38 protein-coding genes and 4 riboswitches are annotated in these 43,038 nt (G+C 68.7%); of the genes, 16 read left to right on the top strand and 22 right to left on the bottom strand.

Annotated elements, in window-relative coordinates; translation table 11 throughout:
• Positions 1 to 149 precede the first annotated feature (149 nt).
• Positions 150 to 3,311 carry a S8 family peptidase gene (locus AC5RVZ_RS31360; RefSeq protein ID WP_494069506.1) on the bottom strand — a complete coding sequence of 1,054 codons (3,162 nt, stop codon included), beginning with the start codon at positions 3,309 to 3,311 and terminating at the stop codon, positions 150 to 152.
• A 320-nt stretch (positions 3,312 to 3,631) separates the two neighbouring features.
• Here AC5RVZ_RS31360 and AC5RVZ_RS31355 point away from each other — a divergent pair, with 320 nt between their 5' ends.
• Positions 3,632 to 4,672, top strand: a complete 1,041-nt coding sequence (locus tag AC5RVZ_RS31355) for a 3-methyladenine DNA glycosylase (RefSeq protein ID WP_494069505.1) — start codon at positions 3,632 to 3,634, stop codon at positions 4,670 to 4,672.
• Between the two features lie 302 nt (positions 4,673 to 4,974).
• Positions 4,975 to 5,322, top strand: coding sequence for a serine protease inhibitor (locus AC5RVZ_RS31350; RefSeq protein WP_494069504.1), 348 nt, complete (start codon positions 4,975 to 4,977; stop codon positions 5,320 to 5,322).
• A 75-nt stretch (positions 5,323 to 5,397) separates the two neighbouring features.
• Here the strand turns inward: AC5RVZ_RS31350 and AC5RVZ_RS31345 are convergent, their stop codons facing one another.
• A complete protein-coding gene (locus AC5RVZ_RS31345) occupies positions 5,398 to 5,568 on the bottom strand; it encodes a hypothetical protein (RefSeq protein ID WP_494069503.1) in 171 nt (56 codons plus the stop codon).
• 223 nt (positions 5,569 to 5,791) lie between these two features.
• Here AC5RVZ_RS31345 and purS point away from each other — a divergent pair, with 223 nt between their 5' ends.
• The 4 genes from purS (at position 5,792) to AC5RVZ_RS31325 (ending at position 9,795) form a co-directional block, all read left to right on the top strand.
• Positions 5,792 to 6,064: a phosphoribosylformylglycinamidine synthase subunit PurS gene (gene purS / locus AC5RVZ_RS31340; protein ID WP_494002056.1), complete on the top strand. Its 273-nt coding sequence runs from the start codon at positions 5,792 to 5,794 to the stop codon at positions 6,062 to 6,064.
• A complete protein-coding gene (gene purQ / locus AC5RVZ_RS31335) occupies positions 6,064 to 6,846 on the top strand; it encodes a phosphoribosylformylglycinamidine synthase subunit PurQ (protein ID WP_494069502.1) in 783 nt (260 codons plus the stop codon). Before purS ends, purQ begins: the two co-directional genes overlap by 1 nt.
• The gene (purL, locus tag AC5RVZ_RS31330) at positions 6,847 to 9,261 is read left to right on the top strand and encodes a phosphoribosylformylglycinamidine synthase subunit PurL (RefSeq protein WP_494069501.1); all 2,415 of its coding nucleotides are present in this window, start codon (positions 6,847 to 6,849) and stop codon (positions 9,259 to 9,261) included.
• A 132-nt stretch (positions 9,262 to 9,393) separates the two neighbouring features.
• The gene (locus AC5RVZ_RS31325; protein WP_494069500.1) at positions 9,394 to 9,795 is read left to right on the top strand and encodes a VOC family protein; all 402 of its coding nucleotides are present in this window, start codon (positions 9,394 to 9,396) and stop codon (positions 9,793 to 9,795) included.
• 71 nt (positions 9,796 to 9,866) lie between these two features.
• On the opposite strand, the gene AC5RVZ_RS31320 is transcribed toward AC5RVZ_RS31325, so the two are convergent.
• The 3 genes from AC5RVZ_RS31320 to uriH are packed head-to-tail and all read right to left on the bottom strand — an operon-like array spanning position 9,867 to position 13,299.
• Positions 9,867 to 10,823 (bottom strand): ribokinase, encoded by a 957-nt coding sequence (locus tag AC5RVZ_RS31320; RefSeq protein ID WP_494069499.1) that lies wholly within the window; start codon positions 10,821 to 10,823, stop codon positions 9,867 to 9,869.
• Positions 10,820 to 12,244, bottom strand: coding sequence for a uridine transporter UriT (gene uriT / locus AC5RVZ_RS31315; RefSeq protein WP_494069498.1), 1,425 nt, complete (start codon positions 12,242 to 12,244; stop codon positions 10,820 to 10,822). The genes AC5RVZ_RS31320 and uriT overlap by 4 nt, the downstream gene beginning before the upstream one ends.
• Entirely contained in the window at positions 12,241 to 13,299 is a 1,059-nt protein-coding gene (uriH, locus tag AC5RVZ_RS31310; protein WP_494069497.1) for a uridine-preferring nucleoside hydrolase UriH, read from the bottom strand. Before uriH ends, uriT begins: the two co-directional genes overlap by 4 nt.
• Before the next feature lie 210 nt (positions 13,300 to 13,509).
• On the opposite strand from uriH, the gene AC5RVZ_RS31305 reads away from it, so the two are divergent.
• Positions 13,510 to 14,502 carry a LacI family DNA-binding transcriptional regulator gene (locus AC5RVZ_RS31305; RefSeq protein WP_494069509.1) on the top strand — a complete coding sequence of 331 codons (993 nt, stop codon included), beginning with the start codon at positions 13,510 to 13,512 and terminating at the stop codon, positions 14,500 to 14,502.
• A gap of 31 nt (positions 14,503 to 14,533) precedes the next feature.
• Here the strand turns inward: AC5RVZ_RS31305 and AC5RVZ_RS31300 are convergent, their stop codons facing one another.
• The 4 genes from AC5RVZ_RS31300 to AC5RVZ_RS31285 all read right to left on the bottom strand — a co-directional run bounded on the left by AC5RVZ_RS31300 (position 14,534) and on the right by AC5RVZ_RS31285 (position 16,852).
• The gene (locus AC5RVZ_RS31300) at positions 14,534 to 15,334 is read right to left on the bottom strand and encodes an SDR family oxidoreductase (protein WP_494069496.1); all 801 of its coding nucleotides are present in this window, start codon (positions 15,332 to 15,334) and stop codon (positions 14,534 to 14,536) included.
• 57 nt (positions 15,335 to 15,391) lie between these two features.
• On the bottom strand, positions 15,392 to 15,712 hold the full coding sequence (locus tag AC5RVZ_RS31295) for a putative quinol monooxygenase (protein WP_494069495.1): 321 nt from the start codon (positions 15,710 to 15,712) through the stop codon (positions 15,392 to 15,394).
• A 195-nt stretch (positions 15,713 to 15,907) separates the two neighbouring features.
• Positions 15,908 to 16,444, bottom strand: a complete 537-nt coding sequence (locus AC5RVZ_RS31290) for a DUF1990 domain-containing protein (protein WP_494069494.1) — start codon at positions 16,442 to 16,444, stop codon at positions 15,908 to 15,910.
• A gap of 3 nt (positions 16,445 to 16,447) precedes the next feature.
• Positions 16,448 to 16,852, bottom strand: a complete 405-nt coding sequence (locus AC5RVZ_RS31285; protein WP_494069493.1) for an MmcQ/YjbR family DNA-binding protein — start codon at positions 16,850 to 16,852, stop codon at positions 16,448 to 16,450.
• A gap of 347 nt (positions 16,853 to 17,199) precedes the next feature.
• Between AC5RVZ_RS31285 and AC5RVZ_RS31280 the strand changes: the two genes are divergently transcribed.
• Complete coding sequence (locus AC5RVZ_RS31280) at positions 17,200 to 18,039, top strand: DUF1206 domain-containing protein (protein WP_494069492.1); 840 nt, start codon at positions 17,200 to 17,202, stop codon at positions 18,037 to 18,039.
• A gap of 28 nt (positions 18,040 to 18,067) precedes the next feature.
• Here the strand turns inward: AC5RVZ_RS31280 and AC5RVZ_RS31275 are convergent, their stop codons facing one another.
• The 9 genes from AC5RVZ_RS31275 to AC5RVZ_RS31235 all read right to left on the bottom strand — a co-directional run bounded on the left by AC5RVZ_RS31275 (position 18,068) and on the right by AC5RVZ_RS31235 (position 29,054).
• Positions 18,068 to 18,988: a MetQ/NlpA family ABC transporter substrate-binding protein gene (locus AC5RVZ_RS31275; protein ID WP_494069491.1), complete on the bottom strand. Its 921-nt coding sequence runs from the start codon at positions 18,986 to 18,988 to the stop codon at positions 18,068 to 18,070.
• A gap of 26 nt (positions 18,989 to 19,014) precedes the next feature.
• Entirely contained in the window at positions 19,015 to 19,707 is a 693-nt protein-coding gene (locus tag AC5RVZ_RS31270) for a methionine ABC transporter permease (RefSeq protein ID WP_494069490.1), read from the bottom strand.
• On the bottom strand, positions 19,704 to 20,762 hold the full coding sequence (locus AC5RVZ_RS31265; RefSeq protein WP_494069489.1) for a methionine ABC transporter ATP-binding protein: 1,059 nt from the start codon (positions 20,760 to 20,762) through the stop codon (positions 19,704 to 19,706). The genes AC5RVZ_RS31270 and AC5RVZ_RS31265 overlap by 4 nt, the downstream gene beginning before the upstream one ends.
• Before the next feature lie 113 nt (positions 20,763 to 20,875).
• A riboswitch (SAM riboswitch) is annotated at positions 20,876 to 20,967 on the bottom strand.
• 78 nt (positions 20,968 to 21,045) lie between these two features.
• Positions 21,046 to 22,458 (bottom strand): LLM class flavin-dependent oxidoreductase, encoded by a 1,413-nt coding sequence (locus AC5RVZ_RS31260; protein ID WP_494069488.1) that lies wholly within the window; start codon positions 22,456 to 22,458, stop codon positions 21,046 to 21,048.
• A gap of 89 nt (positions 22,459 to 22,547) precedes the next feature.
• Positions 22,548 to 22,637, bottom strand: a riboswitch (SAM riboswitch).
• 89 nt (positions 22,638 to 22,726) lie between these two features.
• On the bottom strand, positions 22,727 to 24,187 hold the full coding sequence (locus tag AC5RVZ_RS31255) for an APC family permease (protein ID WP_494069487.1): 1,461 nt from the start codon (positions 24,185 to 24,187) through the stop codon (positions 22,727 to 22,729).
• A 12-nt stretch (positions 24,188 to 24,199) separates the two neighbouring features.
• Positions 24,200 to 25,456, bottom strand: coding sequence for an acyl-CoA dehydrogenase family protein (locus tag AC5RVZ_RS31250; protein ID WP_494069486.1), 1,257 nt, complete (start codon positions 25,454 to 25,456; stop codon positions 24,200 to 24,202).
• Positions 25,457 to 25,685: 229 nt separating this feature from the next.
• Positions 25,686 to 26,924: an acyl-CoA dehydrogenase family protein gene (locus AC5RVZ_RS31245; RefSeq protein ID WP_494069485.1), complete on the bottom strand. Its 1,239-nt coding sequence runs from the start codon at positions 26,922 to 26,924 to the stop codon at positions 25,686 to 25,688.
• Positions 26,925 to 26,998: 74 nt separating this feature from the next.
• A riboswitch (SAM riboswitch) is annotated at positions 26,999 to 27,113 on the bottom strand.
• Positions 27,114 to 27,202: 89 nt separating this feature from the next.
• Positions 27,203 to 27,619: a CoA-binding protein gene (locus AC5RVZ_RS31240; protein WP_494069484.1), complete on the bottom strand. Its 417-nt coding sequence runs from the start codon at positions 27,617 to 27,619 to the stop codon at positions 27,203 to 27,205.
• 112 nt (positions 27,620 to 27,731) lie between these two features.
• Entirely contained in the window at positions 27,732 to 29,054 is a 1,323-nt protein-coding gene (locus AC5RVZ_RS31235) for an alpha/beta hydrolase (RefSeq protein WP_494069483.1), read from the bottom strand.
• Between the two features lie 119 nt (positions 29,055 to 29,173).
• Here AC5RVZ_RS31235 and AC5RVZ_RS31230 point away from each other — a divergent pair, with 119 nt between their 5' ends.
• Complete coding sequence (locus AC5RVZ_RS31230) at positions 29,174 to 29,716, top strand: helix-turn-helix domain-containing protein (RefSeq protein WP_494069482.1); 543 nt, start codon at positions 29,174 to 29,176, stop codon at positions 29,714 to 29,716.
• Positions 29,717 to 29,891: 175 nt separating this feature from the next.
• Here the strand turns inward: AC5RVZ_RS31230 and AC5RVZ_RS31225 are convergent, their stop codons facing one another.
• Positions 29,892 to 30,257 carry a VOC family protein gene (locus tag AC5RVZ_RS31225; protein WP_494069481.1) on the bottom strand — a complete coding sequence of 122 codons (366 nt, stop codon included), beginning with the start codon at positions 30,255 to 30,257 and terminating at the stop codon, positions 29,892 to 29,894.
• 361 nt (positions 30,258 to 30,618) lie between these two features.
• On the opposite strand from AC5RVZ_RS31225, the gene AC5RVZ_RS31220 reads away from it, so the two are divergent.
• From AC5RVZ_RS31220 to acs, 4 genes are all read left to right on the top strand, one after another.
• The gene (locus AC5RVZ_RS31220; protein WP_494069480.1) at positions 30,619 to 31,458 is read left to right on the top strand and encodes an ABC transporter ATP-binding protein; all 840 of its coding nucleotides are present in this window, start codon (positions 30,619 to 30,621) and stop codon (positions 31,456 to 31,458) included.
• Positions 31,459 to 31,565: 107 nt separating this feature from the next.
• Positions 31,566 to 32,609, top strand: coding sequence for an aliphatic sulfonate ABC transporter substrate-binding protein (locus tag AC5RVZ_RS31215; protein WP_494069479.1), 1,044 nt, complete (start codon positions 31,566 to 31,568; stop codon positions 32,607 to 32,609).
• Complete coding sequence (locus AC5RVZ_RS31210; protein ID WP_494069478.1) at positions 32,609 to 33,532, top strand: ABC transporter permease; 924 nt, start codon at positions 32,609 to 32,611, stop codon at positions 33,530 to 33,532. Before AC5RVZ_RS31215 ends, AC5RVZ_RS31210 begins: the two co-directional genes overlap by 1 nt.
• Positions 33,523 to 35,601, top strand: coding sequence for an acetate--CoA ligase (gene acs / locus AC5RVZ_RS31205; RefSeq protein WP_494069477.1), 2,079 nt, complete (start codon positions 33,523 to 33,525; stop codon positions 35,599 to 35,601). Before AC5RVZ_RS31210 ends, acs begins: the two co-directional genes overlap by 10 nt.
• A gap of 158 nt (positions 35,602 to 35,759) precedes the next feature.
• On the opposite strand, the gene AC5RVZ_RS31200 is transcribed toward acs, so the two are convergent.
• Positions 35,760 to 36,587: an endonuclease domain-containing protein gene (locus AC5RVZ_RS31200; protein WP_494069508.1), complete on the bottom strand. Its 828-nt coding sequence runs from the start codon at positions 36,585 to 36,587 to the stop codon at positions 35,760 to 35,762.
• 143 nt (positions 36,588 to 36,730) lie between these two features.
• Positions 36,731 to 37,096, bottom strand: coding sequence for a hypothetical protein (locus AC5RVZ_RS31195; protein WP_494069476.1), 366 nt, complete (start codon positions 37,094 to 37,096; stop codon positions 36,731 to 36,733).
• Positions 37,097 to 37,365: 269 nt separating this feature from the next.
• Between AC5RVZ_RS31195 and AC5RVZ_RS31190 the strand changes: the two genes are divergently transcribed.
• Complete coding sequence (locus AC5RVZ_RS31190; protein ID WP_494069475.1) at positions 37,366 to 38,355, top strand: ArsR/SmtB family transcription factor; 990 nt, start codon at positions 37,366 to 37,368, stop codon at positions 38,353 to 38,355.
• A gap of 238 nt (positions 38,356 to 38,593) precedes the next feature.
• On the opposite strand, the gene malQ is transcribed toward AC5RVZ_RS31190, so the two are convergent.
• Positions 38,594 to 40,711, bottom strand: a complete 2,118-nt coding sequence (gene malQ / locus AC5RVZ_RS31185) for a 4-alpha-glucanotransferase (RefSeq protein WP_494069474.1) — start codon at positions 40,709 to 40,711, stop codon at positions 38,594 to 38,596.
• Positions 40,712 to 40,929: 218 nt separating this feature from the next.
• Positions 40,930 to 41,022, top strand: a riboswitch (SAM riboswitch).
• A 94-nt stretch (positions 41,023 to 41,116) separates the two neighbouring features.
• On the opposite strand from malQ, the gene AC5RVZ_RS31180 reads away from it, so the two are divergent.
• Positions 41,117 to 42,532: an O-acetylhomoserine aminocarboxypropyltransferase/cysteine synthase family protein gene (locus AC5RVZ_RS31180; protein WP_494069473.1), complete on the top strand. Its 1,416-nt coding sequence runs from the start codon at positions 41,117 to 41,119 to the stop codon at positions 42,530 to 42,532.
• Positions 42,529 to 43,026 (top strand): CoA-binding protein, encoded by a 498-nt coding sequence (locus AC5RVZ_RS31175; RefSeq protein WP_494069472.1) that lies wholly within the window; start codon positions 42,529 to 42,531, stop codon positions 43,024 to 43,026. The genes AC5RVZ_RS31180 and AC5RVZ_RS31175 overlap by 4 nt, the downstream gene beginning before the upstream one ends.
• The last annotated feature ends 12 nt before the right edge of the window (positions 43,027 to 43,038 follow it).

Below are 43,038 nucleotides of genomic sequence, written 5' to 3'. Positions count from 1 at the left end.
GGGGGTGGTGGGGCTGGTCGGCGGTGGGGCTCCGGGTCTGCGCGGTGCGGGGGGCGCGGGGGGGCGGCGGGGGGGGGGGGGGGGGTGGCCCCCCCCCCCCCCCCTCCCGCTTGTTCAGGTGTTGTCAGCGGCCAGGACCGCCGACGCCGTTAGCGGCCGGAGCGCTGCCCGGGCTGCGGCGAGGCACTGCCGTCGACTATCACGGCCGCACCTTCAGCTGCCGGCGCCTGCGCCGCGGCACCGTTACCGGAGACGTTTACCGTCACCGCCGTGGCCGCGCCGTCGCCGAACTTGACCAGGCCCACCCAGCTGCCGGCTGCCAGGCCGGACCAGGTGGCGGTTACCGTGCCGGTCTCGCCGTTGGCCAGCTGCAGCGGGTCCGGGCTGACCGCCAGGTTGCCGGCGTCACCGCTCAGCGCCACCGTGTCGATGGTTCCCTTGCTGACCTTGCCGTCCGGGCTGCTGTACAGGTGCGCGATGGCATAGTACGTGCCCGGCGCCGGATTGTTGATGGCCAGGGACTCGCTCGCCGACGCCGTGGCCGCCGAGATCACGGTGCCGGCGGGGGTGTAGACGTACAGATCCCAGTCTGCCCCCGGGTCGGCCGCGGTGATGGAGAACTGCGCCAGTGTGGCACCTGCCGGCACCGCCTGCGGGGCGAATCCGGTGCTGCCGTTGGAACCGATCACGGCGGGCTGGCCGGGGACCTTCTCCACCGCAGTGGCGTTGGCCTTGGCCAGGCCCTCGACCGCGAGGTCGATCGGCGAGTTGGTGCCCGAGGTGACCTCGATCGTGCCGGTGCCGTCGCCGCCGTCGGAAGCGAACGCCACGCTGGCGGGTGCCACCGCGGTGACCGGCCGGACGGCGATGGGCGAGGCGACCGCGTGCTGCCCGCCGGAGCCCTTGGCCTCTTCCGTCCAGACCAGCTCGCCCATGGTGAACTGATCCAGCGGGGCATCCGCGTTTTCGAAGGTGACCTTGAACGAGCGTTCCTGGCCGGCCTTCTTGAAGGTCAGCTTCGAGGGCGAGACCTTCACGTTCACGCCCGGCAGGTCCACGTCCACCGTGTAGGTGCCGGGCTTCAAGGCGGTGAGCGTGCGCTCCACGGTGACCTTGCCGGCCAGCTTCCCGAGGGCGAACGAGGGAACGTTGATGTCCTTGGACTCGACGGTGTCCCGCTTCTTCAGGCCCAGGTCCAGGCCGGTGCCCTGAATGAAGCCGAGCCAGTCGTTGATATCGGCATCGTAGGCCAGGCCGGGATCGCCCATCCGGGCGGTATCCACGTGGCCGGCGCCGGTGGCGAAGCGGTCTTCGTTCACCGAGCCGTCCTCGGTAACCAGGTCGCCGGCGGTGGTCATCATCGCCGACTTCACGGTGGCCGGGGACCACTTGGGGTTCTTGGCCAGCAGCAGCGCGCCGAGGCCTGCCACGTGCGGCGCGGCCATTGAGGTGCCGGACATGAAGCCGCTGGTCTCGCCGCCAACCACCGGGGAAACTCCGGCGAGCACGTTCACACCCGGGGCCGCAACGTCCGGCTTCAGCAGGTTCGAGTCCACCGCCGTGGACGGACCGCGCGAGGAGAACTCGGCGACCTGCGGGACCGGGCTCTGCGGCAGCCCCGTGGTGTCACGGTCGCGCAGCGCCGCGGTCAGCGACGGGTCCGCGGCAACCTTGTCCTTGATGGACGGGTCGTCGATGTGCACGGTGGGGACGGCGTGCAGGTCCAGGTCGAGCGACCCGGGTGCCACGTTGACAAGCACCATGCCGACACCGCTGGCCTGCTCGACGGCCACCGACTTGTCCGCACGGGCGATCACGCCGCGGTCGCAGATGACGATCTTGCCGTCGACCTTGGCCGGATCGAGCTTGCCGGGGTAGCACAACCGTGCCTCGTCCGCGGTGGCGCCGGTGGCCCCCGCCTGCGCGGAAAGGATCAGCGCCGTCTGCGGAACTTCGCGGTTCATGATGGACGTGCCGCGGTACTTGGTGCCGTCCGAAAGTTCCACGGTGCCCTGCAGTTCGTTGGAGAACGTGCTGGCCGCCACCGTGGTTACCCAGGGCGCGCTGTGGTTGACGGTGGCGGGAGCCGGGCCCGAGTTGCCGGCGGAGGCGGAGACGAAGATGCCCACTTCGGCCGCGCTCAGGAACGCCACCGACACCGGGTCCAGCACCGAGTTGTTGTTGCCGGAGATGGAGTAGTTGAGCACGTCGACGCCGTCGAGGATGGCCTGCTCGATCGCGGACACGGAGGCCGAGGTGTAGCAGCCGCCGGTGGCGTCGTCGTTGTCCTCCCAGCAGATCTTGTAGACGGCAACCTTGGCGGCCGGCGCCACGCCGTTGCCGGTGCCGAAGTCGCGGCCGTCAACGGTCTGCGTCACGCCGCTGTTACCGGCGGCCGTGGTGGCGGTGTGGGTGCCGTGGCTGGCGATGTCCAGAGGGGAGATGGACTCCTGCGGGTGCCTGTCTCCCGGCGGCACGTAGGCCAGGAAGTCGTCGGCGTAGTAGCGGGCGCTGAGCACCTTGGAGTTGCATTCGGTGCCGTCGAAGCCGGAGCCTTCCTGGCCCGGCTGGCATTCGCCCAGGAACGTGCTGCCGTCTGCCTTGAGCATGGCGATCTTGCCATCCGGCGTCAGGTACGGTTCGCCGACCTTGGCCTTGCCGGTCAGCGGCTTGACCTCTTCGCCGGCCAGGAAGTTGCTGTCCGGGTAATAGCCGGTGTCGATCACGCCGACCACGGTTCCCTTGCCGGCGTTCTGCTCGCCGCCATACTGTTCGGCCCAGACACCGTTTCCGCCGGGCAGGTCCAGGAAATCGGTGCTGGAGTAGTCCGGGTGGTGCTGCTCGTCCGGAGCTACCGCCGCCACGCCGGGCTTCTTGGCCAGCTCGGCGGCCTGCAGTCCGGTCAGCTCCGCCGCGAAGCCGTTCACGGCCGTCGTGAAGCTCTTCCCGATCTTCACGCCCTGGGAGGCGGCGACGTCGTTCTGCTGCTCCTGCAGGTGGGCCCGGTACTTTTTGGCGTTGGCGCTGTGCCCGTCCAGCTTTTCGCCCGGCGCGGGCTTCGTTGCCGCGATGCCGGACACCCCGCCCTCGTAGGTGGCCAGCGGATCGCCGGAGAGCATCACGATGTAGCGGCCGTCCTCGTAAACGGCCTGCTGGCCATCCGGATTCGAGCTGATGGTGCGGGCAAGGTCGGCGGGTGCGGCCCCCGCCGGGCCGGCGAGCCCGGAGAGGATCAGCGGTATCCCCAGTGCGAGTGCCGCGGCAGAGCGCAATCCCTGCCGGTGCACAAAGCTGCTGCTTTGCTGTGTCATGAGAAGGAAATGCCTTTCATCCGGTGGACCCGACCGCTTTGGTCGGCCCGCAGACGCAGCCGAATGCCTATCCTGCAGGCCGTACGGCCCGCAGGGTATTGGATTTTCCCGGCGTGCGAGGCCGGCCCCATCCCCAACTGTGACAACAGCCACATTGGTGCGTCTGTGGGATCAAAGTACCGCACCCGAAGGTCTGAAAGAACCGTTTCACCCTTCTTGGGTGCGGCATGGCGGAAATTGCCTGCTCGTACTTCCCTGCCGGGGCCGGCGGTGCTATAAGCCGGGTGCCAATCTGCCGCGGCGGCTGGGACAATGGAACCATGGTGCGGCAGGTTCTCCTCGACCGGCTCCGGGTGCTCGAACCGGAGCAGTGGCTGCCGCGCGCCCGGGCCCACGGCGAACGCGCCCGCCGCTTCACCGAGCCCTACCTGCAACGCCGCTCGGCCGGGCTGAAACACCCGGTGGAAGACTTCCTCTTCACCTATTACAGCCTCAAGCCGGGGCAGTTGGCGCGCTGGCATCCCGGCGCGGGCGTGGTGTTGATCGGCGCCGACGCCGGCGAGCGCCGCGGGTGGAAGTTCTATCGGGCGCCGACCCCCGCCGAGTCCCGCACCGCGGGTGTGGAGCACGACGCCGGTGCCGTCACCTTCGACGCCGAAGCCTTCCTTGCGGCGCGGGGAACCGCGGTGGCGTTCTCGCGGGAAATCCTCGCCGGTGCCGCGTCGCGGCCGGCCCGGTTCGGCTGCTTCGGGCTGCACGAGTGGGCGATGGCCTACAAGTCACGGCTCAACGGCGTCCGGCACGACTACCTTGACCTGCGGCTCGGCGCCGAGGGAACGGACCAGGTGGTGGACAGCAGCCGGATCAGCTGCTCGCACTTCGATGCCTTCCGGTTCTACACGCCGCAGGCCGTACCGCTGAACACGCTGCGGCCCACCCGGGAAAACCAGCGGCAGATGGAACAGCCCGGCTGCCTGCACGCCAACATGGACCTGTACAAGTGGGCGTACAAGTTGGCCCCGGCGCTGCCCAGCGAACTGGTGATGGACTGCTTCGAGCTATCCTGGCGGATCCGCGAGCTGGACATGCGGGCCTCGCCCTACGACCTCTCGGGCTGGGGCTACGAACCGGTCAGGATCGAGACCACCGAGGGCCGCGCGCAGTACGTGGCGGCCCAGCGGGCGTTTGCCGACGAGGCGCAGGCGCTGCGCCGCCGGCTCCTGGAAGCGCTGGACGAGCTGGAGGCGTTGGACGTGCCGCAGGCGCTTGATGTCCCGGGCCGCGGGACGGAGGGGTACTCGTCGACGTCCCGTGCGGGCGCGCGGCGAACCGCTCCGGGAAACATCCGAACGGAGGACTGATCATGGCGGTTGAGGCGGAGCGTCCGAGCACACGGCGGGCCCGTTGCCGCCAAGCGTCGGTGCTCCTTTCCTGCCTGCTCTTCCTGCCCTGGCTTGCGGCCTGCGGCCAGAACGACCAGCCGCAGCCTTCCCCCGGCATCGCCGTTCCAGCTTCCCCGGGCGACCGCGAGACCCCTTCCCCGTCGGAAACCGCTCGCTCGGAACCCCCGACGGTACCCGCTCCCTCGCGACCGGCCCCCTCGCGACCCGCCCCGTCGGAACCCGTCCCGTCAGAACCCGCTCCGAAGGAAGACCAGAAAGGCGTGGCCGTGGATGCCGAACTATCCATCATGCTGACCTCCGCCGACAGCACCGCCCGGTTTGAGCAACTGTTGGTGTGTCGGGATTCCCGTCCCGCCGAAGGTTCCACGGTCAGGGACCCGGAGGGTGCTTGCGCGGCGCTGGCCAAGCACGGGGACAAGGTCTTCTTCGAGCTGCCCGATCCCAACCGCCTATGCATCCAGCAATACGGCGGCCCGCAGCAGGCCCACGTCACCGGCACCTTCAACGGCCGCGAGGTGAACAAGCACTTCTCCCTCACCGACGGGTGCAAGATCTCCGAGTGGAACGCCATGGCCGCCCTGCTGGGCGGCCGCGCCGGCGAAGTTTAGTGCCGACCGGGTCAGCGCGCCGTTGCCGACCGGGGCAGCGTCGTCGTGGCCGGCCGGGTCAGCGTCGCCGTGGCGTCAGCGTCGGCCGTCGCGCATGACTTCGCTCACCCGGCGGTCAAGATCCTGGCGTGTTGCACGGGCGGTCCGCCGGTCTGCGCGCTTCTTTTGGATGACCATCCGCCCCAGGCCGCCCAGCACGACGGCGGCCAAGATGGGCAGCAGCATGGACTGCGGCTTCTCCGTCATGGAGACCATGCTACGAGCCCCGCTGGCCGACGGCACGGTTTTGCCGGGATCCGCCGTCGTCGTCCCGTAAAATCAGCACCCCGCGATGCCGGTAGAATGGTGCTGCAAGCTCGCGGAGCGCTGGGTCAGCGTGAGACGGCACCAATTGTTGGATTGACACTGCACTGAGTTCCGCGCGCCTCGCTTCGTTTGAAGAGCACAATCCAAGCACAGGAGTGGCCGGATGCCCCGGATCGTTGTTGATGTCATGCCCAAGCCCGAAATCCTTGATCCGCAGGGCAAGGCCATTGCCGGCGCACTGAACCGCCTGGGTCTGGCCGGCTTCAGTGAAGTCCGCCAGGGCAAGCGCTTCGAACTGACGGTTGACGGCGAGGTGACCGAGGAACTCCTCGAACAGGCCCGGCATGCCGCCGCCACGCTGCTCTCCAACCCCGTGATCGAAGACGTCACCCGGGTGGAGGTCATCACCGAGGCGACCATCGGGGCCGGCGAATAATGACTGAGACTCCCCTGATCGGCGACTTCTCTCCCGCCCCCGACGCAGGCCTCTCCGGCGCGCGCATCGGCGTCGTCACCTTCCCCGGCACCCTGGACGACCGCGACGCGGCCCGTGCCGTCCGCATTGCCGGCGGCACCGCGGTCAGCCTGTGGCACGGCGACCACGACCTGCAGGGCGTGGACGGCGTGATCATCCCCGGCGGCTTCTCCTACGGCGATTACCTGCGCGCCGGCGCGATCTCCCGCTTTGCCCCGCTGATGGACCAGATTGCCGACGCCGCCAACGCGCAGCACGATCCGCTGCCGGTGCTGGGCATCTGCAACGGCTTCCAGGTGCTGACCGAGGCACACCTGCTGCCCGGCTCGATGATCAAGAACAACCACCTGCACTTCCTCTGCCGCGACCAGAGGCTGCGCGTGGAGAACAACACCACGGCCTGGACCAGCCAGTACGAGGCTGGCGCCGAGATTGTGGTGCCGCTGAAGAACCAGGACGGCCAGTACGTCGCCGACGAGAAGACCCTGGACGAGCTGGAAGCCGAGAACCGCGTGGTGTTCCGCTATTCGGACGGGAACCCGAACGGGTCGCGCCGCGACATCGCCGGCATCACCAACGCCGCGGGCAACGTGGTGGGCCTGATGCCGCACCCCGAACACGCCGTGGAGGCCGGCTTCGGCCCGGACTCTTCCGCCTTCGGCGACGTCGGGCTGCGCGGCGGCACCGACGGCCTGGGAATTTTCACCTCCGTTTTGACGAAGATTGTGGCAGGTGCCAAGTAAATGACCGAAACCAATCCGACCACCGCATCAGTCGATACCCGCCTGGAAACCGAGGCCGAGGCACGCAATGAGCACGTGCAGAGCTACGGCGGGGCGGCCGACGCCGTCGAACGCGCCGAGGGGCGTCAATTCAACATCGACACCGTGGAGCATGCCGCGCAGACCCCGGACACCGAGTTGCCCTGGGCCGAGCTGGGTCTGAAGCGCAACGAGTTCGACGAGGTCGTCAAGGTGCTGGGCCGCCGCCCGACCGCCGCCGAACTGGCCATGTACTCGGTGATGTGGTCCGAGCACTGCTCCTACAAGTCTTCCAAGGTCCACCTGCGCCAGTTCGGCGACAAGGTCACCGAGGACATGAAGAAGCACATGCTGGTGGGCATCGGCGAGAACGCCGGCGTGACGGACCTGGGTGACGGCTGGGCCGTGACCTTCAAGATCGAGTCGCACAACTCGCCCACCATGGTCGAGCCGTACCAGGGCGCCGCGACCGGCATCGGCGGCATCGTCCGCGACATCATCTCGATGGGCGCACGCCCCGTGGCCGTGATGGACCCGCTTCGCTTCGGCGCGATCGGCCACCCGGACACCGCCCGCGTGGTCCACGGTGCGGTCGCCGGCATCGGCGGCTACGGCAACTCGCTGGGCCTGCCGAATGTCGGCGGCGAGGTCGTCTTCGACTCCGTCTACCAGGGCAACCCGCTGGTGAACGCCCTGGCCGTGGGCGTCATGCGCCACGAGGACATCCGGCTCGCCAACGCCTCCGGCAAGGGCAACAAGGTGGTGCTGTTCGGCGCGCGCACCGGCGGCGACGGCATCGGCGGCGCCTCCATCCTGTCCTCGGAGTCCTTCGACGACACCAAGCCCTCCAAGCGCCCCGCGGTCCAGGTCGGCGACCCGTTCGCGGAGAAGGTGCTCATCGAGTGCTGCCTGGAACTGTTCAAGGGCTCGCTGGTCGAGGGCATCCAGGACCTGGGGGCCGCGGGCATTTCCTGCGCCACCTCGGAACTGGCATCCAACGGCGACGGCGGCATGGACGTCGAGCTGACCTCGGTGCTGCTGCGCGACCCGACCCTGACGCCGGGCGAAATCCTGATGTCCGAGTCGCAGGAACGCATGATGGCGGTCGTCGCCCCCGAAAACGTCGAGGCGTTCGAGGCCGTCATGGCCAAGTGGGCCGTGGAATACTCCTGGCTCGGCGAGGTCACCGACACCGGCCGCCTGGTGATCAAGTGGGACGGCGAGACCATCGTCGACGTCGACCCGCGCACCGTGGCCCACGACGGCCCGGTCTACAACCGCCCCTACGCCCGCCCGGAATGGCAGGACGAGCTCCAGGCCGACACCTTCCGGGCCTCCGCCGCCGGCGCCAACCCCCCGGCCGGCGCCGAGGACCTCAAGGCGGCCGTGCTGGAACTGATGGCGTCCCCGAACATGTGCTCTAAGGACTGGGTGACCAACCAGTACGACCGCTACGTGGGCGGCAATACTGCGCTGGCCATGCCCGACGACGCCGGCGTGGTCCGGGTGGACGAGGAGACCGGGCTCGGGGTTGCCCTGGCCACCGACGCCAACGGCCGCTACACCTACCTGGATCCCTACCAGGGAGCGCAACTGGCCCTGGCCGAGGCCTACCGGAACGTCGCAACCGTGGGAGCCATCCCGATGGCGGTGTCCGACTGCCTGAACTTCGGCTCCCCGGAAGACCCGGACGTCATGTGGCAGCTGGCCGAAGCGATCCGCGGTCTTTCCGACGGCTGCATGGAACTGGGCGTCCCGGTCACCGGCGGCAACGTGTCGCTGTACAACCAGACCGGCAACACCCCGATCCACCCGACTCCCGTCGTGGCGATGCTCGGCAAGCTCGACGACGTCGGCCGCCGCACCCCGTCCGGCTGGCGCGAGGACGGCCAGGCGATCTACCTGATGGGCACCACCCGCGACGAGCTGGACGGCTCAGAATGGGCCAACCTGCGCGGACACCTGGGCGGCAAGCCCCCGGTTGTGGACCTGGCGGCCGAGAAGCTGCTGGGCGAGCTGCTGATCAACGCCTCCCGCGACGGCATGATCGACGCCGCCCACGACCTCTCCGAAGGCGGCCTGGCCGCTGCCCTGTCCGAGATGGCCCTGCGCTTCGGCGTCGGCGCCCGGATCGGCCTGGGCGAGGTCTGCGAACGCGACGGCGTGGACCTGTTCACGCTGTTGTTCAGCGAGTCGCAGGCACGCGCCGTCGTGTCCGTGGCGCGCAGCGAAGAGGTCCGTTTCAAGGACATGTGCGGCGCGCGGGGCTTCCCGTTCATGCGCATCGGCGTGGTGGACACCGAGAACGGCGCGCTGGACTTCCAGAGCGAGTTCTCCGTGCCGCTCGCCGAGCTGAAGGAAGCCCACGAGGGCACTCTGCCGAAGTACTTCGGGTAGTTTCCGCCCTTCCTGAGGGCGAGCGAAAGAGGGATGTTTCCCGCACCGCGGTGCAGGGAACATCCCTCTTCGTCTTCCCCTCGAGGACCGGCCATCACGGAGGCCGGCAATCCGTATCTGTAGGCTGTGCCCATGACGGCACCACAGATCTACATCAGTTTCCCCGGCACCGCCCGGGAAGCACTGGGCTTCTACGCAGATATCTTTGGCGGAGAGCTTTCCCTGCACACCAATGAGGACTTCGGCAACAGCGCGGGACCGCCGGGGCACATAGCCCACGGCATGCTCAACGGCGTGGTCGCCCTGGCCGGATCGGATGCGGCACCCGGCGAGAAGAGCCTCCGGCTCGAGGGCGTCATGCTCTCCTTACTCGGGACGGCCGAACCCGAGGTGCTTCACGAATGGTTCGACAAGCTCGCCGTCGGCGGCCGGGTGGTCGATCCCCTGGCACCGAAGCCGTGGGGCGCCTCCGACGGCCAGGTGATCGATCGTCACGGACTTCACTGGCTCGTCGGCTACGAACCGGCGCCGTGACTGCTGATTGACCCGGCCGTCATCGGCAGCGACGAGATAGGCCGTGCCCGCGGGGCGCGGAGAAGGTGCCGTCAGGCGCCCCGCAGACGCTCCACGTCTGCCAGCCGCGGATACGCGGCCTGGGTTCCCTTCTTCGTGGCAGCCAGAGCGGCAGCGACCGAAGCGAACGCCGCCGCCTCGGCCAGGGTCTCCCCTGCGGCAAGCCGTGCCGCGAGAGACCCGGTGAAGGCGTCGCCGGCGCCGGTGGTGTCCACGGCGTCAACCTTGGTGGGGGCGATCCGGGTGAAACGGCGCCCCTCCTCGGCATGCGAATCCAGCACGATGGAGCCGTCGGCGCCCAGGGTGACCACGGCGCGGTCCAGCCCCTGCGCCGCAAACTTCAAGCGCACCTGCTCCCAGTCGGCAACTGCGGCATCGGCGCAGGGCATTTCGGCGCCGCCAAGGAACTGCGAAGCCTCGTGCGCGTTGACCAGCAGGACGTCGGTCAGTTCGGCCAGGCTACGCGGCACGGGCGCGTAAGGCGAGAGGTTGAGCAGCACTGTTGCTCCGGCGTCGTGCCCCGATCTTGCTGCCGTCTCCACGACGTCCAGGCCGACCTCGAGGCAGAGGCAAACCACGGCGGCGCCATCGAAGACGCCGCCGGCTGCGGCTACGTCATCTGGAATTACGGTGCCGTTGGCGCCGGGGGAAATGACGATGCTGTTCTCCCCCGCGGCGTCAACGGTGATGACCGCGACGCCGGTCTCGACGTCGGCGGCGCGGCGCACGCGGGAAACGTCCACGCCGGCCCCTGCAACGGAGGCCAGCAGCATGTCCCCGTTGGAGTCCTCGCCCACGGCGCCGATCAGGGCGACGTTACCGCCTAGCCGCCCAGCGGCCACGGCTTGGTTGGCGCTCTTGCCGCCCGGGTTCACCGTAAAGCCTTCGCCACGGAGCGTTTCGCCGGGATGGGGCAGCCGCTCGGTGTAGATGGTCAGGTCCGCGTTCAGTGAACCAACGACGACGATGCGTCCCGCCTGCGGACTCACTTTCCCACCTCGGCATCGACGGGCTTGGGGATCAGCAGCGAGGCGGCGAAGGCCGCGACCGTGATGACCAGGCCGACCACCACAGCCGTGAGGTACGAACCGCGGTCGCCCAGCGCCGAGGTGCCCACGAGCACCGCCGGCAGCACCAGGAAGCTCAGCCCGGCGCCGAGGTTAAAGGCTCCGGCGTTCATGCCCGGGAGGAAGCCGGGGTTGCCCGGGGGCGAGAGCACCACGCCGAGCCCGTTGAGCATGATGTTCGCGGTGCCGGCGTACATGATGCCGAGCAGAGCAGTGGCTGCGACCATCACCGGCAGGCTGTCCAGGCCGAACAGCACGATGATCACCAGGGAGACGATGCTGCCGATCATGCCGATGCGCAGCACATTGTTGTAGCCGAGTACCGGGGCGAGCCGCCCGCTGATCGGGCCGAAGACCCAGCCCAGCAGCGCGTAGGGGGTCAGGATGAGCAGCGCCGTTTCAGTGGGGCCGATGCCGAAGCCGGGAGCGGCAGCCTGAACGTAGGCGGGGACGATCCCGTTGATGACGGCGAAGATGCCGGTCATGGTCAGGATCGTGGTCAGCAGCGGCGCCCACGTGGAGCGCTGGCGCAGATGGACAATCTCGACCATCGGCTCCTTCGCACGCTTTTCGGTGACCCAGAAGGCGGCGAACGCTGCGGCGGCCACGGCGATCAACACCAGCGAGAGGATCAGGGTCCCCGTGGAGAACCCGCCGACCAGCTTGGCGGCCTCGTTCAGCGCGGTGAGCAGGGCGCCGACTGCAACAACAATAAAGACGACGCCGGTCCAGTCCATGCGCGTCCCGGCCTGCGGCTTGCTCTCGGGCGTCAGGACGGCGACGAGAACCGCGGCGATCACGGCGAGCACCACCATGAACCAGAAGATGCTGCGGAAGCCGTAGTGCTCGGCCATGTAGCCGCCGAGGAAGGCATCGACGCCGGCCACGCCGCCGTTGACCGCGAGGATGACGCCCATCAGCGTGCCGTAGGTGCGCGGGTTGGACACGGCGGTGCGCAGCATGATGAGGCACAGCGGCACGGTGGGGCCGCTGGCGCCCTGGATGATCCGGCCCACGAAGAGCCACGTAACGTCCGGGGCCAGCGCCGCGATCACGGAGCCAGCCGCCGTCAGCAGCATCATCCCGATGAGGATCTTCTTGCGGCCGACAATATCGCTCAGCCGGGGCAGGAACAGGGAGAACAGCGCCGCGGTGGTGAAGAACCAGGTCTGGGACAGGCCGATCGAGGCCTGGTCTGTCTGCAGTTCCTCCCCCATCGTGACCAGGGCGGGGCTGAGCATGGAGGCATTGAGCTGGAAGGCAACGCAGGCCGTCAGCAGGGCGACCATCAGGGCGGTGGTGCCGCCGCGGGTCGTCTTGGCTTCGTGGAGAACTGCGCTCATTTCGCTGCCATCCCGAACGTCTCGGGGGTCGCCGTCTCGGGCGCCGCGGAGGCGGGCGCCGCCGTCGTCGTTGTGGTGGCGGTCCCAATCTCTACCTCGCCGATGCGGACCAGCGCATCGGTCACCAGGTTCCAGAACTTGGTGCGGTCCAGGTCCACGGCCACGGAGGTGTGGCAGTCGGCCGGTGCGGGGGCGCGGAAGTCGGCGACGGTCATGCCGAGGGTCAGCTTGCCCTGCAGTTCGATGTCTACCGGCACCTTGCGGGTTGTCATCACCGTGGGGTCGATGACGTAGGCGACGGCGCACGGATCGTGGACCGGCGGGTAGTCGAAGCCCTGTGCGTCCTTGTAGGTTTGGGCGAAAAAGTCCATCAGTTCGCGGACAAAGCGGGCCGGACCGGTGCCGACGGCTTCGATCTGCTCGACGACGTCGGGGGTGGCCAGCGCCTGGTGCGTGAGGTCCAGTCCCACCATGACCAGGGGCCACTTCTCGTTGAAGACGATGTGGGCGGCCTCGGGGTCGATCATGATGTTGAATTCGGCCACGGCCGACCAGTTGCCCACGTGGTAACCGCCGCCCATCAGCACGACTTCCTTGACCCGCTCGACGATGCGCGGTTCCTTGCGGGCGGCCATCGCGATGTTGGTCAGGCCGCCGGTCGGGACCAGGGTTACGGTGCCCGGTTCGTGCGCCATGACCGTGTCGATGATGAGATCAACGGCGTGTCGCGGGTCCAGTTCAATGGCGGACTCCGGCTGCGCGGGGCCGTCCATGCCGGACTCGCCATGGATGTCCGGCGCGGTTTCGATGGTGCGCACCAGCGGCCGGTCGCAGCCGGCGGCGAACGGGACACCGGTGATGCCGGCGATCGTCCCCACGGCCAGGGCGTTCTTGGTGACCTTTGCCAGGGTCTGGTTGCCGACAACGGTGGTCACGGCGAGCAGTTCGATGTCCGGGTTGCCGTGGGCCAGGAGCAGCGCCACGGCGTCGTCGTGCCCCGGATCGCAGTCCAGGATGATCTTCTTCGGTCCGGGCGTCGCGGAAGTGGCGTCCATGTTTTCTCTCCACGTCATCGGGGCCCGCCGCAGCGGGAATTTGGTCACAGGAAGTGTGACACCCCCTTCCGGTCCACGTCAAACGCTTGACGTAAACGCGCGTCAAGCGCTTGATGCCATGTGACTCTTGATTACGCTTATCATGGGCTCATGGATTCCGCCCGCCCTCCCCAGCACCCGCCGCGCGTCGGTCGGCGAGTGACCGCGGCGATGGTGGCGGCACGCGCCGGCGTCTCCCCTGCGACGGTTTCCTTGGTGGCCAACGGCAAGACGCGCGGGCGGGTGTCCGCGGACAACATCTCCCGGGTCAGCCAGGCCATCGCCGAACTCGGATACGTGGTGGACAGCGTGGGCAGTTCGCTGGCCAAGGGGGTCAGCTCCATTGTGGTTCTGGTGGCGCCGGACATTTCCAACCCGTTCTTCGCCAAGGTCGTTGCCGGCGTCCGGGAATCCCTCGGCGCGGACTTCCAGCTGCTGCTCTCCGTCACCGAAGCCGGCGAATTTCCCCGCGCGGATGACATCCGCCGGCTCCTCGCCCTGCGCCCGGCAGGCCTGCTGGTGGATGCCCCCGATGCCGCCTTCCTCGAGGACCTCTCCGCTTCGGGCCCCCTGGTGCTGCTCGACGCGCCCGGGCTGGAGGCTTATGCGCCGTCCGTCAACCTCGACGTGACCCACGGCGCCCGCGAACTCGCGGCGCATCTGGCCGCCTCCGGCCACCAGCGGGTAGCGTACCTGGACAGCGTGACCGGCACAGCCACCTTCGCCATTCGCCGGACGGCCTTCCTGAAGGAGGCGGCCGCGCGCGGGATGGCCGCGGACCCCGCCCACCTGATCAGCACCACGATCGACGTCGGCGCGTCGGCCGACGCGTTTGCCGCCGCCTGGCCCGGGTGGCAGCAAGCTGGTGTCACCGCCCTCGTCTGCGCCACCGATACCCACGCGTACGGCGTGCTGCAGCAAGCGCGCGTTGCCGGCGTGCGGATCCCGGACGAACTCGCCGTCGCCGGCTTCGACGACCTGCCCTACTCCGCCACCAGCAACCCCGGCCTCACCAGCGTCCACCTTCCCGCCGCCCGCCTGGGCCTCGCGGCCGGCGAACAGCTGCGTGGCCTGATCGAAGGCCGCGACCTCGAGCAACCCCAGCTCACCCTGGAGGCCTCGCTGATTGTGCGCGGCTCCACGGAGCGGATCGCCGCCAACTAACCAACGACGGCGGTGGTCCGGGCGGTTGCGGCTACAAGGTGCGCCAGTCGTGGCCGGTCACGGCCGCCCCGGCCTGCGGCCCCATCTGCAGCATGCCGCCGTCCACCACCCACGACGCCCCGGTGACGTAGCCGGCTTCGGCCGACGCGAGGAAGGCGATCACGGCGGCGACCTCGCGGGCGTCGCCGGGCCGGGCCAGCGGGATGCCGGGGCGGTCGATGCGGTGCGGGTCTTCGTCCTCGTTGCCGGTCATGGCGGTGGCGATCTCGCCCGGCGCGACGGAGTTGACCGTGATGCCGCGCCGGCCGAGCTCGAGCGCCATGTTCTTGACCAGCCCGCCGAGGCCGTGCTTTGCGGCGTCGTACGGGGCGGCCCCGATCATCGGCTGGTGCTCGTGCACGCTCGTGACCGCGATGATCCGGCCGCCGCGGCCGGCAGCCGCCATCCGCCGCGCGGCGCGCTGCATGCACACGAACGCGCCGTCCAGGTCGGTGGCGACCACTCTCCGCCACGTCTCGTAGTCCAGCTCCAGGAACGGCTCCGAGGCGCCGGTGCCGGAGTTGTTGACGAACACGTCCAGCCCGCCGAGCTGCTCCGCGAGCGAATCGACCACGTCGCCGCAGCCGGGCAGATGCGTGGTGTCCAATTGGGCGACGGCGGCGCTGCGGCCGAGCGCGCGGACCTCCTGCGCCGTGTCCTCAGCCCCGGCTTCGTCCGAGTGCCAGGTGATCCCGACGTCCAGCCCGGCCCGGGCGAGCGCGACGGCGGTGGCCCGGCCGATGCCGGAGTCGGAACCGGTGACGATGGCGGTGCGGGGCGTGAACTGTTCCATGCGCCCTATTGTGGCGAAGAACAGGCCGCTTGCCAGCCCCTCCGGCCGCCGGGGCCGCTAGGCGACGGTCATTTCACCCATCAGGTCCCAGTCGTCGCCCTCGACCTGGCGGCTGATGATCCGCGGCGTTTCCTGCAGGTACTGCGGCTGCTCCTGCATGGCCTTCTTGAAGTGGTCGCTCTTCACGTGTGCTTCGGCCGCGTCGTCCCGGAAGGCCTCCACCAGCACGTACTCATGGGGGTCCTCCACGCTGCGCGACCAGTCGAACCACAGGTTGCCCGGCTCGGCACGCGTCGCCTCGGTGAATTCGCGCACGAGTTCGGGGAAGGTGTCGGCGTACTCGTCCTTGACCTTGAACTTGACCACAATAAAAATCACGCGGCATCGGCCTTTCTTCTGTTGGGGTGTCTTTTCATCCTGTCATGCGCAAAATCGACTACTCAACTGACGCCCTTTTCGACGCTGAAAAGGCCGCTTTTTGAAAAGTGGAGGGGGTAACCGGCCTGGGGAGACGGGGTCCGGTTGAGGGGGGGTCACCGCCAGGGGGAGGCGGGATCCGCATGAGGGGGGGGGTCAGCGGGCCGGCCCGCCGGCGAGCGCCTGGGCCGCGGCAATATAGCGCCGCGTGACCAGCCGCTGGGCGGCCTCCGCCACCGGCGCGCCTGCCCGGTAGAACCAGTTGGCATGCCGGCTGAACGCGAACACCTCGAAGACCACCCGCCCGCTTGCCTCCAGCACAGCCACAAAGCCTTCCTCCCCCGACTCCGGATGCCCGGGCAGCGTGCCGTAGCCAAAGCCCGTCCGGGTCGGCGTCCGTTCCGTCCACACCACACGGCACGGGATGGCGAGCCGCAGCGGCCCGACCCCGAACCCGGAGACCACCTCCACGCCTTCGGCGGCCCTCGGTTCCGTGGCATCGACCCGCAGGCCGGCCAGCCGGTGAACTTCCCACCCCATCAGCCCCTCGGCCAGCCGGTGAAAAGCGTCTTCCCCCGTGCCGACGGCGACCCGCTCGTCGACGACCCGGTATCCCGGCGGCGAGGTGCGCTCCCGGGTCAGCCCCACGCCGTCGTACGTCAGCGGAACCCCGCCCAGGTCCTTGGCCTTCACCCCTCAGCCCTGCCGCGCATCGTAGCCCCGGGCCAGGCCCATCCAGCCCAGCATCTCGCGGTCGCGACGCGGCAGCGATGCCACCACCAGGTCGTAGGAGTCCTCGATCATGTCGCGCAGCATGACGTCGGGCAGCCCGCCGTCGCAGCGCACGCCGTTCCAGTGCGTTTTGTTCATGTGATAGGCGCCCGTGATCTCCGGATGCGCCGCGCGCAACTGCTGCGCCAGCACGGGTTCGCACTTGAGGCTGATGCTCAGCCGCGGCGCCTGCAGGTCCGAGAGCGCGAACATCTTGGCGGCCCGCCCCGCCGCCCGGACCTTGAACACCGACGCCTCGGGGCCAAACGGAAAATCCTCGAACGCCCCGGGCAGGGACAGGCAGAATGCGCGCAGCGCGGTTGCGTCCATAGGCACGAGCCTACTGCTCCGGGCCCGCGCCGGTCACGGTTCTGCGGGAACCGCGGTGGCGGCCCGCCCGGGCCACCGTCCGGGGCGAATCAGGTGTACGCCCGCAGCCCGTATCCCGCGCCCGCTCGGGGAGACCCAGGTGCCTGCTCGTCCCGCACCCGTCCGAGTCACCGTTCGGGGAGAACCAGGGTGGCGGCCGCGCTGCCCGCGCCCGCCCGAGTCCGCCCGGTGCGCGGCGGCAACTTCGGTGGCAGGATGGTTTCACAGTTGTTTCACGGGGAACGACGGCGGGGCCTCCGTGCCCCCGGCGGGTTTCGGAATGGGCCACGGCTTTGGAGAGGAGACCCATGGCAGACACCGGCAGGGAAGCGAAGCGGGCGGCCGGAAGGGCGAAAGACAAGACCGAGGACGCCGCCAATTCCAAGGTTTTCGAGCGGGTAGCGCGGTTCGGATACGTGGCCAGCGGCCTGCTGCACGTGCTGATTGGCGCGATTGCGCTGCGGCTCGCCTTCGGCGGAGGTGGCGAGGCGGACCAGACCGGGGCCGCCTCAAGCCTGGCGCAGCGCCCGGGCGGATTGTTCCTGCTCTGGGCGGGCATGCTGGCCGCCGCGGCCTTGGCCTTTTGGCAGATCAGCGAAGCGGTGTTCGGCGGCCGCGGCCGCCAGGCTAAGAAGAAATGGGGCTACCGGGCCAAGTGCGTGGGACTGGCCATCGCGTACACGGTGGTGGCGGTGTCGTTCGGCAGCTTCGCGTTGGGCTCCGGCGCCGACAGCAGCCAGAGCTCCCAAGATGCCAGCACCCGGCTGATGCAATGGCCCGGCGGTGTCGTTGTCCTGTTCCTGATTGGCGCTGTCATCATGGGCGCCGGCGTCTTCTACGTGTTCAAGGGCCTGAAGAAGAAGTTCCTAAGCGACCTTAAAAGGCTCCCCCGCGGCAGCACCGGCACCGCCGTGACGTGGCTCGGCGTCGTGGGTTATGTGGGCAAGGGGCTGGCACTGTTCGTGTTGGGGCTGCTGCTGGCTGTGGCCGCGGTGCAGCACGACCCGCAGGAGGTCAAGGGGCTGGACGGGGCGCTCAAGGCGCTGCGCGACCAGGCTTTCGGCCCGGCCGCACTCGCCCTCGTCGCAGTTGGCCTGATTTGTTACGGCCTGTACATGGGCGCCCGGGCACGCTACGCAAAGATGTAGCGCGCCCGGGGCCTCTCGCGTGTCGGCCCTACTCCGTGGAGACCGGCGTCAGCACGTCCTCGACCAGCGGATCCTCCGTGGTGCGCAGGTACTCCTCCAGCCGCGGATCCGAGAAGATCTCGATCAGTTTCTTGCTCTCCACGCTGTCCTTGAACTGGGTGCCGATCACCAGGCGGGAGGCGAATGTCTTCGGGGCCGCAGGGAACAGGATGCCCTTGTCGCGGCCGATCTTGCCGGCGTCGAACTGGGAGACGTAGCCGATCGCGGCATCGACTGAGTCGAGCATCCGCGGCATCGCCAGCAGGTCGGCTTCCTTCAGCTCGAAGCCGCGCGGGTTGCCGGTAACGTCGCGGATTTTCGCCGTTCGCGGCTCCACCGCCGGATCCAGCTCCAGCAGTCCCTCGCGCTGCAGCAGCCACAGCGCCTGGCCCTGGTTGGCGGAGTCGTTGGGCAGCAGCAGCACGGCTCCGCGCGGCAGGTCTTCCACCGAGCCGTAGCGGGTTGAGTAGAGGCCGAAGCCCCACTGGTACAGCTCCACCGTCGGCGTCAGTTCCAATCCGTTGGCGTCGGCGGACTGCTGCATGTACCACTGGTGCTCGAAGATGGTGGCGTGGAACTGCCCATCGGCCACCGCGCGATTGGCCTGGACCGGATCCTGCAGGCCCACGGCCTCGATCTCCACGCCGTAGTCGGGGGCGATTTCCTCGGCGACGAACTTCAGTATCTTCTCCTCCCCCGCCATCGCCGGTTCGAAGTGGACTTTCAGCGGCGAGGTGACCTCGCTGCCGGATGCCGCGACGGCCGGCCGGGACTGCTGCTGCACCAGCAGCAGCCCCAGGACCAGTGCGACGACGGCGGCAAGGGCGGCAATGCTCCACGGCAGGGCGGTGGTCTGTTTGCGCAGCGTGAAGCCGTGGTCGTGGCCGGACCCGGCGGAAGGGGTGCTCATGATGTGATGCTCCTGTTGGTCAGTTGCTAAGGGCGCAGCAGCGCGCGGGAGATTCGGTCGCCGGCAAACTGCACCAGCTGCACCGTGATGATCAGGACAACGATGGTGGCCGCCATGACGTGGGTGTCGAACCGTTGGTAGCCGTAGGTGACGGCCAGGTAGCCTATGCCGCCGGCGCCGATGGTCCCGGCAATGGCCGAGTATTCGATCATCGAAATGGTGTTGAGCGTGACCGCAGACGTAAGACCCGGCAGGGCCTCGCGCAGCTGCGTCTGCCGGATGATCTGCCCGGCGGAACTGCCCGTGACCAGCCCGACGGCCATGTTCTCGCGCGGCAGATCGTTGAGTGCGTTCTGCACCAGCCGGGCGAAGAACGGGATGCCGGCCAGTGTCATCGGGACCACGGCTGCCGCGATGCCGATGGTCGTTCCGGTAACCCACTTGGTCAGCGGGATGATGGCGGCCATCAGTACCAGGAACGGGAGCGAGCGGCCCATGTTGACGAGCCAGCTGAGCGTTCCGTGCAGGCGCGGCCGGGGGAACAGACCGCGGCCGTCCGTGTTGTACAGCAGCACGCCGGTGGCGCCGCCGACCAGGATCACCATGACCATCACGATGCCGACCATCGCCCAGGTTTCGCCGTAGGCCGGCAGCAGCAGCGCCGGCAGGTCCGCCCAGGGCGTGTCCAGCCCGACGGCGGCGGTTTCTGCGGGCCTCATGCGCGCACCTCGATTTTCTCGTTCCTTGCATATTCGTCCGCGTCCGTCGGCGGCGTTTCCGCCGCGTCCACGGCACGGTGGCGTGCCTCTGCGGTCAAACCCAGGCCCGCCAAGTAGGCGCGGACCTCGGCCTCCGGGCGGCCGGCAATCCCGATGTCGGCACGGCCCAGCACCGCTTCGCCATGGGCTTCCACCGAACCGCCGAGCAGCGCCACGCGTACGCCGAGGCCGGTGGACAGGCGGGTCATCCACTCCGGGTCCACCGGCCCGTGCCGGTACGAGACGGACAGCGCGTAGTCGAAGCCGGCCGGCAGCGGGAGGGCGCGGATTGGCAGCAGTTGGCGGCCGGCGGCGGAGGCCGGATCGGCCACTAGGGCGCCGATCGGCCCGTATTCCGCGACGCGGCCGCCGGAGAGCACGGCCACCTGGTCGGCGACGTGGCGCACCACGTCCATCTCATGGGTAATCAGGATGACCGACAGCCCCAGTTCGGTGCGCACGTCGTCCAGCAGGTCCAGGATCTGCTGCGTGGATTCCGGATCCAGGCCCGACGTCGATTCGTCGGAGAGCAGGATCCGGGGGCGAAGTGCCAGCGCCCGGGCGATGCCGACCCGTTGCTTCTGGCCGCCGGACAGTTGGCCGGGATAGGCGTTGGCCTTGTGCAGCAGGCCCACCCGGTCCAGCAGTTCGGCCACGCGGTCCTCCATCTGAGCGTGCACCACGCCGAGGTTTCGCAGCGGCAGCGCCACGTTCTCCGCCACCGTCATCCGGCGCAGCAGGGCCGAGTGTTGGAAGATCGTGCCGATGGCGCGGCGTTCGCCGCGCAATGCCTGCCCGGACAGGGCGGAGAGGTCGCGGCCGTCCACCAGCACCTGGCCGGAGGTCGGTTTCTCTAACAGGGAAATGCAGTGGGAGAGGGTCGTCTTGCCGGCGCCGGAAGGGCCGACAACGGCGGTGATCGACCCCTGCTGGATGGTCAGGTCGATGCCCTTGAGCACCTCGACCGTCCCGCGTCGTGTGTCGTAGCTCTTGTGCAGATTGCGGATTTCTATCATTGCGGGCCGCCCCCGGCATACCTTTTCATGCTGCTCCTGAAGGTCAGGGAGCCCCGGGCACAGCCGATCACGGCGCGCAGGCATGGCGCGGCCGGTTCCGGCCCGGCCCGGGTTCTCCATCGGTTCTGGCGTTAGCACCGTGCGGCAGTTGCCGGGGTTGCTGCGGCGTCATCGAGCCAGATCTCTCGGCCGCTCTGGATGGTTCTTGCCGTCGGCGGTGCCCGCCCCCTGAAGGGGCGGCGCACCGGCGTCGTTGTTTAGCTGGTTCTGCTGCTGCCCACGCTTAGTCGACCAGCGCGTTCTGCAGGCGGAAGCCGGCGGCGCGGTGGTTCTCCGGTAGCTTGTCGCCGCGGCCGAAGAGCTTGTTGCGCAGGGTCCCCGGCGCGTACTCCGTGGGGTAGGCTCCCAGCTTCTGCAGCTCCGGCACGACGTATTCCACGATGTCCTCGAAGGTGCCCGGGGTGATCGCGTAGGCCAGGTTGAACCCGTCCACGTCGGTCTCGTCGACCCACTCCATTAGCTTGGCGGCCACCTCACCGCCGGAACCGACGGTGATCGGGCCGAAGCCGCCGACGCCGACCCATTCGGCCAGCTGGCGGATGGTCCACGGCTTGCCGCTGTCGCCGGAAGCCTTCTGGAAGGTCTCCACCGAGGACTGGATGGCATTGGACTTCACGTTTTCGCCGATCACGTCGTCCGGGCCGTAGGTGGAGAGGTCAACGCCCATCCAGCCGGAGATCAGCGCCAGCGCGCCGTTGATGTCCGCGTAGGACTTGTAGTCCTCGAACTTGGCCTGCGCGGTGGCGGTGTCCGGTCCGGTCACAACGGTCTGCATCGCGTAGATGCGTACGTCGTAGCGGTCGCGGCCCGCCGCTTCCACGGCGTCGCGGATCTTCTTCACCGACGCCGCGAGCATCTCCTTGGTCGGGCAGGTCACGAACACCGCCTCGGCGTTCCCGGCGGCGAACTCGGTGCCGCGCTTGGAGGCCCCGGCCTGGAAGATGACCGGGGTGCGCTGCGGGCTCGGCTCGGTGATCGCGATGCCGGGAACCTTGAAGTACTTGCCCTCGTGCCGGATCTCGTGGACCTTGGCCGGGTCGGTGAAGACGCCGGTCTCGACGTCCTTGACCACGGCGTCGTCCTCCCACGAGCCCTCGAGCAGCTTGTAGATGACCTCGAGGTATTCGTCCGCGTGGTTGTAGCGCTCGTCGTGCTCCAGCTGGTCTTCTTGGCCCATGTTGCGCGCCGCCGAGGGCAGGTAACCGGTGACCACGTTCCAGCCGACCCGCCCGTTGGTCAGGTGGTCCAGCGTGGCCAGGCGGCGGGCGAACGGGTACGGGTGCTCGTAGGCGGTGCCGGCGGTGACGCCGAAGCCGAGGTTCTCGGTCACCGCGGCCATCGCCGAGACCAGCATGAACGGATCATTCACCGGGACCTGGGTGCCGGCGCGCAGCGTGGTCTCGTTGGAGGACCCGAAGACGTCGTAGGTGCCGAGCACGTCGGCGATGAACAGGCCGTCGAAGAGGCCCTTTTCCAGCACCTTGGCCAGGTGGGTCCAGTAGCCGATGGTGTTGTAGTTGGCGGACTTGTCCTGCGGGTGGCGCCACAGTCCGGGCGACTGGTGGCCCACGCAGTTCATGTCGAAGGCGTTGAAACGAATCTGGCGCCGGGGGTTGGGCTGCGGGTTTACGGTCATGTCAGGCTCCTTTTCTGATGAGAAGAGCCCGCGCCGGTCCTCCGTTGGGCATGCGAGTGCCCAACGGAAGACCAACGAGAGATCGAGCTTCTCCATCGGTCCTGGCGGTAGCACCTTCCTCAGGGAGGGGGTTGCTGCGGCGTCAACAAGCCAGGTCTCTCGGCCGCTCTGGATGGGTACCCCTCCATTGGACACCCGGGGGCGTCCCGGAGGGAAATGTTCGCCGTCACGCGAGGTAAGAATTACGGCGCGTGACGCCGGGTAAAAATTACGACGCCGGGGCGGAGCCGGCTTTGGCCTGCGGCCGCTTCCATCCCGCCACCGCTCCCGCCCCTAGGCAGACAAGAATCAGGACGACGACGGCGATGGCCAGCGGCACACTGTTGCCGACCAGGGTGGGGAGGTTCTGCAGGATCAGGCCCAGGATTCCCAACAGCCCGATCAGTCCGAGCGCCGGGGCGACGGAGCGCTTCCAGTCGCGGGCCGGCGCACCCTTTCTCCGGAAGAAGACCAGCACCGCGATGCTTGTGAGCGTCATCAGCACCACCACGCCCAGGGAAGCGAAACCGGCAAACCAGGTGTAGAACTGCACGATCGGGTCCCAGCCGGCGACGGCGGCTGTCAGCAGGAACAGGGCAACCACTCCGGTCGAAGCGGCCGAGGCCAGATGTGGCGAGTGGTGCCGGGTGTGCGTGCCGGCCAGCTTGGCGGGGAAAATGCCTTGTCCGGCGATCTGGAAGAAATAGCGTGAGCTGATGTTGTGCAGGGACAGGATGCAGGCGAACAGGCTGCTGGCCAGCAGTACCTGGATGACGTGGCTGCCCGCGGTGCCGAGGTAGAGCGCCGTAGTCTCCGAGAGCAAGGTGCCGGGCGCGTCCGTGGCCTTTTGGACGATGCCCTCGTCGCCCCACACGCTGATCAGCAGCCAGCTGGAGAGCGCGTAGAAGCCGCCCACCACGATGAGGGCTACATAGGTGGCGCGCGGGATCGTCTTGTCCGGGTCGCGTGCCTCGTCGCGGAACACGGCGGTCGCCTCGAAGCCAATGAAACTCAGGATGGCGAACAACAGCGCGATGCCGGGCGCCCCGGACAGCACGGTGGACGGGGTGACGAACCCGGTGGACAGGCCCTCCCGACCGCCGCCGCCAAAAATTACGGCAGCGTCAAGGACCAGCACGATCAGCACCTCGGCGACCAGCAGTACCCCCAGCACCTTGCCGGAGAGCTCGATGTTCCGGTGGCCCAGCCAGGCGACGGCGGCCAGGGCGGCAGCGGCCCATGCCCACCATGGCAGTGCCGGCCCGCCGTAGGCGCGGACCACTTCGTCGACGGCCGGCGCCAGCAGGCCGTAGACGCCGGCTTCCAGCGCGAGGTAGGAGAGCAGAGCCACGAAGGCCGCCCCCAGGCCCGCCCTGCGGCCGAGGCCTTTGTCGACGTAGCTGAAGAACGCGCCGGCCGTTGGCACGTGCGGTGTCATGGTGGTGAAGCCGACGGCAAACAACAGCAGGATGGCCATGGCCAGCAGGTAGATGAAGGGAAGGCCAGCGCCGTTGCCGCTGACGATGGCCAGAGGGACGGTTCCGCCGATGACGCCCAGTGGCGACGCGGCGGCCAGCACGATGAGCACGATGCTGGCGACGCCCAGCCGGCCGGAGAGCCGCGGAACGCCGGTCGCGCCGGCCACAGCCTCGGGCTTTGCGAGGGTCGGGTTATTGGTGGATACGGACATTGTGGCCTCTTCCTAGACGGCCGCGGAACGGGCGGCGGGGCTGACTGACTGGCGTTCGGCGTCGGCGTTGGCCTCGCCAATCGTCCAGACGAAGGGGGGTTCGGTGGCGTTGACTTCCCAGTCGCCGACGATCCGGGACTTATAGATAAACGGGTTGTGCGTCGCCACGGTGCGGGCGTTGCGCCAGTGCCGGTCCAGCGCCTTGTCTGTGCTGGTCGAGGAGGCACCGAGCGCATTGAAGAGGGCGCCCGCGGCGTCCGGGACCAAGGCGCTGAGCACAATCTGCGCACGACCCGATTCCAGTTCGACGGCGATGTTGGCCGCCTTCTCGGCGTCGCCGTCTGACTGCCGCGAGGCGAAGACGCGGTCCAGGCTGCGGGCAACGCCGAGCGTGGTTGCCTTCGCGGCGTAGGCCGTGGCGCTGATTTCGCCGACCACTTGCAGGACCTGCGCGTCGTGCCGAACCAACGGGGCGTTTCCGTGGCCGAACACCCGCTTGCGGTCCCGCACGTTCTCCGCGGCTTCGCTGGTGACGGCCTGGGCGATGCCGGCCAGGGTCACCAGCAGGATGTGCTGGTAGAGCGCCGTCTGGTACGGGAAGCGGTCGGCGAAGGCGGACACGTTGGCAGGGTCCACCAAAGCGTCGGTAAATACGGTGGTGCCGCTGCCGGTGAGCCGCTGGCCGAAACCGTCCCAGTCGTCGAAGGTTTCCACGCCCGGCGTCTTGGTGGAGATGATCACCGAGACATCGGAGCCGTCCGGGCGCTTGGCGGTGACATCGATCCAGTCCGAGAAGATGGTGCCGGTGGTGTAGAACTTGCGGCCGCTCAGCAGCAGCTTGCCGCCGGTCTCGGACAGCACGGTGGCGGTTCCCCCGGCGCCCGGTTCGGTCCAGGCGTTGCCGGCCAGCTCGCCGGACGCGAAGCGCCGCAGCCAGGCGCTGCGATCCGAGGTGCGGCCGTGGTGGTACAGGTTCTCCTCCACCAAGGCGATGTGCGAACGCAGCGCCTGCGGAATGTTGCTGTCCGCCGTGGCCAGCTCGATCAGGAGTCGGGTGAACTCTTCCCAGTCCAGCCCGTCGCCGCCGAACTCGGCCGGAATCCGGGCGGCGCCGAAGCCGGCGTCCTTCAGCCAGCCGATCTGGTCAAACGGCAGTTCGCGGGTGAGCTCGCGGCTCAACGCCCCGGCGGCGATGCGCGCGAAGATCGGGCGGTATTTGGCGGCCGCGGCGTCGAAGGCCGTGGCGAGGTTGTCGATGGTTTCAGTCATGGTGGTTCTCCTGGGGGTTCGGCGCGTGGGCGCGAGATGGGGCCCGGTTGAGGGCAGCGGTGATGGGGCCCGGGTTGAAGGCAGCGGTGATGGGGCCTGCGGATCGGGGGGCAGCGGTGGTGACCGCAGATTCGGGCAGCCCTGATGCAGCCTGCGAGTCGCAGCAGTCATGACCGGCCCGCGGGCTGCGGACGGTCAGGAGGTGACCCGCAGGCGCGGGCTGCGCCGCTCAGGTGTAGAGCGAAATCGGTTGGACGTCGCCGAGCAGGTAGTTGGCGCCGACCTCGACCTTCTTGTAGTCGACCGGGTCGTGCAGCGTGTGGGTGCGGATGTTGCGCCAGAAGATGTCCAGCCCGACCTCGGTTTTCGCGGAGGACGAGCCAGTGGTCTCGAAGATGCGGTTCGCCACGTCCACACCCACCTCGGTGGACACAACCTTGAGCCGCGCAATCTCGAGCGCGATGTCCGCCCGGGCTTCCGCGCTCAGCTGCGCGCCGGCGGCAATAACAGCGTCGAACCTGGCGTTCGTTCGGTCGGCCAGGGCTTCCACCGCGGCAACCCGCGAGACCAGCTCGCCGTAAACCCGCTGTGTCAGCGGATCCTGGGCATAGGTCTCCTGCGTGCTGAGGAACCAGGAGTTCCGGCGCGCCAGCGTGATCCGGCGCCCGCGGTCCAGCGCCCCCTGCGCGATGCCCAGGTAGAGGTTGCCGAAGGCCAGCTGGATGTAGGGGGTGACCAGCGTCGAGAAAGGCTCCTCCCCTACCTCGCCGATGATGTCCGCGGCGGTGACCTGCACGCCGTCGTACTTCACCGAACCACTGGCCGAGAGCCGCTGGCCGAGCGCATCCCAGTCCCCGAGGTATCCGATCCCCGTCCGGTCATGCTCCAGCGCGAGGGCCAGGAACTTGCCCTGCTGCAGTCCGGCCGCGATCACGGCGTTGACCAGGATGACGTCGCCGACGGAGGCGCCGGTGGAGAAGTGCTTGGTGCCATTCAGCCGGTAGCCGTCGCCGTCGGGAACCAGTTCTAAATTCGGGTCCACCGGGTTCACGGAGTCGCCCCAGGACCAGCGTCCCCGTGCGGAGCGGCGGAGCAGGCGCTCCTGCACCTGCGGATCACCGTAGAAGACGACCGCGCCCTGATTGGCGTAGTGGTAACCGAGTATTTGCGCGATCGACGCGTCGGTGCGGGCCAGGATGCGCACGGCGTGCAGCGCGCTTTCCCAGTGCCCGCCCTCGCCGCCCCATGCGGCCGGGATGATCAGGTTGAGCAGCCCGGAGTTGCGCAGCAGTTCCACCTCGGCGTGTGGGTCGGCGTTGCGGCGGTCGCGCTCCAGCACGTCCGGCGCCAGCGCGGCGGCAACGCCTTCGGCTATCTGCTGCCAGTGGGCCAGTTCCTCGGCGGTGGCCTGTCCGGTCCACGGGGATCGGCGGGTCTGCGGGTTGTTTTCGGTCACGACGGCGGTCATGTCGGCTCCTCAAGGCGGGGCTCCCGCAGGGCCGCGGCGCAGCAACCGTCACGGTTGGGGACGCAGCCCGGAGGGGGCCGTACTTGCCGGGCACGGTGTTGTGCGCGGCCGGATCCTCATCTGGGGCACCCCGCTACGGGAGAGGGTTGCCGCCCAACCAGCCAGAGCTTGTCGTTGGGACTCTTGATCTCGGAGTCGAGTATGCCGGGGCCGATCCGGCGCACGGAAGCACGTGACAGGCCGTGACGTTCCGCGGCGCAATGTTACGGGCGCCCGACCTAGAGGCCGAGGCGCGGGGCCTCGATGGCTGGGCAGGTATCCATGACGACGTCCAGGCCCGCCGCCCTGGCCCGTTCCGCGGCGGCTTCGTCGACCACGCCCAGTTGGAGCCACACCGCCTTGGCACCGATTTCGATAGCCTGGTCCACCACCGGGCCCACCTTCTGCGAGTTCACGAAGCAGTCCACCACGTCGATCTCGCCGGGAATGTCCCCGAGCTTTTGGTAACCGGTCAGACCGAGGACGTCGTCGCCCTGCAGGTTGACGGGGACGACTTCCATGTCCAGTTGGTCCATCAGGTACCGGGAGATGCGCATGGCCACCCGGTGCGGGTTCGTGGACAGGCCGACGACGGCCCAGCGGCCCGGCGTGCTCAGCAGCCGGTAGACGACCTCGGGGTCATTTTGGTGTGCCATGGCGCCACCCTACCTGCGACTCTTCGGCACCGGAACCGCCCGCACACCCCGCATCACCGAGAGGCGGATAAACCCCTCCCCCGGCAGCCCGGGCCATCCGGGCAGCCGGTGACTAGCCAGCCAACTGCCCGGTGGCAGGCGTTCCAGCCGCGCCGGAAGCCGAGTCCGCCTGCTCGGAGATCCAACGTCCCACCAGCTCCAGCAGTTCAGCGTCCACGGGCTCGCGGATCTGGCGCTTGTAGTCGGAGAGGGTCGGAGCCTTCGGGTCGCGGCGCAGCAGGTGTGACAGGTCCTCGATTTTCCTCGTGGTCACCGGGCCGGGAACGGTCGCCGCGATGATGTCCAGGTCGGCCGGGTCCACCTGCACGTCCTTGGCCCCCGTGACAGCCAGCACCGGCATGTGCAAGCGCTCCAAGTTCGGAACGGGGTCGAAGTCGAGGAACTCCCGGTGCCAGAGCGCGTTGATCTTTCGGCCCTGCATGCGCACCACGTCCTCGGTGGTGGTGCGAAGTTTTTCCACCGATTTCGCCTGCATCTTGACCAGGTCCTGGCGTAAGAGCTTCAGCAGCAAGCGCGGGAAGGCGGGCAGCGAGTCGCTGATCTGGGCTGTCTGCCATCTGCCTGTCTCGAAGCCCGTCTGTGCCGAGGCCGAAAGCAGCACAGCCCCATCCACCCGTGTGCCGGGATCTGCCGCCAGGGCCGCCGCGTGGTAGCTACCTTCGCTGTGGCCGACCAGGAACACCGGCACGCCCGCGGCCTTCTGGTCGGCCATCCAGCGGAGGGCGGCTGCGGCGTCGTCGGTGTTCTGACGGAAACCGGCCGCCCAGAAGATTCCTTCCGAGGCGCCGGTACCGCGCTTGTCGTAGCGCAGAGACGCGATTCCGTGGCCGGCAAGCGCCGTCGCCAGGTCACGGCTGATGCCCAACGGCATCCGTTTGTGATCGGCATTGCGGTCGATCGGGCCCGAGCCGGGCAGGATCAGCGCGGCGCCGCGGACCGTTCCGGCCGGTTCGGCCCAGGTTCCCGCCAACTGAACGGTCCCGGACGGAAAGCTGACCACTTCTTCGGTGAACGCCTGACCGGCGGGCAGGCCGGCGGCGGCACGGATCCGGGCCGCAACATCCTCGGCGTCGGGAAGCGACACAACCACCCGGGCGTACTTTTGCCCGTCCAGGTCAAGCTGCACTGCCGGGGTGCCGCGGCGGGCTACGGCGAGGGTCCTGCCGCGGCCGCGCCAGGTTCCCACCCGGGTCCGTCCCGGGATCGCAAGCCCGGGAGCCCGCAGGCCGTGGACGCCGTCGAACGCGTCCGAGAGCACCCGCACGGAGGTCACCGCAGACAAGGGGAATCGCTGCTCGCCGAGCAGCCCCGCGATTTTCTCGAACCGGTCCAGCTCCAGCACAACCTCCTTGTTCCCCACCACTATCGCCGCCACTGCGCCTCCCTTCGGTCGTTTATTGCTCGTGTCTTGGTCGTTTTGGCCGCGGCTTGCCTGCCGGACAGTACGATTATTATCAGTTGTGGGAACAATGTCAACTGTGAGAATGTTGAGCCATGTCCTCCTCACCGAGCGCCGACCTAATCCTGCACCCGGTACGCTTGCGGATCGTCCAGACGCTGCTGGGCAACCGTGAGCTCACCACAGCCGAGATCTCCGCCGAACTTCCCGACATCCCGACGGCGACGCTTTACCGGCACATCGGCACGCTCTCGAAGGCAGGCGTGCTGGCGGTGGCCCAGGAAAGGCCGGTACGCGGCACCACCGAACGCACCTTCCGGCTGGACGTGGCCAGGAGTTCAGTGGCCGAAAACGACCTGGCCTCCATGACCGCTGAGGACCACCGGCGCGGCTTCATGGCCTTCGCGGCCGGGCTGCTGGGGGCCTTCGACCAATACATCGCCGGGGAGAATCTGGACTTCGTGCGCGACGGGGCCGGTTACCGGCAGACCGCTCTCTGGATGACGGAGGAAGAGTTCGAGGAATTCACTGCCGCCATCAGGGCTGCCGCGCAGAAGGTGGCGGCCAACGGCCCGGAAGAAGGGCGGCACCGCCGATTGTTCTCCACGGTCCTCATCCCGGCGGATCCGCCCGCCTGATCGCCAGGCCCGCTTGCCCGGCCGGGCCCGCACCGGGAGCTGCGTCCGACATCGGCGGCTTAGGTGCGGGAGCAACGTCCGACGTCGGCGGCTTAGGTCGGGAGGCGGCGTCGTCGGCGCCTCCCAAACGAACGGAGGCATCGCCGTCGTCATGACCCGGGAGGGATGGCCGGCGTTACGCGTCCCAGCAGAGGCAGAAGGGGTGTCCGGCGGGGTCGGCGTACACCTGGAACCCGATGGCGGCCGCCGGGTCGTCGGCCGGCTTCAGCAGCTTGGCACCCAAGGATGTCGCCTGTTCATGGGCGGCCGCGAGATCGTCGATGTAGAGGTCCAAGTGGATCTGCTGCGGCGCCCCGTCCGGCCAGTCGGGCGGGATGTGGTTGGGTGCAAGCTGGAACCCCAGCCGCGGTTCGCCGTCCACGAAGACCGTGTGCCAGTCCTCTTCGGCCTCGACGGTTCCGTCCAAAAGGTTGGCCCAGAAGGTGCTCTCCGCCGCGAGGTCGGCGGCGTCGAATACGACGATCTGTCGGCTGATTTTCATGCGGTCATCCTGCCATCGCGCCGAAGCCGCGTCCATGGATAGCCGTGACGCGGTTGTCTCGCCGGCCGGTTCCCCCACGAGCGGTTCGCGCCTGTGTTACGGCAGATTGTCATCGCGCCTTTGTTACGGGTCATTATTACGGGCGGTTTGCCGGGAGCGCCGCGGGTGCCGTTTAGTTAGTGGTGACCATCCCGAGCGGCCGAGAGACCTGGATCGACGACGCCGCAGCAACCCTGGTCACCGGAAGCCCACCCAGACTGCCGGTGATAACGAGGTGACAAGCCACGGGTACGGCCGGCGAAAGCCGTGCCGCACGGCTTGATCCGTAGGGTGCTACTGCCAGGATCGATGGAGTGATCCCATGACTGCAGTACTGTCGTCGTCCCGCCACGCGGCTCCCGCTTCCGCTGCACCCGCGGCCCGATCCGACTCCGCCCTGGCCGTTTCCTTCCGCCGCCTGAACCGAACCTTCGGCGCCGGGGCCCAGGCCCACACCGTGCTGCGCGACGTGAACTTCGAGGTCCGTCCCGGCGAGGTGCTCGCCATCCTGGGCCCGTCCGGCTGCGGCAAGTCCACCTTGCTCCGCGCCGCCGCCGGCCTCGACGCGCCCAGCGCCGGCGCCGTGGAAATCGACGGCACGCCGGTCCAGGGTATCGACTCCCGCTGCGCCGTCGCGTTCCAGGAACCCCGGCTGCTGCCGTGGCACACCCTGCAGGCCAACGTGGCCATCGGCCTGCCCAAGAGCTCCAGCGCCAAGCAGGGCAAGTCCAAGGTCGCCCGGCTGCTGGACCTGGTCGGGCTGGCCGCCTTCGCCAAGCACCGGCCGCGCGAGGTCTCCGGCGGCATGGCCCAACGGGCATCCCTCGCCCGCGCCCTGGCCCGCAACCCGGGCGTGCTGTTGCTGGACGAACCGTTCGGTGCGCTGGACGCGCTGACCCGGATCAAGATGCAGGACCTGCTGCTCGATATCCACGCGGCGGAACCCACCACCGTGCTGCTGGTGACCCACGATGTGGACGAGGCCCTGCAACTGGCGGACAGGATCATCGTGCTCGGCAAGGAAGAAGGCCGCGAGGACGACGGCGCCACGATCGTGCGCACCGTCGATGTTCCCGGCATCCGTCCGCGGGACCGCGGTTCGGTCGAGCTGGCCCGAATGCGCCGCTCGCTGCTCGAAAGCCTCGGCGTCGACGGCCATTAGGGCCGCCGTCGCCACTCAACAGATCAACCATCTCCCGGGCCGTTCGCGCCCAAAAATCATCCGCCGCGGAATTTCTCCTGTTCCGCACACCGTCCAAAGGAACCACCATGTCTCTTGCCAGCCGTTTCTCCCGCCGCCCGCTCCTCGGCGCTGCCGCCGTCGTGGCCACCGCCTCGCTGGCCCTGACCGGCTGCGTTGCCGGTGAGGATTCCGAAGCCACCGCCGCCCAGGGCGCCGGAGATGGCGTGCTCAACATCGACTTCGCCACCTACAACCCGCTGAGCCTGGTCATCAAGGAAAAGGGCTGGCTGGAGGCCACCTTGGCCGACGACGGCGTAGAGGTGAACTGGGTGCAGTCGGCCGGTTCTAACAAGGCCAACGAGGCGCTGCGCTCCGGAGCGGTCGACGTCGGCTCCACCGCCGGTTCCGCAGCGCTGCTGGCCCGTGCCAACGGCTCGCCGATCAAGACCATCAGCCTGTACTCGCAGCCGGAATGGGCGGCCCTCGTGGCGTTGCCCGACTCCGGCATCGAGTCGGTCGAGGACCTCAAGGGCAAGTCTGTGGCGGCCACCAAGGGCACCGACCCCTACTTCTTCCTGCTCCAGTCTCTGGAGGAGGCCGGCCTCTCCGCTGACGACGTCACCGTGGAGAACCTGCAGCACGCCGACGGCTTGACCGCGCTGAAGCAGGGCTCGGTCGACGCTTGGTCCGGCCTGGATCCGATCATGGCCGGCGCCGAGCAGGACGGGGCCGAGCTGTTCTACCGGAACCTGGACTTCAACACCTACGGCTTCCTGAACGCCACCGAGTCCTTCCTGGAGGAGGAGCCGGAGCTCGCCCAGACCGTGGTGAACGCCTACGAAAAGGCCCGCGCGTGGGCCGCCGAGAACCCGGAGGAAACCGCTCAGATCCTGGCCGATGTAGCCGGACTGGACCTCGAGGTTGCCACCAAGGTGATCGCCGAGCGCAGCAACCTGGACGTGGAGGCCGCCCCGGGCGAGAAGCAGCGCGCCGTGCTGGCGAAGGTCGGCCCGGCGTTCGTCGAGACCGGCGACGTGAAGAGCCAGGCCGACATCGACGAGGCCCTCGCAACCCTGCTCGATGACTCGCTGGTGAAGAAGGCCGATCCGTCGGCCATCAAGGAATCCTGATGACGCACCTCGGCAACCCCGGCGCATCCGGCGCCAGCGCTTACGCCACTAGCCAGGAAGGCCTCTCGGCCACCGGTGTCCTCAAGACCGCGGGCGTGCCCCGGCCGGACCAGGACGGCCCCTCGCCCGAGCGGTCGCCCGCCGGCGGATCGTCCCGGACCGGGGTGCTCGGCAACGGCTGGGCCCGCCTGCTCCTGGGCCTGCTGCTGCCCGCCGTCCTGCTCGCCGCCTGGCAGTGGAGCACCTCCGCCGGACTGTTCAGCTCGGTCCAACTGCCGGCACCGGTGGCCGTCATCGAGGCCGCGGTCGACCTGATCCAGCGCGGCGAACTGGCCCAGCACGTGGCCATCTCCACCCAGCGTGTGCTGCTCGGCTTTGCCTTCGGCGCCGCCCTCGGCCTGGTCTTCGGCGCGCTGATCGGGCTGTCCAAGGTGGCCGATGTGCTGCTCTCCCCCACCATCGGGGCGCTGCGCGCGGTGCCGTCGCTGGCGTGGGTGCCGCTGCTGATCCTGTGGATGAAGATCGGCGAGGACTCCAAGGTCACGCTGATCCTGATCGGCGCGTTCTTCCCCGTGTTCACCACCGTCTCGCTGGCGCTGCGCCATGTGGACAAGAACCTGGTGGAGGCCGGCCGCGCGTTCGGGCTCAAGGGCGTAAAGCTGCTGACCACCGTGCAGCTGCCGGCCGTAGTGCCCGCCGTGTTCTCCGGCCTCCGGCTGGCCCTGGCCCAGGCGTGGCTGTTCCTGGTGGCGGCGGAACTGATCGCCTCCTCCATGGGCCTGGGCTTCCTGCTCACGGATTCGCAGAACAACGGCCGCACCGACCGGCTGCTGCTGGCCATCGTCCTGTTGGCCATCATCGGCAAGATCACCGACGCGCTCCTGGGAGTCGCGGAGAAATGGGCAGTCAAGAGATGGGCATAGAAGTAGCCGAAACCGCCGGCGGCCGCCGCGCCGCCGGGAGCACCGCCGTCGTCGGTCACGAAAGTTCGGCGCCGTACCGCGACCGGGTGACCGAATGGCCGGAGCCGCAGACCGAGGCCGAGCGGATAGCGTTCTGGGAGCGCGCGGCGGCCCGGCTCCAGTGGGCCGAGCCGTGGCACACCGCGCACTCCGCCACCCCGGTGGACACCGCGGCCCGGCGGGGGCCGGAGCTGCGCTGGTTCGACGGCGGCACGCTCAACGCCGCGGTCAACTGCGCCGACCGGCACGTCGAAGCCGGGCTCGGCGACAAGGTGGCGCTGCACTTCGAGGGCGAGCCAGGCGACCGCCGGACGGTGACCTACCGCGAGCTCCAGGAACTGGTCTCGCAGGCCGCCAACGCGCTGCTGGCGCTGGGCGTCGGCAAGGGCGACCGAGTGGTCATCTACCTGCCGGTGCTGGTGGAAACCGTCGTCATCACGCTGGCCTGCGCGCGGATCGGGGCGGTGCATTCGCTGGTCTTCGGCGGCTTCTCCGCGGAGGCCCTGAAGTTCCGGGTGGAGGACACCCGCGCCAAACTCCTGGTCACCACCGACGGCCAGTACCGCCGCGGCACCGCCGTCCCGGTCAAGGCCAACGCGGACGCGGCCGTCGCCGGCGAGAACGCGATCGAACACGTGCTGGTGATCAACCGCACCGGCCACACGGACATCAACTGGGTGGAAGGCCGCGACGTGTGGTGGCACGACGTCGTCGACACCCAGCCGCGCGTCCACGAGGCCGAGGCGTTCGACGCCGAGACGCCGCTGTTCATTATGTACACCTCGGGCACCACCGGCCAGCCCAAAGGCCTGGTCCACACGACCGGCGGCTACCTGACGCAGGCCTCGTTCAGCCACACGTACCTGTTCAGCAACCCGGACCCGGACGCGCGCGCGGACGACGTGCACTGGTGCACCGCAGACCTGGCCTGGGTCACCGCGCACACCTACGAGATCTACGGGCCGCTGAGCAACGGCGTCACGCAGGTGATCTACGAGGGCGTGCCGAACGCCCCGCACCCCGGCCGGCACTTCGAGGTCATCGAGCGCTACGGCGTGACCAGTTACTACACGGCGCCCACGCTGGTCCGGTCGCTGATGGGCTGGTTCCCCGACGGCATTCCGGCCGAGTACGACCTGAGCTCCATTCGCCTGTGCGGCACGGTGGGCGAGGCCGTGAACCCGGAGGCCTGGCGCTGGCTGCGCAGCCAGGTGGGGCGGGATTCGCTGGTCGCCGGGGACCCGTCGTCGGGCGTGCCGATGGTGGATACCTGGTGGCAGTCCGAGACCGGGGCCACCGTGCTCTCGCCGCGCCAGACCGATGCGTCCTTCAAGCCCGGCTGCGCCACCCGCGCCTTGCCGGGGCTGGCCACGGACATCGTGGACGACGGCGGCGCCCGGGTGGGTGCCGGCGAGCAGGGCAACATTGTGGTCACCAGCACCGGGCCGGCGATGGCGCGGACCGTGTGGGGCAACCCGGAGCGCTACTTCACGTCCTACTGGGAAAAGTACGCGGCGCAGGGCTGGTTCCTGGCCGGCGACGGCGCCCGCTTCGACGCCGACGGCGACACCTGGATCCTGGGCCGGACGGACGACGTCATCAACATCTCGGGGCACCGGCTGTCCACGATCGAGATCGAGTCCGCGCTGGTCTCACACCCGGCGGTGGTGGAGGCCGGCGTCTGCCCCACCTACGACGCCAAGACGGGGCACGCGGCCACGGCTTTCGTGGTGCCGCGCGACAAGTCGCTGATCGGGACGGCGGTTGCGGGGGCCGCGGCGGCTGGCACGGCGACGGCCGAGCAAACCGCCGCGGTCGCCGCGCTGCGCAACCACGTGGCCACGCAGATCGGGCCGATCGCCAAGCCCCGCGACGTGGTTTTTGTGCCCGACGTGCCAAAGACCCGCAGCGGCAAGATCATGCGCCGGCTGCTGACCCAGTTGTTCGAGGGGACGGAGCTGGGCGACACGACCAGCCTGCAGAACGAGCCGTGCATCGCGGAAATCCAGGCCATCTGCGGGGCACGGTAAAGTTTTCCGCCTTCCCAGGTCAGGGCTGTCCATGTCTTGGCGGACCGCTCGACGTTTTCCCTAGTCAGCGCAAGAGGCCGCTCCAAGAGTTGGACAGTTGCTGCAGAACTTGGACAGCCGACCTGCCGCCTGCATGGCTCAGGGGGAACCTCTGGCACTCAGGCAACACGCCGCAGCATCGTCATGACTTCGGCGACAACGTTCTGGGGCGTGAAGACGAGATCCTCGTACACGTACCGCAGTGTTGGAAACCCGCTGAGCATGCCGGCATTGTTCCTTTTGCGGTCCTTCCTGAAAGTCACCCGGTCCCAGTGGAAGTCGAACCCATCGAGCTCGATGATGATCCGGCCTTCCACCACCATGTCCACTCGTCCAAGCCCCTGAATCGGTACCTGGGTTTCCACCCGAAGCCCGACCGCGCGGAACAGGTCGCGAGCGATAACCTCAAGCGGCGAATCGGCGTCGTAACCGATGCTCAAAACGACTGCTCGACGCATGCCGTTGCGTTTGCCAGGAAGCAGCTCCACCAGTTCGGCTTTGGTGACGACACCCCTGCGCACGGCCGATTCCGCTACGACCAACGCCTCCAGCCGAGGCCGGCATCGGATGGCGTGCAGGACGCAGTCCAGGATGCTCACGTAGCTCCCAGGCCGCTGCCTCCCCAGCAATTCGCTTCGGTGCTTGACAGTGGACGGCGGCTGCCGGCTATGGAGCGTCCACAGGTGCAGTTGATCCGGGTCTTTGATCGTCCAAAGCCCTAGTTCCCGAGCCGCTGAAATGCAGGTAATCAATCCGTTGGCCAGCACGGCTACGCGTACGTTCGCATCAGCCTTCTCCGTACCGACGATTCCTTGGCGAAGCACAGTGATCGCGCCGTTCTTCAAGGCTGCCTGAATCTGGTCTCGGCTGAAACCGCAGCGGGCCAGTTCACTGGCTGGGAGTGTTCCACCGCGTCGTTCAACGTAACCAGCTATCGCCTCGTCCATATCCACGAGCATGTAGGCTGCGGCGGCGGACAGCTAGATCGCCGCACTCTCCCTGTGGACAACGTGCTGAGTGGCCTGGCAGGCCTTGGGATTAAGTGAGGTGGGCGTGCCCTAACAGGATGGGGCGCACCAGGACGTGTGCGTCAGTAGCGGCCGCCGAATTGGTAGATCTGCGTACGGACCTTGTCCCGGTGCTCCTCCATCAACGCTTCCTTCGCTGCCCCGGCTTGCCAGGCTGAACGGAGCCAGCGGGCGGCCGCGGCCAGGCCATGGAAAGTGGCGGCTCCGAAATTTCCGTTAGCGCTCAAGACGCCAGTCCGTGTAGCCGCGTGCACCGGCTGCGGCAGGCTCAAGGGATCGCCTGCATTGCTCGGGCGAGAGGTGGCAGTGGCCGGGCCACCTGTTGCAGTCGTGGGATAGGGCAAGGCGGCAGCAGAGGACTGGCTGGAGCGGTATGACCGGCCATCGGCGTCGAGGATGTGGTGCGGGGTTTGGGTTGAAGTAGTCATGGCTTCAGATTCCGCCGATCGGCCGTCGCCGGCCACGATTCGGCACAACCCGAATCCGGGAATAATCCCGGGAGCCCCTTGTGGGTAGAAAACCGGGAAGCGGCGGGTCCATGGGGCCGAGGGATCGAGGAAGCGGCAGGCCCACGCGAGCGGAAGGCCACAGGAAGCCGGAAGGCCGAAGCAACGACGCCACCCACCCCGGCCGCCCTCCCGGATTCGGTGCAGCCCGAATCCTCGACCGGCGCGACCGGCAACCTTACGCTGTTTCCATGCACATTACGCTCAGCAGCGAGGACCTCACCAAGGTCCGGTTCGAGGCGGCGCCGCTGGGCGAAACCGTCGCCAGTTTGCGCGCCCTGCAGGTGGGCACCCCCATCCACCGCCCATGGATCGAGGCCACAAAGCGGCGCATCGCCGAGTCGGCCGATCCACAAGCCAGCGCGCACCTGCGCCTGCTGACTGCGCTGGTTCCACCGAAGGGCTTCCTGGCCGACTCCATCACGCCCACCCCCAAGCACCAGACCACCTTCGCCGAAGGACTCGCGGCCGTCGCCGAGGTTGCGCCGGAGCTGTGGCAGCGCGACGTCGCCCACCTGCTGGCCCAGAACCCGGCCGACTACGCGCGCGGGGAACTGCAGCGTCTCGCGGAGGATATCGACGCGGGCATCCCGCGCATCACCGCAGCCCTCGAGTGGTACTGGGGCACCGCCGTCGAGCCGGTATGGCCGCGCCTGCGGTCCCTGCTGCTGGCTGACATCGACAGCCGCTTGGCCCAGCTGGCACGCGACGGCATCCTGGAAGTGTTCAAGAGCCTGCATCCCAGCGTCCGTCCCACGCCCACCGGCTTGGAGATCATGCGTGGTTGCGAGGCCGACGACGTGCCCGAACCCGGCGGCGGGCTGCTGCTGGTGCCCAACGCGTTCGTCTGGCCCAACACCCTGGTGCTCAACGTCCGGCCTTTCGTGCCCACGCTGACCTACGCGCCACGCGGCGTCGGCCGGCTTTGGGAAGCCAGCCGCGAAGCGACGCACAGCCCGGTCGCCCGGCTGCTCGGCAAGACCCGGGCGCAGATCCTCGCCCAACTCGATGTCCCGATGACGACGACGCAGCTCGCCCGCTGCCTGGACCTCGCCGCCGGGACGGTCAACGAGCATCTCAAGGTCATGTCCGAGAGCGGTTTGGCGGCCACCATGCGATCGGGCCGCGAAGTGTTCTATCGGCGGGCCGAAACCGGCGAAGCGCTGCTGGCCCGGCTGTAGAGACCCGGCCACCGCCCCGGGACTGTCCACGTTTTGCGGGAAGCTTTTACGTTTGGCCTAGTCAGCGCCAGACCCCGCTCCAAGACATGGACAGTTCCTGCTGAACGTGGACAACTGGTCACGTTCAGCAGCGTCCCGTTCCTTGGCGGGGCGGCGCCATTCGTCGCGGGCGACGGCGCGCTTCCGTCCAGGGTAACCCGGCGCGCACCAAAGGCTTCCCGGCTCGGCTTGAACCTGCCTAGTCCTGACGCAGGGCGCGCACCAGCGAGTCGAACCGCTCGCTGGCGGCCAGGTCCTCGATCAGGACCGACGCCCCGTCGGGCCCGGCCAGCGGGATCCGCCAGTTCGGGTATTCGTCCGCGGTGCCCGGCTGGTTCTGGGTCCGAAGCTCCCCCACCGCGTCCGTGAGTGCAACGCCCAGCAGCACTGACGGGGTTTGCGTGATGAACGCGTGCAGCGCCTCGACCGTGCGCTGTTCGGCGGTGGGGCCGGCGCCGTCGTCGTGCTGTGGGGCGGCCGGAACGCGCGAGCGCACCGTGGAGAGCACTGCCTCTTGGGCTGCCTGGTCCAAAGCCCGTTCCTCCTCCACCGGCCGGTTCAGCAGGCCCAGCGATTCGCGCAACTCCACGTGCTTGCCCGCCAGGTAGCCGGCGGTGGGCGGCAGGTCGTGGGTGGTGACGCTGGTCAGGCAGGAGCGGCGGTAGCGCTCGGGTGCGCGGGGGCTGCCGTCCTCGTACTCAAACCACAGGATGGACGTGCCCAGGATGCCGCGCTCGGCCAGGTAATCCTGCACGCCCGGCTCGAACACCCCGAGGTCCTCACCAATGACGACGACGCCGGCCCGTTCCGCTTCCAGGGCGAGGATGCCGATCAAGGCCTCGTGATCGTAGTACACGTAGGCGCCTTCGCCGGGAGGCCTGCCGGCGGGGATCCACCACAGCCGGAACAGCCCGAGGATATGGTCCACCCGGATGCCGCCGGCGTGCCGCAGGACGGTTCGCAGCATGTCCCGGTAGGCAACATAGCCGGATTCGGCCAGGCGTTGCGGATGCCACGGGGGCTGTGACCAGTCCTGGCCCTGCTGGTTGAACATGTCCGGCGGCGCGCCCACGGAGATGCCGGGGGTGAGCACATCCTGCAGCGCCCAGGCATCGGCGCCGGCGGGATGGACGCCGACGGCGAGATCGTGCACTATCCCGATGTTCATTCCCGCGTCGAGGGCGCTGCCCTGCGCCGCCTCGAGCTGCTCGTCGCACAGCCACTGCAGCCATTGATGGAACTCGATGCGGTCCTTCAGCTCGCTGCGCTGCGCTTCGACGAACGCGGCATCCGACCACTCGGGAGCCCCGGCCGGAACAGTCTCGGCCATGGCGCACCACAGGGCAAAGCGCTCCAGCCCCTCGCCTTCCTGCGCGCGGAAGGCCTCGAACCGCTGCTGCCGTTCTGCGGAACGGGGCACCGCGTACACCGCTTCCAGAGCCTGCAGCTTGGCCGCAAATACCGGGTCGCGGTCCAGGATGCCGGCGTCCAGGTTCGCCTCGTGGAAGTTGTTGGCCAGCGGGACGCCGCTGGCTTCGGGCACGTCCTCGACCCGCAGGTACAGCGGATTGACGAACCGGCGCGTGGAGGGCAGGTAGGGCGAGGGCTCCACAGGCGGTTTCGGCTGGGCCGCGTGCAGCGGGTTGATCAGGACGAACCCCGCGCCCTTGGCGGCAGCCGTCTCGGCGAGGCTGGCGAGGTCATGGAGGTCGCCGATGCCCCACGAGGACCGCGAGCGCACGGAGTACAGCTGTGCCATCAAGCCCCACGTCCGGGGAAGGCGGTCGGCGGTGGTCAGGCGCCGCGGGGTGACCACGAGCGCGCACCGTGCCTGGCTGTCGGACGGTTCCGCGGCCGCGCCGGTTCCGGGCTCCATCGCCCCCGGCATTCCCGCTACCTCCAGCGTGTGCCAGCCCAGCGGGATGTCCGCCGGCACCACCGCCGTGAAACGGACAGGCGGAGCATCTTCCGACTCCTCCCGCCCGCCGGCCAGCACCTCGACGTCGCGCCGGGAGCCGTCCTCCAGCAGGATCCGGACCCGCGGACGGACGCCGGGCCGCGCATTGACGGGAACTTCGGTGGCAGTGCCTTGCCGGACGACGACGGCGGGCGGCAGCGTGCGCTGCACCGGTGCCAGCTCAGCGGCCCGGAGGGAAGCCGTGACATCGTCGTCGGTGGCGCAGGGGACGCCCAGCGCGGTGAGGACGGAAACCAGCGTTGCCTCGCTGACTGTTTTCTCGCCCCCATCCCATCCGTAAAAGGTAATGCCAACGCCATGTTTCCCCGCGAGGCGCTGCAGCGCCGAAAGTTCAGCCATAGACCCAATCTACGGTGAACTGTCCGGACCCGGGAACGTCCGTCCTGCGCCGGGACGGCGAAGATCGTGGACCGCGAGAGGCGAGCACCGCCGTCGTGCCGGGCATTCGCAGGCCGGGAACCGCAAGGCGCCCACCGCAAGCCCCCGGCGCCCACAGCCCGGACGCAACGCGGCTCAACATTCTTTGCTGCCGCGGCGGTTGGTTGCGAGAATGGACGGGACCATCCCGAGCGGTTGAGAGATCTGGCTCTTTGACACCGCAGCAACCATCCGGCCAACCGGAAAGGTGCTACCGCCAGAAGCGATGGAGAGAGCGCAAGCAATCTTTGATCCGGACGGTGCCTGCCCGGTGCCGCCAGGACCGTCATTGCCCGGGAACCCAAGTTTTGAAGGAGCAACCGCCTGATGGCTGAACGCACATTCGGTTTCCGCACCCGTGCCCTGCACGCCGGCGGCACGCCCGACGCCGAGCACGGTGCCCGGGCCGTACCGATCTACCAAAGCACCTCGTTCGTGTTCAAGGACACCGACGACGCCGCGAACCTCTTCGCGCTGCAGAAGTACGGCAACATCTACTCCCGCATCGGCAACCCCACGGTCGCCGCGTTCGAAGAGCGCATCGCCTCGCTCGAGGGCGGCATCGGCGCGGTGGCCACGTCGTCGGGCATGGCCTCCGAGTTCATCACCTTCGCGGCCCTGGCCGGGGCGGGCGACCACATCGTGGCCTCGTCCAAGCTCTACGGCGGCACCATCACCCAGCTGGACGTGACGCTGCGCCGGTTCGGCGTGGAGACCACGTTCGTCGACTCCAACGACCCGGCCGACTTCGCCGCGGCCATCGGCGAGAACACCAAGGCCGTCTACACGGAGATCGTGGCCAACCCGTCCGGCGACATCGCGGACCTCGCCGGCCTGGCCGCGGTGGCGCACGACGCCGGGATCCCCCTGGTCGTCGACGCCACCTTGAGCACGCCCTACCTGATCCGCCCGATCGAGCACGGCGCGGACATCGTGATCCATTCCGCCACCAAGTTCCTGGGCGGCCACGGCACCACCCTGGGCGGCGTCGTCGTCGAATCCGGGCGTTTCAACTGGGGCAACGGCAAGTTCCCGCAGATGACCGAACCGGTGCCCAGCTACGGCAACGTGTCCTGGTGGGGCAACTTCGGCGAGTACGGCTTCCTCACCAAGCTCCGGTCCGAGCAGCTGCGCGACATCGGCCCGTCGCTGTCCGCGCAGTCCGCGTTCCAGCTGCTGCAGGGCGTGGAAACGCTGGCGCAGCGGATGGACGAGCACCTGGCCAACGCCCGCACCGTGGCCGAGTGGCTGGAAGCCGACGAGCGCGTCTCCTGGGTCAGCTACGCCGGCCTGCCCGCGCACCCGCATTACGAGCGCGGCCGGAAGTACCTGCCCAAGGGCGTGGGCTCCGTGTTCAGCTTCGGCGTCAAGGGCGGCCGCACCGCGGGCCAGAAGTTCATCGAATCGCTACAGCTGGCCAGCCACCTGGCCAACATCGGCGACGCCCGCACCCTGGTGCTGCACCCGGGATCGACCACCCACCAGCAGCTCACCGCCGACCAGCTGGTGGCTGCAGGCGTGCCCGAGGACCTGATCCGCATCTCCGTGGGCCTGGAAGACGTGGACGACATTCTCTGGGACCTGGACCAGGCACTGGCGGCCTCGCAGCAGGCACCGGAGGCGGACGCCGAGGGCTTTGACGCCTCCGCGTTCGCCGCCCCGGAGTACGACGGCGCCGCGTGCGCCGTCCCGTCGGCCCGCCCGGGCACCGGCGAACCCGTCGAGACAGGAGCCGCCAAGTGACCGCGACCGCAGAACGTACCTGGGTGGGACCGTCCGCCGCGGAGCGGCTGAACATCCTCCGCAACACCAAGTCGATCGCCATCGTCGGCGCCTCGGACAAGCCGAGCCGGGCCAGCTACTTCGTGGCCACCTACCTGCTGTCCAGCTCGCCGTACAAGGTGTACTTCGTGAACCCGGTGGCGAAGGAAATCCTGGGCCAGCCGGTGTACAAGTCGCTGGCGGACCTGCCCGAAGTGCCGGACCTGGTGGACGTCTTCCGCAGGCACGACGACTTGCCCACCGTCCTAGAGGAAACCCTGGCCGTCGGCGCCAAGACCCTCTGGCTGCAGCTGGGTTCCTGGCACGAGGAGGTCGCGGCCCAGGCCGAGGCAGCCGGCTTGAACGTGGTGATGGACCGCTGCGTGAAGATCGAGCACGCCCGCTTCCACGGCGGCCTGCACCTGGCCGGCTTCGACACCGGCGTGATCTCCTCCAAGCGGCAGCTGACCGCCTAGGCGGCCCTGGGC

Source organism: Arthrobacter sp. Cza30 (assembly GCF_059090765.1).
Note: the sequence above shows the minus strand (reverse complement) of the source record. Positions and strands in the feature narration are given on the sequence as shown.

What these genes read in the sequence shown, in the direction of transcription:
- AC5RVZ_RS31360 (WP_494069506.1), bottom strand. Translation starts at nt 3,311, where the DNA reads ATGACACAGCAAAGCAGCAGCTTTGTGCACCGGCAGGGATTGCGCTCT.
- AC5RVZ_RS31355 (WP_494069505.1), top strand. Translation starts at nt 3,632, where the DNA reads ATGGTGCGGCAGGTTCTCCTCGACCGGCTCCGGGTGCTCGAACCGGAG.
- AC5RVZ_RS31345 (WP_494069503.1), bottom strand. Translation starts at nt 5,568, where the DNA reads ATGACGGAGAAGCCGCAGTCCATGCTGCTGCCCATCTTGGCCGCCGTC.
- purS (WP_494002056.1), top strand. Translation starts at nt 5,792, where the DNA reads ATGCCCCGGATCGTTGTTGATGTCATGCCCAAGCCCGAAATCCTTGAT.
- purQ (WP_494069502.1), top strand. Translation starts at nt 6,064, where the DNA reads ATGACTGAGACTCCCCTGATCGGCGACTTCTCTCCCGCCCCCGACGCA.
- purL (WP_494069501.1), top strand. Translation starts at nt 6,847, where the DNA reads ATGACCGAAACCAATCCGACCACCGCATCAGTCGATACCCGCCTGGAA.
- AC5RVZ_RS31325 (WP_494069500.1), top strand. Translation starts at nt 9,394, where the DNA reads ATGACGGCACCACAGATCTACATCAGTTTCCCCGGCACCGCCCGGGAA.
- uriT (WP_494069498.1), bottom strand. Translation starts at nt 12,244, where the DNA reads ATGAGCGCAGTTCTCCACGAAGCCAAGACGACCCGCGGCGGCACCACC.
- uriH (WP_494069497.1), bottom strand. Translation starts at nt 13,299, where the DNA reads ATGGACGCCACTTCCGCGACGCCCGGACCGAAGAAGATCATCCTGGAC.
- AC5RVZ_RS31305 (WP_494069509.1), top strand. Translation starts at nt 13,510, where the DNA reads ATGGTGGCGGCACGCGCCGGCGTCTCCCCTGCGACGGTTTCCTTGGTG.
- AC5RVZ_RS31300 (WP_494069496.1), bottom strand. Translation starts at nt 15,334, where the DNA reads ATGGAACAGTTCACGCCCCGCACCGCCATCGTCACCGGTTCCGACTCC.
- AC5RVZ_RS31285 (WP_494069493.1), bottom strand. Translation starts at nt 16,852, where the DNA reads ATGGACGCAACCGCGCTGCGCGCATTCTGCCTGTCCCTGCCCGGGGCG.
- AC5RVZ_RS31280 (WP_494069492.1), top strand. Translation starts at nt 17,200, where the DNA reads ATGGCAGACACCGGCAGGGAAGCGAAGCGGGCGGCCGGAAGGGCGAAA.
- AC5RVZ_RS31275 (WP_494069491.1), bottom strand. Translation starts at nt 18,988, where the DNA reads ATGAGCACCCCTTCCGCCGGGTCCGGCCACGACCACGGCTTCACGCTG.
- AC5RVZ_RS31270 (WP_494069490.1), bottom strand. Translation starts at nt 19,707, where the DNA reads ATGAGGCCCGCAGAAACCGCCGCCGTCGGGCTGGACACGCCCTGGGCG.
- AC5RVZ_RS31265 (WP_494069489.1), bottom strand. Translation starts at nt 20,762, where the DNA reads ATGATAGAAATCCGCAATCTGCACAAGAGCTACGACACACGACGCGGG.
- AC5RVZ_RS31260 (WP_494069488.1), bottom strand. Translation starts at nt 22,458, where the DNA reads ATGACCGTAAACCCGCAGCCCAACCCCCGGCGCCAGATTCGTTTCAAC.
- AC5RVZ_RS31255 (WP_494069487.1), bottom strand. Translation starts at nt 24,187, where the DNA reads ATGTCCGTATCCACCAATAACCCGACCCTCGCAAAGCCCGAGGCTGTG.
- AC5RVZ_RS31250 (WP_494069486.1), bottom strand. Translation starts at nt 25,456, where the DNA reads ATGACTGAAACCATCGACAACCTCGCCACGGCCTTCGACGCCGCGGCC.
- AC5RVZ_RS31245 (WP_494069485.1), bottom strand. Translation starts at nt 26,924, where the DNA reads ATGACCGCCGTCGTGACCGAAAACAACCCGCAGACCCGCCGATCCCCG.
- AC5RVZ_RS31240 (WP_494069484.1), bottom strand. Translation starts at nt 27,619, where the DNA reads ATGGCACACCAAAATGACCCCGAGGTCGTCTACCGGCTGCTGAGCACG.
- AC5RVZ_RS31230 (WP_494069482.1), top strand. Translation starts at nt 29,174, where the DNA reads ATGTCCTCCTCACCGAGCGCCGACCTAATCCTGCACCCGGTACGCTTG.
- AC5RVZ_RS31225 (WP_494069481.1), bottom strand. Translation starts at nt 30,257, where the DNA reads ATGAAAATCAGCCGACAGATCGTCGTATTCGACGCCGCCGACCTCGCG.
- AC5RVZ_RS31220 (WP_494069480.1), top strand. Translation starts at nt 30,619, where the DNA reads ATGACTGCAGTACTGTCGTCGTCCCGCCACGCGGCTCCCGCTTCCGCT.
- AC5RVZ_RS31215 (WP_494069479.1), top strand. Translation starts at nt 31,566, where the DNA reads ATGTCTCTTGCCAGCCGTTTCTCCCGCCGCCCGCTCCTCGGCGCTGCC.
- AC5RVZ_RS31210 (WP_494069478.1), top strand. Translation starts at nt 32,609, where the DNA reads ATGACGCACCTCGGCAACCCCGGCGCATCCGGCGCCAGCGCTTACGCC.
- acs (WP_494069477.1), top strand. Translation starts at nt 33,523, where the DNA reads ATGGGCATAGAAGTAGCCGAAACCGCCGGCGGCCGCCGCGCCGCCGGG.
- AC5RVZ_RS31200 (WP_494069508.1), bottom strand. Translation starts at nt 36,587, where the DNA reads ATGGACGAGGCGATAGCTGGTTACGTTGAACGACGCGGTGGAACACTC.
- AC5RVZ_RS31195 (WP_494069476.1), bottom strand. Translation starts at nt 37,096, where the DNA reads ATGACTACTTCAACCCAAACCCCGCACCACATCCTCGACGCCGATGGC.
- AC5RVZ_RS31190 (WP_494069475.1), top strand. Translation starts at nt 37,366, where the DNA reads ATGCACATTACGCTCAGCAGCGAGGACCTCACCAAGGTCCGGTTCGAG.
- malQ (WP_494069474.1), bottom strand. Translation starts at nt 40,711, where the DNA reads ATGGCTGAACTTTCGGCGCTGCAGCGCCTCGCGGGGAAACATGGCGTT.
- AC5RVZ_RS31180 (WP_494069473.1), top strand. Translation starts at nt 41,117, where the DNA reads ATGGCTGAACGCACATTCGGTTTCCGCACCCGTGCCCTGCACGCCGGC.